Genomic DNA, 57,671 nt, shown 5'->3' with positions numbered 1-57,671 from the left:
TGTGGGAGAAGGTGCGCCGAAGAGCGCTTCGCCCAAACGGAGCATGTTTGCGGGGCTCAAGCTTAGAGCCTCCGGATCTTCGGAGAAAAGCAGCGAGCTCCCTGGACGACAGGACAAGGAAAAGGATAATCCCGAGCGCGATCGCTTCGCCGATCGGGTGCGACCCATGTCCGGCTTCGAGCAAGCCGTCGACACTTATGCGCGTGCACTCAGTGCTGCGGAAAAGCAGGTTGACCAGGGCCTGCCCCTTCTCGACGTCCATAAACAGGAGCTGAGCAAGGCAGGCGAACGCCTCGATGAGCTGCGGCCCGGATCGCATGCGCTGATGCGATCGTCCCTACAGCACGATCCAGCATCAGCGGACGCGTTGACGGAGCGTTCGGGGCATGAGCGTGTCGGTCAGCTCATTGCCGGCATGGATCGTGAACGGGCAGCGCTTGCCGATCCGCAAGTCCGCACGGAGCGGTTCATACAGCGCTGGCAGGAGTTGCAGTCCGAGCGTCAGGAGCGCTGGCACGACGATGAGGAACGCGGCAAGGTCGAGGGACAGATGCGTAGCATGGCGAAGGCATTGGAGCGGGATCCGCAGGTGGAGACGGCTTTGCGCGATCGCGCTCCGGAGCTCGGCATCAGTCATGCCGGCAAGGATCATAACATTGCCCGCGAGATGGAGCAGCAGATCGGCCAAGGTCGCAGCCAGAGCCGTGGCATCGAGCGATAAGGAGAGAGCATGTCAGACGACCGGCAGAACGAGGAAAGTGAGAGCTTCGAGCCTGATACGCTTGACGAGGACGCTGGTGATCCCGCCGCCGCCTTTGACGCGCTGCGGGAGAGGGTGGAGAACCTGGCGTCTGATCTGACACGTGAGATGACGACGATCCGCAAGGGTGTGGAGCATGCGCTTGATCATCTCGATCAACGCGGCGCGCCGATCGACTACAGCGGTGAGATAGGGCGCATGAGCCAGGACGTCGCGGGCTTGAGTGAGCGGCTGGCCGGCATCGAGCAGTCTCCCATCCTCAGGCAGGGGCCAGAACATTACGCCCGGGTGCTGGAGCGGGGCGGCGAGGGGCTTGTTCGTACCGCGGCGCAGCAGTTCCAGAATGAAAGCCGCGACTTCCAGCGGGCGGCGCGCGAGCTGGCGGAGCATACTCGGAGTGCACTGACGCGGAGGAGCCAAGCTGTTCGAGTTTGGGTGGCCGCTGGTTGCGGTGTGGTGGTGGGTGCGCTCGTTCTGTTGCTGTTGCCGCGCTTCTTGCCGGTTGCCGCCAGTAGCCACGTCGCGGCATTGGTCATGGGGCAGAACCGTATCGATGCGGGCCATGCCATCCTTTATTCCGCTGATCCAAGCGCGGCGAAGGCTGTTTCCAGGGGTGGCTGGATCTATGAGACCAATCGCAAAGCGGTCGATGAGTGCATTGCTGAGATGTTGAGGAGCGGAAAGGAACAACGATGTGCTGTGGTTCTGCCTGTCGCAGAAAAAAGGCGGCAGGATCCGTTATGAGCACAGAGAAGTGGCATGATAGGTCCGAACAGCTGGGCAATTGCTAAGTGGCTTCCGCCTTGATTATACCGCCACCATCGTTGGTGCCATCGCGTTGAAATAGGCCTGATCCGGTATCTGCCGGTCAGGGGATGAATCCGGGCGTAGGGTGTTGAATTTCACATATCGGCCGATACCAGCGTCGGGCCCGGACACTGTTTCAATGGCGTGAAAGTGGACTTCCTCGTATCTGATCGAAAGCCTGCCGTGCGACAAACACGTCGGCTCGCCATAGACGCCTCCGGGATCATCACTACGATCAGATGAAATGTCATTTTGCAGGTCAAAGTCCGCGAAAAATGTATGGAGCCGCCTCGGACCTTCTGCTATTTAGCGCGACTAAAGTAGGAACGTCTCTCCGTCGTCGAGAGAACAAGGAGATATCGTGAATCCAACAAACCTGCTCCTCACCGAAGTGCGTGACTTGGTATCCTCAGTCCTACCGCAACTCGTTGCGATGAGATATGATGTTGAAATGAAACCGGATGGCAGTCCCGTTACGAAAGCCGACGTTTTTCTCGAAAAAGCAATCGCGTCACACCTAAACTCCCGAATTCCTGGGTTGCGTTTCATTGGCGAGGAAACCGGCGACACGGAAACGACCACCGGTTCAGAATGGGTTGCTGTTCTCGATCCGATAGATGGCACGGAAAATTTTTGCTCGGGATTAAAAGAGTGGGGAGTATCTTTGTCCATTTGGAAAGCCGGCGAACACAAAGGTAGCATGCTAATGTTACCAGAACTCCAAGAGGTTGCACTGTCGGGAAATATTCCACGGGTTCCGCGATCGAGGATAGTGGGTTTTTCATCTTCGTTTTCCACGGAAATCGCTGACGGCATAGCTCGGCACAGCGAATCACGGATAATGGGGTGTGCGGTTTACAACCTCTTTAACGTTATAAGAGGCGCCTATTCCCGCTTCATTAATCCAAAGGGTGCGTACAACTGGGACCTTCTCGCAGGTGTGGCTCTAGCGAGAGAAGCTGGCTGTGAAATCAAAATCAATGGACAAGATTATGACGGACGTTTTCTCGAAGCAAATCAACGCTATCGCGTCGACATACAGCACCGATACGATATTCATCCTCGGTAAAGGCCCTTCAGCGGACGAGATCCCGGCGGAAGTCTATGCCGGCTCTCTGGTCATCGGACTTAATGATGCGGAAAGAATCTACCCTGCGGACATCACTGTATTCCATGCGGATTGGGTAAAGAAAGCTTTACAGGAGACGGGCCCGAAGTCCCGTCTTTACGTTACCTCATCTGATTTCGACGGAGGAAGCGGAGCCGTTGTCCGCGTTCCCCATATAGCCTTGGGTCAGGAAAGCAGCGATCTTATGATGCAGCGGCTCCTGTCCGATGAAGTTGTAATAGAAGATGTTCTGTTCATTTCTGCGCTGCAGGTGGCTCGGGCTATAGCTAGGATACGGGGTTCACGCCAACGTATATGTATGGTTGGCTTCGATTTCAGAGCCGATCTGGGCCGTGCGCAAATGGGCGGCAAGGTCTATGATAATGCTGACCTAGTAACCCGCGAAGTCAAAATCGATACACAAGAGAACTATCTGCTCAACGCACTGTACATGCTGCAAAATAGCGAGCTCGACTTGATTCACGTTGGCTCGCGGTCATATTCGCGCTTGACATCAAGTGATTTGATAGAGGAATTTTTACCCGCGTCTCCGGCAGCTAGCTCAAACTGGAAGGTAGAGGTTGTAGCTGAGATAACAACGAATCATTTCGGTGACCGTGGCCGACTCGAGAGAATGGTTCGCGCCGCAGCCGCAGCGGGCGCCAACTATGTCAAGGTGCAGAAGAGGAACGTTGAGTCTTTTTACTCGAAAGAGCAGCTCGCCGCAGTCTACAAGTCTCCGTTCGGTAAGACGTTTGGCGACTATAGGCGCCACCTAGAGCTCTCGCGCGACGACTTCCAGTTCCTGGACGAACTTTGCAAGAGACTTCATATCAGGTGGTTCGCCTCCGTTCTGGACGAAGATTCCTATCGATTTATAATGGAATTTTCGCCGCCTTTGATAAAGCTTCCCTCCACCATTTCTGAATTTACTGATTATCTATCGTTAGTAGGGAGCACCCACCGAGGCGGAATAGTTCTTTCCACCGGCATGACAGACAAGCGCTACGAGGATTGGGTACTCAAGACCTTTGCAAACGCGCCGAAGCTCTATCTAATGCAGGCAAATTCGGCTTATCCTACGCCTCCTGCCGATTGCAATGTAGGTGTAGTACGACATTACCACAGGCTTTCGAGAGACGACCTGAGAATTATACCGGCCTATTCGAGCCACGACCCTGGATGGTTTGGCTCGACAATGGCCGTCGCGGCAGGCGCCCTAATGGTCGAGAAACACGTTAAACTCGGCAATACAGACTGGGCCCACTTCGACGCAGTCGCACTGGACATAACCACGTCCGAGTTTCGCGACTACGTGGCTAAAATTAGGGAAGCGGAGGCGATAGTGGGTTCGGAGGAAAAGATGATCGCTCCCAGTGAGCACCACAAGTACCGTAGATCGAGTGAACAGTGAGCAAGGCTAAGTGATGCGGAAAAAAGTTCTGGCTGTTATCCCTGCCCGATATGGCTCATCTCGCTTTCAAGGAAAGCCACTAGCTCTATTGGATGGCCATCCAATGATTGAATGGGTGGCCACGCGAGTAGCCTCCAGTAAATTAATAGATGACGTCATCGTCGCGGTTGATGACGACCGTGTAGCGAGCGTTTGCGAGAAAGCAGGCCTTCGCTATATCATGACCGATGAAGCTCATAGAACAAGTACAGAGCGTGTCGCCGAAGTCGCCTCTCGTATCGCATCCGACCTCTATGTCGTGATCAATGGCGATGAGCCACTAATTGACGCTCACGTGGTTGAGAAAGCCATACCGGATACTTGGCCAATAGATACGCCGTTCGCTGTGAATCTAATGTCAATGATCTCCTCACCCGCGGAGGTAGTGGATCCGACAAATATCAAAGTGGTCACTGGGAAAGACGGCTTTGCGATATTTTTCTCTCGTAGCCCGATACCGTTCCCAAAGGGTAGTTTGCAGTTTCGCTATTTTAAACATGTCGGGGTTCTTGCCTACAATCGGCTTGCGTTGCAAAATTTTTCGGCGTCCGAACGCGGTCCATTGGAGACTGTGGAAGACATCAACGAACTAAGGTTTATTGAGCAGCGAATACCACTGAGAATGATCGAGGTTCCATCTGGACTTGGCATATCTGTGGACACCCCTAAGGACCTTGAGCATCTTCGCACGATGATTCAACAAAATGGGATCTCATTTCCCGGTCTCGCAGAGTTGTAACAACCGTATCTGCTAACTTCTCACCCATGACGCGTTAGAGCGCCGCGAAACGGTTTGCAGTCGCGACAACTTTTTGAGATTGGATATCTTGTGACCCACACCGTCGTTGCATTCGTTCCCAGTGAACCTCTTGCACTTGCTCTTGCCGCATACTTCCATTCTCGCAGTATCAAGTCTTATGAACTTGTGATGGAAGGGCCAATAAAAATTTCGAAAGTTGGGCAGAATGCGATAGAACAGCTCGGCGGGACGATTTTTAGGGGCACAGCCGGGAAAATAAGACTGGAAGGCATCAATCAACTCTATCTACATACGTATGCTTGGAGCTTCGATAAATTGATACCTCTGCTCGAACGGGCGAAAGCTCAGGGAGTGCAGGTAATCGCTTATGCAGATGGGTTGAAAGCAGAGTATTCTGTCGATTTCTTGCGGAACTCTGGTGTTGAAAAAATCGTATTTTTTGGTTGGATATTCGACAAGGGCGGCCTGGAGGACATCTCCCTCGATGCGGTTTGCCTCAAAGACATAGTTAATATGTATGCTTTGTTTAAACCAACGGGGGACATTATACCTCACGTGGAGGAGGCAAATACCGCGGTTGTCTACCTTAGGTACTGGGGAAAAGGCGTCTATGAAGTTCAGCCCCACTTGAGCCCCGCGGAAGCACTTTTTCGTTCGATGGACCTAAGTGGCGGCTCGAATTTTGATAAGGTATATGTAAAGTCAGATCCACGGATCCTTCCCAATGTTGAACAAGAATTTGTTGAGCTATGTCGGTCACATCTTTCCAGTGATGTTAGACCGTTCTCCGATTTTGTTGGGAATAAAAGCCTAGCAAACGATATGCCTCTCGAGTTCTTACAGTATCATCCTGCCCAACATCTCATCTTCTGCTTCGACAGTACTGTCTCGATTTATCTTGCAGCGCTAGGGGAGAAACGAGTTTCTTTTCCACTTGAGAATGCGATCAAAGAAATTTTCGTGCAGAAGGACGGTTACCAAGCGGTTAAAAGCTATTCTAAATTGTACTCGGAAGTATGCGAACATATTTGGAAGCACGGTCCGAGCGAAATTCCAAGGATAGGAGCCCACCCCTAATTACCCGCGCGGCAGCATGAAGTTCGAGCGCGCGTTTCCCCATCGCCTCATTTGCCGACCCATCCTTCTCGGTCTCGAGAGCAAGATCGCAAGAGGGATCCCTTCAGGAGGCAGCAAAAGGTCACGTACCGCTACAGATCCAGCGGCTTTGTTGCCAGATGCTCGTTTGCGCAAAACACGCACGTCGACTGGCATTACATCGCGCCGGGCAAGCCAATGCAGGACGGCTTTGTGGAAAACTTCAATGGCAGCTTCCGCGACGAATGCGTTAACGAAACCCTGTTCTCGTCGCTGACGCAGGCAAGGATTGAAATCACAGCATGGAAGGAGGACTACGACCGAAACCGACCACATTCATCGCTAGGCAACATCACACCACGTGAATTTGCGTCGAAAATCGCTCTCGAAAAACAGGGTGCATCAGGCCAGATTGAAAACCGAAGACTCTCCTGAAAACTGGAGGGAAGATGGGTCTCAGGTCACGACGCCTGCATTCTCCGATAGCCGTAGCAACGGTGGTTCGCTTCAAAGATTTCCGCTAAGCTGAGGCGCACGGCGGCGTACTTGTCGACCAAACATATGCGGGCACGATGGTAGAAGTAGGAGCTTCGGGCAATTCGAAGCTCGGCCAGCAGTTCTGGCAAGCGATAATTTTCTTTAAGGGCGTCAATCAGCTGTGTGTTCTCCCGATTACTCAGGATCTGCAGATCGACGCCCAGGTCTTTTTTTATGAGTTCGGTTGCCTTCTTCAGGAGATCATGCTCGAGCTGCAACTGGCGGACATCATGCTGGAGGGTTTCAAGCTGTCGCTCAAGCTCTTCACGTTCAGGTACCTGGGGCTGGCTTTGCGGATGTGTGAGCCTCGTGACCGAGTAGCTGTAACCGCTGTTCTGCCCCCACATTTCCTGCAGCCGCCTGATCTGTGATCGACTTTCCATGGATGAGCGACAAGGAGTTTCTCCATGGAATCTACATTGGAGGTTCTCACGACGCGGCAGAGCCGTCGTGAGGTTCATCGTCAATGGCCAGACGAGCTCAAGGCGCGGATCGTATCTGAGAGCTTGCGTCCAGGCGTGACGGTAAACGAAGTGGCGGACCGCTACGGGATGAAGGCCAACCACCTGTCGTCCTGGCGAACGCTGGCCCGGCAAGGCAAGCTGCTGTTGCCGCAGCCGGAAGATAAGGTCGAATTCGCGGCCATGATTGTCGAGCCGCCGCCATCGACTGACGCGCCGAAGCGGCCGTCTGCCAAATCAGTCTGCCGTGCCGAGATCGTAGTGGGCCCGGTCACGATCCGTCTTGAGGAAGGGGCGTCGGTTGCCCGGATCGCGGCCATCGCCCGCGCCTTGGCGGCGGCGACATGATCTTTCCATCGAGCCGGGTGCGGATCATGGTGGCGACCAAGCCCGTGGACTTCCGTAAAGGTCATGACGGATTGGCCGCGTTGGTAAAGAACGAGCTGCACAAAGACCCGTTCACGGGAACGGTCTTCGTGTTCCGGTCTCGTAAGGCAGATCGGCTGAAGCTGATCTACTGGGATGGCTCCGGTATCGTCCTGGCCTACAAGCGACTGGAAGAGCATACCTTCACATGGCCCGGCATACGGGATGGCTTGATGACGCTGACCCACGCCCAGTTCGAAGCCCTGTTTGCGGGCCTCGATTGGCGGCGGGTTCATGCCGTTCAGACGAGAACGCCGGAGACCATCGAATAGCTGCGGCACAATGACTCAGGACGGTAAATTCCGAGGGAAAATGGCGCGGGATTTGGTAGATTCTGGCCATGCTTGATACCGCCGATCTTCCCGATGATGTTGCCGCCCTCAAGGCGATGCTGATTGCGGCGCACGCACGCGAGGCAGGCAAAGACGCCCAGATCGCCCGCAAGGATGAGCGGATCGAACGGCTTGAGAAGCTGGTCGCGGCGTTCAAGCAGGCGGCCTTCGGGCGCAAGTCCGAGAAGACCGATCCCGACCAGTTCGATCTGGCGCTGGAAGACCTGGAAACGGCCATGGCCGCCATCCATGCCGAGGATGAGGCGGATGCTCCTGTTGGGAACAGGATCACCAAGCCACGCGCAATCAATCGCGGCTCCCTTCCAAAGCATCTTCCTCGTATCGAAGAGGTGATTGAGCCGGAAAGCCTGGTCTGCGCTTGCGGCGGTTGTCGACATTGTATCGGCGAGGATGTCTCCGAGCGGTTGGACGTCGTCCCGGCGCAGTTCCGTGTCATTGTCACCCGCCGTCCCAAATATGCGTGCCGTGCCTGCACCGACGGCGTCGTTCAGGCTCCGGCTCCCGCTCGGCTGATCCAGGCAGGCCTGCCGACGGAAGCGACCGTCGCCCATGTGCTGGTCTCCAAATATGCCGATCATCTACCACTCTATCGACAGGCGCAGATCATGAGCCGCCAGGGCGTCGATCTTGACCGATCCACGCTCGCCGATTGGGTTGGCCGGGCAGCCTATGAACTGCGTCCCGTCTTCGATGCGCTGATTGCCGACCTGAAGCGCTCGACCAAGCTCTTCATGGACGAGACCCGTGCTCCGGTGCTTGACCCCGGCTCGCGCAAGACGAAGACAGGTTACTTCTGGGCGCTGGCGCGGGATGATCGGCCTTGGAATGGCGGTGCTCCGCCGGGCGTCGCTTTCACCTACGCGCCCGGTCGGGGAGGCATTCATCCCGAACGGATATTGCAGCGCTTCTCCGGCATCCTGCAGGTCGATGGCTATGCCGGATACAACAGGCTGATCGCTTCGGATAGTGCAGGCCCGGACATTCGGCTTGCCTATTGTTGGGCCCACGCACGGCGCAAGCTGGTGGAAATCATCCGCAACGGCTCCGCACCAATTGCCGAGGACGGCGTCAAACAGATCGGCGAACTATATAGGATAGAGGCCAAACTGCGCGGCTTTGATCCGGAGGTTCGCTTTGCTGAACGACAGGAACGGTCTGCGCCACGGGTCGCCGACATGCAGACCTGGCTTGCCCATCACCGTGCTCGCGTTGCAATAAAGTCTCCACTCGGCGAGGCTCTAGCATACATAGCCAGATACTGGGATGGCCTGAAGCTCTTCCTGACCGACGGCCGCGTCGAGATCGATAACAACAGCGTCGAGAGAACCATCCGGCCGATAGCCCTCAATCGCAAGAACGCGCTTTTTGCGGGCCACGATGCTGGAGCTGAGAACTGGGCGACCATCGCCTCGTTGATCGAGACATGCAAACTCAATTTTATCGATCCCAGTGCCTACCTAACCCGCACGCTCACCGCGCTTGTGAATGGTCATAAGCAGAATGAGATCGAACGCCTTCTGCCTTGGGCTTACGAGGCGGGTTAAATTTGTCCGTCAGCCTTATGGCGTCTTCGCCCTTCCCACGATGGTTCTTCGACGCTTGCCGTCGTTTCACCCTCTTCCAGAGCGTGTCGGGGACAATACGCAGTGCCGGAATCTCCTGGACGATGTGCTGTTCTGGCGGGTTTAGCCGTGAGACTCGGCGTTCGCTCACGGGGTTCTTCCGGTAAACCAGTCTGTTGAACACCAAGCGGCCTATGTACAACTCGTTGTTCAAAATTCCGGTCCCTCTTCGGCGGTGGCCCCTGATCGCTGTTCCTCTCCAGGCCAGTCCACGAGGGCCAACTACCCCCTTCTTGTTAAGTTTTTCCGCAATAGCGTCCGGGCTAAAGCCCTTTGCATACTGCTCATATATCCAGACGATGACACCGGCTTCGTCGGCATTAATGTCTCTCAGGCCTCGGATCGGCTCACCGTCAGCTCCAAGAACCCTTTTAATTGAGTAGCCGTAGCAAATGCCCCCAGGCACTCGCCCTTTCTTTGCTACCGTCTTCATACCTTCTCTTGTGCGATACCGAACCTGTTCCAGCATTTCACTGTTCAGGACGGCCCTCAGGCCAAGCTCCATGGACGACACCTGGGAGCTGCCATGAACGGTCCAAAGTTCGATTTCATGGAAGTGCAGCAGCTTCAGTACCTTTGCGCTGTGTTCGAGGTCTCGCGACAGGCGATCAAGGGTAAGGCAAAGAAGGACGTCGAATGCTCCTTCTCGCGCCCCCTTCAAGGCGGCCTGAAGACCCGGTCTCGTTTCGAAGCTAGCGCCGCTTACCCCCCCATCGACAAAGGTCTCACAAAGCGTCCAGCCACGCTCTAAAACAAACGAAGTCCCTAAATCGAGCTGGGTTTCGATGGACGCAGGGTTTTGCTGATCTGTCGAATAACGCGCGTAGATGACAACTCTTTTGCACATTTCGGTCTCCCCAAAGACAATGACAGGCGAAGGTACCACGACCCACACGCTCAGTTGTCAGGGGAGGAATAAGTTCATTCAGGGGTGGTCAATGTGCGGAGACAACAGCGCTTACGAGTAGCTGATCTTTCCAGCTGTACAATTTCGGCCTTGAGACGCCCAGTCGGTCAGCTACCTGTTGTGCGGTTTCATCTCCACCGCATAGCCCGATGACACCAGCATGCCGCTTATCCTCACTATAGCCCGGATGCCATGATCGACCGACCATCGATGTTCGCGTCTCCGGAAACGCGTCACGAACCCATGCGGTCAGTGTTCCTCGTCCAGGATAGCCGAGCGCCCTCATCGTCGCAGAGATGCAACTATCATGGGTGCGAAAGTGCTCAAGTGCGGCCTGCTTTTGGGCCTCGGAGAATTTCTGTGCTCGAGCTACCGCCTCAACACGCAAGTCGCGGCTCTCGACGTACTCCCGGTACCAACCCTTCAGGGCATTCTTTGTAGGATAACCCAACTGCCGAATGGTCGCGTTAAGTCGCTTGCCCAGCCGGAGATACAGCTCAACCGCTCGAAGTCCGTCTGCGTAGGAATACATGAACTACCTCCTTGGTGGTCCAAGTTTTCGTCCGCACCGCCATAAAGCTGTGCTAGGTCAGCTCTCAGTGGAAATCAACAGATAGTCGCTACCGGCGTGTCTCTCGTGTCATGGCTTATTTAACCTGCTATGGATGTTTTTGCCCAACTTCTAATTCGTATGGGCTGTGGATAAGACATCCACCTTCAAGGCAGAAAATTTACACTATGGCCATTGTGGTCACGATCGTCGTTGGTGTCGAGTGGTTAGGCTAATGGCCCGACTGGATGCGTGTAGGGAGGCTGCCTCGGCCAAGTGCTACTAGTGGACTGATTCCAACGTTTGGTGCCCACGCCTGAACGCAGCAATGATGTCGTTCGGGTCCTCTCTCCAGATGAATGGCTTTGGTTCGCTGTTGCGCTACTTGACGAAACGGTTTGCCTCGATCAATCCACTAGATGATCTCTTGCGCCAAGGATTTAAGGGAAACGGTGGTATTGAAGCTCTGACCAATAACGTGTAATGGCCCTCTGCGTGTGATCGCTCGGAGATTGTCTTGGACGCCATTTTTCAGACGTTATCGATAGGGATCACTCGCCAGGTCCGTGTTGTCACAGCCCTAACGATCAGAGAAGTCCGTATCCGGAACGGCAAGAACGCTTTCATGCAGCTCTTCGACCTGCTAGAGGCACTCGTCTTTATCATCGTGCACTGGATTATTTTCAGCTACATGCACCGAACACTGCTAGTTGGCGATAGCCTGCTGCTCTTCATAACGACCGGGATTTTTCCAGTTCTGTTCTTTCGAACTATGAGTATTCGCGCTGCAAGCGCAATCGAGGCGGCAAAGTCTGTCGTGGCCGTGCCGCTAGTCGAAGCCCTCGATTACTCGTTAGCGCGGGTATTTGTGGAGTTCTTGTCGTTTTCCCTGATGTTCATGTTTTTCTTCGCCGGCATTGAAGCTTTTGGTCTGTCGAAATTTGCCATCCCTTACAACCCCATTGCTGTCGTCGAGTTCGCCTTACTGATGCCGCTCCTCGCGTTGGGAGTCGGCCTTGTTAACTCTAGCCTGATCTTTGTTTTTCCTTTGTGGAAGTTCGCATGGTCAATGATCTCTAGGGTGCAGATCTTTTTTAGCGCAGTCTTTTTCATTCCAGAGTACATGCCTCCCGCTGTAAAGAATATCTTAGCATACAACCCGATGCTGCATTTTGTAGCGCTATTCAGAACCGGGTTCTATCCGACCTACCCAACCCACTTACTGTCGAAGATGTACATCCTGCAGTGGACTTTTGGCGCGCTAGTCACAGGGCTTGCCGCCGAACGGTTATTGAGGAAGCGTAGGGTCAACCATAAGTGATATCGTTCAAGTATTCACTAGACCTAGTTCGACAAGGACAGGACGCCAGGCAGCCGGATAGCCTCGGTAATTAGACCCCTCAGGATGAGGTAAGGGAAACAACCTTACTTTTGGATCGAGTTCGGCATCCCGCACAATCCGCGTGTAATTCGGGAAATAAAGCAGGGCTAAGTCGAAATTGTCGTTTCCGCAGAACGACTCAAGGCTGGAAGCAAGTTCATTCAATCTGCTGATCTTGGTTGGTGTCGGGTCGGTATTATATGGCCAAGCCCGCAACTGCGTTGCCTCGCCTCCTAGACGGATAAAGACTTTCCGCCCTGTCGACCTGCTCTTTTCCGTGAAGGACCGCATTTTATGCGCAAATTTGCTGGCGACCTCCGCCTGGGCCTCAGGGGTAATCGGCTCTACCAACGGCTTCGGCCCGCTACCACGGGGAAAATCATGATGATAGAGCATTCCGTACTGGTTGCATGACACGCTCTGTGCATCAGGAGTAACAGTCACGTTCTTTGCAAACGACCGACCTTCATCTCGCAGGATTTTGAGCACGGATTCCAGTGTGGTGACAGTCCATTCGAACGGACCGTCGACATACTTGATGTCGTGCTCTTTCAGCTGAAAGGCGACCTGGCACAAAGAACCGAGGAGAATCACGCTTTCATATGGCCTCAAGGTATCCTTGCCTCTGTCTGAATTCGCGGTGCTAGCTGCGCAAACAATTTCACGCGGAATTCGACCTTAACGCTACTCACAATGAAGTGTACCGATGTTTAATAAAGCTCAACTCGTCGATCTTCTCATCGATCTCGTTGGCTCGCGAATTCGAGAGCAAGAGACCAGTTTGTACCATTTGGGAGTTAACCGGGAATCTCCGATGCACTATTATCGGCCTTCAAAGACGCCATACATTTTACCTACATGGCTTTTAAGAAGCTCAGTCTGTTCAGCACCAAAATCGAAATAGCTTCCGATCGCGCCGTAGTGTCGTTTTAGGCGTGCAAAAAGGTCCAGTATTGCTTGCCGTTCGTCCAGTATCTCAAGTATGTTCATGAGCTGCCAAACCGAGTCACCCAGATTACGGCTGTTAGAAGTCACACATCTTTCAAAATAAGCCTCATAGAAAACTCGCGCTTCGGCGTAACGCCCTGTTTCGCGATAAACATGTCCTACGATTACGTCGAAATCGCGCAGTCCGTGGTCCTTGTATAGCGCTAGAACGTTGGGCAGCGCTGCTTTAAATCGACGGGAGTCCATCTGTTCCAAGGCAACCGTACGCAAATTTCGAGTATTTTCCCCATTTTGGCCAGCATCGATCGTAAGCAAAAGCTCATTGAGTTCGGCGGTGGGCTGCATATTATTTGCTATTGCATACCATTTTCTTGCTTTTTCGAGCTCTCCAGAACGGTTGAAGAGATGCCCGATTTGGATGTGAAGGTCCCAATCCAGAGGCATTAAATTTAGCGCCTCGTAATAATGACCTTCGGCTTTCTCGAAATCACCCATCTCCTTGCTCATGTGGCCCATCTGCACGAGGATGCCGAAACGATTTGGATCGTCACGTAGAACCATCGTGTATGCGCTGTAGGCCTCGGTCCAGCGACCGTAACGCTGGGCGATTTTAGCCTTGTCCAGATGGATTTTACGCTTGCGCCGCCTGATAGGGTTGAATTGTACCAGCTTCATACTTCTCAACCAATCTTTCTCAATCGTACGCTTTGTACGCTTATCCACTGGCCGGGAACTGCATCCTGAACTCGTAGCCGGACCTCCGGAAAGGCATGCATCCGAAGCTTTTCAAAACGGAAGCTTCCGCGAACATTGCCATGAGCCGTCACATGCAACAGCCGATCAATTCCAGCGTTTGCGACAACGTCGACTACGAGCGAAGCCCATTCAGGCTGCACGACGTCAAGCTCAACAACCCAAAATCCGTCGGCAATCGTCGACTTTGGGCCAGTTAAAATAAAACCATCCGAGACAACCCATGAATCTGCGCGAATATCTTCGGTGCGCGTGATCATTGAGGGCGCCAATTCCCACTTCTGACCCGTAAAGCGGCACAGGGTCAGTGTTTCGTTGGAACTCTCAGAAAGAGCTCGGAAACCACTAGCTTGAACCAAAAGGGAAGTCTCCGCAGCATCTCCATAGCCCTTGGGCTGGGGAAATCTACTCGGATAATCCCATGCGATATGGCGGCCTTCAGACAGTGCTACGTCATTCAGCAGTTCAAGTAAGTCAAGTCTTGTAATACCCCCGACTTCGAGTTGGTGGGTGAAGCGAGCCAGTTCAACCTCACTGGGTTGACGTACTAGAACTTGAGAAAACGCGTGAATCACGTAAGCTTTGTCATCCATCGGGGCGAACGAAACCAGATTTTCTACGACAAGTGCTTCGCCAGGGAAACCTAACCGTGCGAAGTTAACGGCTGCTGTGGCCCTGTCCACTGGATAGGGTTCGCCTTGGATGTTGTGCAGGCTGCGGATAATCTCCTCTCGAGTTGCCCCGCCAACAATTCGTTCGCTTAGTTTATGCAACGTTGCTTCATCCATGCTAGTACCCATACATTCTGCAAGGTGTTTCACGAATTTCCGAGGTTCGGCGGCAAACTCGACAGCCGAGGGCGTTTTCCGCTTTTGACCGCCGGATGGACCTGTCTCACTCTTAGTCATTTGGCCCTTCCCATCTTCTGATCAATGAACCAGCGATAGCGGAGTGCGAGCTTTTCATAACTGAAGGCTTCCATCAAATGCTTCGCATCCAGATCGTAGAGATACAGCATTGTCTTGTTCCCCATAAGAATCGTTATTGCCTCAGCAAGGCTTGTCACGGATAGATCTCTTACTCGGTGGCTTATCCCGGCAAGATCATTTAGCACGGGAGATGTTGAGCAGAGAATAGGCGCACCAGCCAACAATGCGACTCTTACAGCGCCGGTGGCCGTTTCATGAGATTCGCCATATGGGAAGACTAGCAAATCACATTCGCTCAGCCTCGAAACAATCTCCTCTTCGGGGAGGAAGGAGTAGTCAGTCTCTACATACTCCCGCATGTTCAAAGAATCGATTACTGTTTCGGTTTGCCTCTGCGCTTCCAAAGACTGGGAAGCGTCAGTGACGCAATTCAAAAGCATAAGCCGGACGTCGTCAGTAACCGTAGAACGTACGCGACCAACAGCAGCTACTAGAAGATCGATATTTTTGTGCTTGAAAAGGAAACCGAACGTACCAACCGTGAAACTTGCGCCTTCGCGTTTTTTCGGGCCGTCTAGCCGCTGGAAACCGTGAGGTATGACGAATACATTCTGCTGACCTACTTCAGAAAGAAGGGCTGCATCGCCTGCAGAATGCACAAATACCGCGTCGAAGCGAGTGGCCCACTGAAGTTCACCCTTAAGGGCGATCTCCTTAACATTGTGCATGGTGATAACGGAGACCTTGTATCCGGAATTGGCTACGGCGTCCGTCACGCGTAGCATGTCCTGGTTCGAAAAATGACCCGGATGATGTTGCCACCACAGAATCGGATTATTCGACGACTGGAGAGAAGCGATTAACCGGTCAATACCGCGATAATCGTAGCTCCATACCCTCTGAAGTCTACCGTCTGACGCGTCACTGGTCTCTATTCGATCCTCATCGAGAACAATTCTGCTGAAAATGTTGCCGATTCGTCCTGAGAAAATCTCGGTGGAATACAGATGCTCGGAATAGGTCGCGATACCACATTTCTGATGCCAAGTCGTGATCAAGTCAATTTTCGGCTCGCTCCCGTGATGAACAGCGTACCTGCCGTTCTCGGGAGCTTTGAATAAGCACTTTTCAACTCTTTCAGCGACTCGAGCCCACGTCAACTCCGCGAGAATCAACTTCCGTCCCGCCTCCGTGCGCCGCTTCGACTCCTGCGGGTTGCCAAGCGCCTGGCGCATTACCGCTTGGATTGAGGCGACGGAAGGTTCTGCCCAGAGGCTATATCCGCTCGATACATGGCTTTCGGACGCGGCAAGCGAGTAGCTAATTGGATAAGACGTGTCGGATGTACAAAAATCTGTTTGACCTGAAAATGCCGTTGTCGCAACGGGGACGCCAAAGAGCATAGCTTCCGCGAACGGTAGACCAAACCCCTCCCCTTTGCTTGGCGCAACGAGCAAATCGGCTGTCTTGTACAGTGCGGCAATATGAGAATTATCCCAGTGCTCATTTACCACGGTGATCATGGGTGCGAAAGGCCGGGACTTCAGTGCTTCCTCGACATAACGTGCGATTTGATTATGGGGGTTGGGGGTAGTCTTGATAAAGAGCTCGACGTCATCCTTCTGATTGAAGGTGTCGCAATATGCATCCACAAGAAGCTCCGCACCCTTACGTGGGAAGCATGACGATACGTGCAAAACGCGCTTCGCTGCGATCTTTTTGACAGCCGCGAAACTACGCTCTTCGCTGCGCAGAACGTGATCGCATCCATTGCCGATGACATCGATCGGAATAGTGACGCCAGACCCTTTGAGAGCCTGCTTGACAAAATTGGAGGTCACCATCATGAAGTCGAGGTCACGATTGAACCTTTCAACCATATAGACCGGGATTTCAGTTTCTTCCCATGCAAAGCAAACGTAAGAGTTTATCTGCCCAACCATATCACTGGTTTCAGGTGGCCAAGGATTCCGAAGGTGAAACTTGTACTTTCCCGGCGCTGGATAATCTTCAAGCATTACGTCGTAAACATCGCTCATCTCCTTCAGCTTAGCGTCTGTGCGCCAGTCTTGTTCATTCGAATAGCAACGCACCAGAAACCCAGACTGTAACAATGATCTGGCTAGATTTCTGTTTACGATCGCTAAACTGTAGTCTCCTTTGAACGGGCCATCTAGCAGGATCGCATTGCGCCTCAAACCTGCTTTATCAACGCCTTTTGGCGAAGGAACCGCATCAACTTCGTATATATAGTTGACCATCGCACTAAATTACCTAACGCTAACGACGATTACCATCCACTAAGCCAGTTCGACAGTGATGGTATGACAGTGAACATAGAAGAAATCTTATCGATTTGGAAATCCCGCATCGCAAAAAAATGCACGCAGCCGCGCAACAATTGAAGACTTGACGGTAGGTTCCGGGCCTATCGCCCTAGGTCAAGGGCGATAGGAGAAGCCCGTTTGGTCGGCATTCTGCGATCGCCACAACATCTGCCAACTTGCGCTGTCTCCACTAGCTATTCTGATTCGAGTTTCATATAGCGAATAGTTGGTATACGAAACGAACTTGATGTAGGGACATCATGAAATTTGGAACGAGCGGCTTGCGTGGTCTTGTCGCTGATCTAGAGGGCCGAGCTTCAGCGCTTTACGCTCAGGCTTTTGCGCTGCACCTCCTGTCGATCGGGGCAGCGAGGGCGGGCGATGTTATCCTGGTCGGTCGCGATTTCCGCTCATCGAGCCCTTCGATCTCCGCAACCTGCGTTGGCGCGCTGGCTCGTGCGGGCCTGAAACCCGTCGATTGCGGCACCCTGCCGACGCCGGCCCTTGCGCTGTACAGCATGTCGCTGAAGGCCGCTTGTCTGATGGTCACCGGCTCGCATATTCCCGACGATCGCAACGGCATCAAGTTCTACCGCCCCGATGGCGAGATCGACAAGAATGACGAAGCTGGCATCACGATGATCGCCGCCCAGCTGGACGCAGGCGAAATCGACTTTTCCCCCGGTGCGGGTGACGATGGTTCGGCCGAGGCCGAGGCGCTGTTCGTCGCCCGCAATGGCTCCCTTTTGCCGGCTGGCGTGCTATTCGGACTTAAGATCGGCGTTTACCAGCATTCGACCGTCGCGCGGGACCTGTTCGTGTCTGTGCTTCGAGCCTATGGCGCCGATGTCGTGGTGCTGGGCCGCTCGCAGCATTTCATTCCAGTCGATACGGAGGCGGTTTCCGCCGAGACAATCACCTTGTTGAAGATCTGGACGAAGGAGTACGGGCTCGATGCGATCGTGTCGGCCGATGGCGACGGCGACCGGCCTCTTGTCTCGGACGAGACCGGGGAACCGTTGCGCGGCGACCTTCTCGGCCTGATCACGGCACAATTCCTCGGTGCTGATGTGCTAGTGACGCCGGTCACCTCCAATTCAGGCATCGAGAACGCTGGCGCGTTCAAGACGATCCGCACCAAGGTCGGCTCGCCATTCGTCATTGCCGGCATGCAGGAGGCGCTCGCAGGCGGTCATTCCGGAGTCGTCGGCTTCGAGGCCAATGGCGGCACGCTGACGGGATCGAGCTTTGCAGTTGCGGGCGGCAAACTTGCACCCTTGCCGACGCGCGACAGCTTTCTACCCGCTCTGGCCGCGCTCGCCCTACGGGCGGCCGGCGACAGGCCGATGTCGTTTATCGCGTCGAGCTTTGGCCTTACCTTTGCCGCTGCCGACCGGCTGGAGAATTTTCCCGTTGAGACAAGCGCGGCAATGATGACGCATCTGAGGGCCGGCGACGACAATCTTGCTGTCTTCCTCGCACCCCTTGGGACGGTTGCCTCAAAGAGCGATATCGACGGGCTGCGGGCGACGTTTTCTGACGGGCGCATCGTCCATCTTCGACCTTCCGGCAACGCTCCGGAAATGCGCTGCTATGTCGAAGCCGCCAGCGAAGCAGAAGCGAAACTTCTTCTCACGCAGGGGCTTGACCTGATCCGCAACTGGGCAGCAAACAAAAAGCCCTGAGACGCCACTTCGGGCCAGGGGGCTGCCCGTTCGCTAGTCCCCGATCAATCGATAAAACCACCGTACCGAACCGGAGACTTCGTTCATGACCAACAAAATCATTCCAGTCATCATGGCGGGCGGCAAGGGTACGAGGCTCTGGCCGCTGTCGCGCGCTACAGCGCCAAAGCAGTTCATTCAGTTTGTCGGCGACCGTACACTCTTCCAGGCTACGCTCTCCCGTGTTTCGGACGCTGCCATCTACGAGGCGCCAATCGTCATCACCAACGAGGACTTCCGCTTCCTTGCCGCCGAACAGTCACGCGAGATCGGCGTGGCTCTTTCCGCAACGCTGCTGGAGCCTGTGGCTCGCAACACGGCTGCCGCCGTTGCATCGGCCGCAGCCTTCGTCGCGAAGATGTTCGGCGAGGAGGCGCTGATCCTCGTGCTGGCCTCCGACCATGAAATCGTCTCGGGCGCTGATTACGACGAAGCGATCCGTATCGCTGCGAAGACCGCAGCATCCGGCAAGCTCGTCACTTTCGGCATCACACCAACCGAGCCTGCCACCGGCTTCGGCTATATCGAGATCGGAGACACGCTTGCGACCGGTGCGGCCAAGGTGAAACGCTTCGTCGAGAAGCCTGCTGCTGAAAAGGCGGAAAAGATGCTGGCAGCTGGCGGCTTTGCCTGGAACTCGGGCATCTTCCTGTTCAAGGCATCCCAGGTGCTCTCGGAACTCGCGGTGCATGCTCCCGAAGTCGAGGCCGCCGCGATCGCCGCCGTCGAGCGCGCCGCAAGCGACCTGGACTTCATCCGCCTCGACGAACAGGCTTTTTCCGCGAGCCCGAACATCTCTATCGACTATGCGCTTATGGAGAAGACCGCCTGTGCCGCCGTCGTGCAGACTGCCTTCACATGGTCAGACATGGGAAGTTGGGATGCTGTTTGGAAGCTCGGAAGCCAAGATACGGATGGCAATGTCATTTCAGGAAATGCAACGCTCATCAACACGAAGAACTCGCTCGTAATGTCCCGCCATGGCCATCTGGCCGTGCAAGGCCTCGAGGGGGTTGCCGTGATTGCCAGCGAAGACGCCGTCTATGTCGGGCGCCTCGACGAGAGCCAGAATGTCGGCAAGCTCGTCAAGCAGCTCGCCACTGCCAAGGCTACTTCGGCGCTGACGCAGACTCACCCGACCTCCTATCGCCCATGGGGCGGCTATACATCGATCCTTAACGGCGACCGTTTCCAGGTAAAGCGCCTGTTCGTCACCCCCGGCAAGAAGCTGTCACTGCAGAAGCACCACCACCGGTCCGAGCACTGGATCTGTGTCAAGGGCACCGCCGAAGTGACGATTGGCGATACGGTGCAGACTGTTCGCGAGAACGAGAGCGTCTACATCCCACAGGGCGAAGTCCACCGGCTCGCAAATCCTGGTAAAATTTTGCTTGAGATGATTGAGGTCCAGACCGGCTCTTATCTCGGAGAAGACGATATCATCCGCATTGTTGATGAGTTCGGTAGGGGGTAGACGGCGTGTAGGCGACCAACGTCCGCTGAAACAGCTTTTGAAACACGCGGGCGGTCGGAGACCGCTCGCTTTTTCGGATGTTCTCACATTCGAACCGACAAAGCGGCGCAATGTGTACAAACGGTTCCGCTCGGAGTTGCCGAAAATTGATCGACAACCGGGCCATCCACACAGGATATGACCTCGTGAACGTTGATCTAGTAACTGGAGCATTTTTAGTGGCAGAAGGGATTCTTATTTTCGTAAATTATAAGATTTTTTTCTTTCATGACGAAGCGCCGTAAGCCCGAACTGCTTTGGGTTCTGGAGCGGCCTGAAACCCGGCTCCATACAAATGCGCCGGAAAGAGATCTGCGCGGCTTTATCATCAAGCGAAAGATTTCCGGCGGCACGGTCAGCCGCAATGGCCGGCAGGCGAGCGACAGCATGATCGGGCTGATGAACCTGTCAAAAGCTCAGCTGTCGTTCTGGCACGACCTTAGCGATCGGTGGGGCATGGGTGACGATGACCATCCTGTTCCGCCACTCCTTCCTTGGTTGCGGCACGCACCTGAAGCCTTTCCCTGCCCATGGGCTGGCCCTGCCACTGGATCTGCCCAGCTTACGTTGAGCTATAGTTCTAAGGTGGCTCCACCATTCTGGTTAAGGCGTTCTTACTGCTTGCAGTTTTAGAACGTTCGAAACCGATTAGCTTCTTAGGTTTCATTACAGGCAACACTGAACAATGAAACCCATAACCAACGATAAGTACCTCTTATCGATGGTTAGCCATCTATGGTAATTTTCTTGCCATCTGAGGTGTAATCTCTATATTGAAGCCACGATTTAACGAGGCGCACCATGTCCGAACCGCAGCTCTCCATCCGCAGCAGCAAGGCCCGAGATCTGGCCCATGCCCTCTCCCGCCGCACGGGCCAGCCGATCAATCGGCTCGTCGAACTGGCACTTGAGCGTTACGATCAGGAGCTGCGCGCTGATAACATCCGCTATCCCATGGACGCCGTATGGGATCTGGCAGCCGAGGATCTACGCAATATCGCACCCGGCACGACGTCCAATCACGATGACTTCTACGATGAGAACGGTCTGCCGATATGATTGCCGTCGATACGTCTGTTATTATCGCGATATCGATGAAAGAGCCGGAAGCAGATGTGTTCAGACCACTGATGGGACGCGAGCCGGTCATCATCGGCTGGCCGACCTTGCTTGAGGCACGGATGGTCCTGTCGGGTAAAGGATTCGTCAGTGCAGCCAAAATCATCGGGCGGCTTGCCGAAACTGCGAATGTCACGACTGTCGCTTTCGATGAGAAGCACTACCGGGCGGCAGAAGAGGCTTTCGAGCGTTTTGGCCGTGGTCGTCATCCAGCTGCGCTCAATATGGGCGACTGTTTCTCGTACGCTGTTGCCGCTGTTGCCAAGGCGCCGCTCCTGTTCAAGGGGCATGACTTCGGCCACACTGATCTCAAACTGCATCCCGCGTCGTCGATGGCATGACAAGCACTGGCTCAGACCCGGTCGATCGCCGTGCCCACGAACTCGATACGATTGCAGCAGTACTGCCTCTCGAGCGCCGCGATGAACTTGCCGAGTTGCTCACCGATCAGGACGTCGCAACGCTGCGCCATCTGGTCAACGAGGGCATGGGCGAAAATACCCTTCGAGCCCTGACGTCTGATCTTGCCTACCTGCAGGCCTGGTCGCTGGCGGCGATTGGCAAATCTCTGCCCTGGCCGGCGCCCGAAGCCCTGCTCCTGAAATTTGTCGCCCATCATCTGTGGGACCCGCAGAAGCGCGAAACCGATCCAGATCACGGGATGCCGGCAGAGGTCGAGCAGAACCTCCGAAGCCAAGGTTTTCTGAAGTCGGCAGGCCCGCATGCACCCGATACCGTGCGCCGGCGCCTCGCCACGTGGTCGACGCTCACGAAGTGGCGCGGACTAACCGGCGTCTTCGCCTCCCCTGCCCTCAAGTCCGCAATACGGCTCGCTGTGCGGGCGACGCCCCGACCACGTCGGCGAAAGAGCAACAAGGCTGTTACCGGCGATGTCCTTGGCAAGATGCTGGCAACCTGCAACACCGAGAGCTTGCGCGACATCCGTGATCGAGCAGTCATGATGGTCGCTTTCGCCTCGGGCGGTCGGCGCCGCAGCGAGATTGCCGCCATGCGCGTCGAACAGTTGACCATCGAGCCATCGATCGACGTTACCGATGGCTCTCCCCTCCCCTCGCTTTCGATCCATCTCGGCCGCACGAAGACATCTGGCGCCGATCATGATGAGGTCGTTTATCTCACTGGCCGACCCGTCACTGCTCTGAATGCCTGGCTTGCGGCTGCCAGGATCGACAAGGGAAGCATATTCCGGAAGGTGGATCGCTGGGGCAATCTCTCCAATCGGCCGCTCGAGCCCAGCGCGGTCAATGCGATCGTCAAGCAGCGGGCTGAAATGGCCGGGCTCGAGCCTGGGGAGTTTTCCGCACATGGGCTGCGATCAGGATATCTGACGGAGGCTGCCAATCGCGGCATTCCGCTGCCTGAAGCGATGGAGCAGTCGCGCCACCGTTCGGTGCAGCAAGCGTCGAGCTATTACAACAATGCCACACGGCGTAGCGGGCGAGCGGCACGGATGCTTTGACAGTACTCATTATGGACACGCGACATGCGAAAAGGGTGCGCTGTCTGGCAGTGAGAACTGCTTGCTGCCAATGCGCAACGCGACAAAAACTCTGTAGAGCGGTGTCGTATACGGGGTCTAGTGCCGGAGTGTACGACAAATGCCTGCAGGTGTCGTCTCAGCAGCGCCTCAAACGCCCTTAGTCCCGGATAGATGCCCACATTCACCTAAGGCAGTGTTCGACGAAGTGCTCAACGCGCCGCGACTGTTCTCGCTGAGCAAGCAGGGATAGGTAAACCTCCCGGAGGTCCGCTGCATCATCCCTTCCGACAATCCAATCTTCGACAGCTGCTAGGAAAACCGGGTCGTCTTCGAACTTGAGGCCAAGACCAATAGTCCTGTCTCGGACTGCCTCGAACACCGCGCGTCGTTTACTGCTATCCATGCTAACCCTCTCTGATTCGACATTGATAGCGATGTTCCGGAGACCACGACACATAATTAGCTGAGTAGGTCCCCATAAGTCCCAATCAGGCGCCTCTTGTCTTGCAGGCGCCGAGGTGAGATCGCGGCCGTTCGCATCAATAGCCGATAGTCGAACCATTGATCCAGGTTCCCGACGGCCCTACTCTCCCGTAGCTGTCGGTTCTCGACCGCACCAAACAGACGAGGTCGTTTATCTCACCGGCCGCCCCATTGATGCGCTAAATGCCTGGCTTGGCATCCAGGATCGACAAGGGCAGCATATCCCCAAAGTCCGATCGCTACGTGGGTCGGTTCCGGTTGGAGAAGCGAAATGACACGCTACGCGAGGGGCGCCGCTTTTACGATTAGCGCAAAACCCGAATCCCGGCTTGGAGCACAGTATCAGCAGGGAGAACTCACTCTGTTTTGAGGCCGAAATTCAGCATCTCCTCCACCCGGTTGTTTTCGGTTCTCTCACCTTTTCTTTTCGAAAAGCAGCAGTTCTGCCGGTTTTTCCCGCGCAAACCCTCAGCTGCAAACGACTGAGACCGCCTCAATTGAAGCAGCCTCGGGTTAACCACGCAGCTTAAAGCTTACGTGGATGTTGGCACTTGTCTTTTGCGTTGCTGCAGGTGAGTTTCTAAGCGCGGACCCCGGTTAAGTTTTATTGGCCATTAGTGTTCGTGCACCGCTATCGCAGCTCAACCAACATATTGAGGAGCTCAGATCCTGTCTGAAACACCTTTGAGTTGGCCGAGTAGCTTCTTTGACTCTCGATCATTTCGGTCAATTCTGACGCCAGATCGACATTAGAGGTCTCAAGCGCTCCCGACGTGATCGATCCAAAGCCGGATGATCCGGGGAAACCGAGGGTAGTAACCCCTGAGCTTCCGTTCGCCGAGAATGCGTTACCTCCCGATACTGTCAGGTTGTCAGGGCTTTCCACGGCCGCGAGCGGGATACGATATGTCGGTAGGAGGGAGCCGTCGGCGTAGCGCATGGAAAGAATTCCATCGTCTGAGATCTCGTAACCGATAGCGGGACTGGCCCCACTTCCATTGACGTTAGCTGCTGCTACCACGAAGTTCGCGGCGAGCTGGGTTGTCCCATCCAGCGACAAGGTCAGTGGCGCACCGCTTCCGAAAGGGATTTCGAGTTGTTCCTCGCCCTCAAGGGCACCAGTGTCAGAATTGAAGGTCAAGATTTTGGTGACCAGTGGGGATGAGCCGTCAGCCCCATAAGGAAAGCCACTGCTAGAAGCATCAGCGTGGTTGAAGACCGCCATTTCCCACGTGCTGTCCTTACCCTTCGTATAGTAAATGTCGAGTTGAATGCGGTTTCCAAGTGTGTCGTACGTTGTAAGAGAAGACTTGTTGGTAAAAGTGCTTGTTGCGAGATTCTGAGCCGGCGTGGTCGCGCCGACAATTTGTTTCTCGACGACTGGCTCCGCCGGATTGAAATTTAAAGAGACCGATGAAGTGTCTACCCAACCTGCCGTCCCGTCTGGCAAAGAAACCGATCCAGAGAAGTCGATTGGATAAGTATCTCCGGACATCAGCGGGATTTCTAGCAAGCCCGCGCTCGTCATCGCCCCAGTTGACGGATCAAACTCGAATGTTGTGGAGGCGAGCGGTGCCGAACCGGAGAGACCGTATGGAAACCCGCCTGCTGTGGAGTCAGCGGTGTTATAGGCGGCAACGTCCCATGTGTAGGGCCCAGTCTTCGTCAGGTAGACATCTAGACTGGATGATCCGCTATAACCAAGATAACCATTCAAGGTAGTTTTGGTTGTGTAGGTACTTTCGTCTGTGTTTGCGGAAGCCGGCAACTCGCCGCTCGCTGTGTCAATTTCAGGGACATCAGACGGGAGGTTCCAGCTTTGATATGACTTAGGCGTAGAGCCGAGGCCGTCAGCCGATTCCGTTAGAGCTGAAAAATCGAGCACTGAAGGGTCTTCAGGCTCAAAGCTCAGAATCGGATCTCCGCTTAAGAGATCACCGGTGACTGGATCAAACTTCAATGTCGTCGTTCGCATCGAGATGTCGTCGTTCGACAAATCGTACGGGAACGTCGCGCCTGATCCTTCCCAGTCTGCGAAAGCCGTTATCTCCCAAGTGTCATCGGCCGTTTTCGTGTAGTATATGTTCGTTACCGCACCGCCCAAATCGGGTGACTCGTCGTTGAGCTGTATGAAATGCGAATAAGCGCTAAATGGACTGTTTGCTGAAGGCGGAACGTTCGCGATATGGCTTCCAACAGTTTCCGCATTAGCAGGTAGGTTTACGCTAAAGACGCCCCTGGTAGATTGCGCAGCAGTCATTCCGCCGCCTTGCGTCTTAACGGGCTCGAGCCCATCAAAACTATTGACTACCGTCGTCGGCTCGCCATTTGTATAGGGATAGCCTAGCAGCTTGGCACCAGACGAGTTCACGAGCTCTCCATCTCGGTTCTCCTGAAATGTCCCGTCCCGCGAGAGCAGAAAACTGCCGCTCTTATCGCTTACGACAAAGAACCCTTCACCGCTGATCGCCAGGTCCGTTTCTGATGTCGTGTAACTCAGTGCGCCTTGTTGGGAGATTGAACGCGACGTCGATGTTTGAACTGCACCAGAATTATAGTTCCCGCCACCGGACGAAAGCATCAACGTGGAGAAAGTGGTTTCGGCGCGTTTATAACCCGTCGTTCCGGAGTTCGCGATGTTGTCTGATACGGTGCCAAGCCGGTTGGCCTGAGCATTCATGCCAGAAACGCTTGTTTTCATAGTTCCGAAAAGACTCATAAAAGCAACCTTTACCCCTCATCTACTCTAAGTCGTTATTCGGCCACGCTTACGCGAGGCTAGCGTGAGAATCGATTCTGTCGTTCGACCTCAGTTGAGTATAAAGGGCGTATGAGTTGCCAGCTCCCTCCACCTACTGCCCTGAAAAAACCCGTACGCTGCCCATCGAGATGACACGCATCTTAGACCGGTGAAAATTCATCGTTTCAGAGAAACGGGTTCCATTCGAGTAGGCCGACTGACACGGGGAAAGGCGTCGCGAAGCACGGTGTCAGCGCCGGCAAAACAGTCGATCCAGAGTGTTTTGACGGCGCTGACTTCTCTTTGTAAATCTGACGTTGATCGCCGCTGACGAGCTCGACACCATTGCAAGCGTCCTGCCGATCGAATGTCGCGACGGGCTTGCGAACTGCTCACCGATCATGATGTTGAAACCCTCAAAACCGAACCGGATCACGGGATACAAGCGGAGGTGGAGCAGAACCTCCGAAGCCAAGGTTTTCTAAAGTCGGCTGGCCCCGCATGCACCCGATACCGTGCGCCGGCGCCTCGCCACGTGGTCGACGCTCACGAAGTGGCGCGGACTAACCGGCGTCTTCGCCTCCCCTGCCCTCAAGTCCGCGATACGGCTCGCTGTGCGGGCGGTCGGCGCCGCAGCGAGATCGCCGCCATGCGCGTCGAACAGTTGACGGTCGAGCCATCTATCGACGTTCCCGATGGCTCTCCCTCCCCTCGCTTTCGATCCATCTTAGCCGCACGAAGACATCTGGCGCCGATCATGATGAGGTCGTTTATCTCACCGGCCGACCCGTCAATGCCCTGAATGCTTGGCTTGCGGCAGCCAGGATCGACAAGGGCAGTATATTCCGGAAGGTCGATCGCTGGGGCAATGTCTCAGTGCGGCCGCTTGAGCCGAGCGCAGTCAACCAGATCGTCAAGCAGCGGGCTGAAATGGCGGGGTTGGATGCCGGGGATTTTTCGGCGCACGGGCTGCGGTCGGGTTATCTCACGGAGGCCGCCAATCGTGGCGTTCCTTTGCCGGAGGCCATGGAGCAGTCCCGACATAGATCGGTCCAGCAGGCTTCCGACTACTATAATAACGCAACGCGACCCTGCGGCCGCGCGGCGCGACTTCTGACTTGAAAGCACCACTTTAAGCGGAAATAATTTCCCCGTTTGATCGCTAGTCCTGGCAGCCGCAAATCCGATGGGTATTGTTGATCGACATCTGCACCTTTCATCCCGTATCTGTTTCGTAACGGCCTGGTCAAACTTCCCATTCAAATCAAATCGCCAAAGGAAATTTGCGCTGTTGTGAGCTTGGTGCTACACATTAATCCAATATGTAGTAAGAAGGTGACAAATGCCGACACCACATAACCCGCCTACGGCTGTCCGACGTGCTCTTCGCAAGCTCGGTGCCGACGTTAAGGACGCCAGGCGGCGCCGGCATTTGCCGATGGCGGTAGTTGCGGATCGTGCCTTTACCTCGCGCTCCACGCTGCAGAAGATCGAGGCTGGCGATACCAGTGTCAGTATCGGCATCTATGCCAGTGTTCTCCAGGCGCTTGGTCTGCTGGACGGCCTAGGGGAAATTGCGGACATCAGCAATGATAGTGTCGGGCAGGCCCTTTCAAGCGCCGAATTGCCGAAACATGCGCATGTTAGGCGCTCACCGGGAACGGAGCGGGATGACTGATTTCGAAGTCCATTTGGACCTTCATGGCAGGACAAGACCGATCGGGTTAGCGCGTAGTAATCGCGTACGTGGCACCGAGACAATCCTCTTCGAATACGATCGCGACTGGCTTCAAGACCCGGATCGCTTTTCGCTGGAACCGGCGCTGGCGTTGACCCGGGGAGCTTTTGCTCCGCCGGCAGGCGTCGCCACGTTTGGTTCTATAGGGGACTCAGCCCCGGACACCTGGGGCCGGCGCCTCATGCAGCGCACCGAGCGACGCAGCGCCGAACGGGATCGTCGTTCGGTGCGAACCCTGACCGAGAGTGACTACCTTCTCGGCGTTGCCGATGAGACCCGACTTGGTGCACTTCGGTTCCGCTGGGTCGGCGATGAAGACTTTCAGGCTCCCATCGGAACAGGTGTTCCAGCTCTCGTTGACCTCAGACGCCTGTTGCAGATCACCGAGCGCATTCTGCGCGATGAAGAGACCGACGAGGATCTCCAGATGATTTTCGCGCCGGGGTCCTCTCTTGGCGGGGCTCGCCCCAAAGCGTCTGTCATCGACCAGCACGGTCACCTGTCGATTGCCAAGTTTCCAAAGGAGACTGACGACTACAGCATGGAAACTTGGGAAGAAGTAGCGCTGAGGCTGGCCGGCAGGGCAGGCATTGCGACACCAGATCACCAATTGGTCGATATCGCAGGCAAGAAGGTAATGTTGTCGCGTCGATTCGACCGGCAAGGAGCGTTTCGAATTCCATTTCTCTCCGCCATGGCAATGATGGGTGCAAGGGACGGTGAGCGAGGCAGCTATCCCGAAATTGTCGATGCCCTCGTCGAGCATGGTGCCAAAGGCAAAACCGATGCTCGTGCTCTTTACCGCCGTGTAGTCTTCAATGTGATGATATCCAATGTCGACGATCATCTGCGCAACCACGGCTTCCTGTGGCTCAGCAGGTCCGGTTGGTCGCTTTCTCCTGCCTATGATCTCAATCCTGTTCCTACCGACATCAAGGCGCGCGTGCTGACAACCAATATCGATCTTGATGAAGGCACCTGCTCGCTCGACCTCCTGGAAGCAGCATCAGCTTTTTTCGGTATTTCGCTCCCGCAGGCCCGCACGATTATCAGGGAAGTCGCGACCGTTACGGCGACCTGGCGCGAGACCGCGAAGGCAGTCGGTGCCCCGTCAGCCGAGATCAACAGGATGGCAAGTGCGTTCGAACATGACGATCTGCAGAAGGCTCTGGTGTTGTGACGTTAGACCCCGGATCAAAGATATGCTAACGACCGCTCGCTCCGGATTAGCACGGCCGGCAAAGATGCGATCAAACGTCCAGATAATATGGCATGAGTTCCAGCGGGCAGCCGAGCGTGTAGCCCAGTTCTCGCGCAAGCTCGTTCATTCCGTCCGGATCCGGGGACTGCACAACAAATACTGACCTGCTCTCTGTCACTGGCGCGTCGCGCAGGCATCGGGCAAGAGTGTCGCCCCCTCAGCATGGCAGGTTTGAGCCGCGAAGCGTCGACGCCCAACAGTTTTCACCGGGGCAGGATGTAAGCTGGATGTAGACGATGATGAGCGTTACATCTTTCCCGGCGATGCCGACCGTCGCCTGAAAGTCAGGGGCAAGATTTGATGATGCATCGTGCGGCTACTTAGTAGTGAGCGCGGATGGCGCTATCATGCGTGCTAACAGCTGTATAACGGCGCCTCTAGGCTACCAGGCCGGCGAGATCAATGGCAAACGCCTATGAGAAATCTTCAGGATGGCCGGTCGAATACTGTACGCAGTTCCGGTCATCATTTCCGCCTTGACCGTCTTAGTCCATTCCGGGCTCCGGAAGTTACACGCATCTTCGTACAAGCAATTTGACGTCGTCGTACGAGCACCAGATCGTTAACGCACGCGAGAATGCCGAGAAACATCTGCAATGGCAACTAGCAGAGGGCAAATTTCGAGAACAGTTTATCGCTATCCTTCGGCCATGATCTGCTAAACCCATTGGCATCGATTTCGGTTGCGACGCGCATGCTTTCGACAGAGAGCTTGAGTTACCGTTGGCAATAGGTGATTGGCCTGATGCAGGGCAGCTCGCTTGGAATACGCGGTCTGGTCGACAACGTCCTCGATTATGCCCGCGCTCGCCTTGGCGGTGGCACCGCCCTGAATCTAAACTCACATCAGGGCCTTGCGGCAGTGCCCGATCAGGTTGCCGTGTAACTGCGGGCGTCAGGTGAAGGGCATGTGATTCTCACCTCCTGTAATATCGTGCAACCGGTCACATGCGACGCCTCGAAGATCGGGTAATTCGCTTCGAAGCAACTTCGGCCCATGGAGACCGGGCGCAACCAGTGCGTCTTCATGCAGCAGTGTCGGCAGCCGGCTTTCCTATTGCCGATTGCGAACAGCGAGACCCCGATTCCAAGCGATATTATCCGAAATTTTTCGACCCTTTTGTCCGCAGGCAGTCGCCAAACTTAAAAGGAAGGTCTTCGGCTTGGGCTCTACATCCACCATGAATTGCCAGGGCCACGACAGCACGTTCACGGTGACGTCAAACGACGTGAACCAGATTCATGTTTAAAGAGCCAAATCTCTGACGGGCGACATGGGGTATTGATAGGTTCCTCACCACATTCGGTTATCCCACATCGCCAAACTAGGCGCATTTCCACACACCAAAATCACTTTGAGAAAAATGGAATGAATTCAAAATGTTGACAGGGTTGGCACCTGCCAACATCTAACCAACCCTTGTACGCGATTCGCTATTCGTCTTCAGTGCAGCCATTATCATTGGCCCGAGAGAAAACTCGCCAAGCGACGTCCTTCGGCTCAGGTCCCGGAGATAGCCTCCGGGGGAACTGATTAATGTCGACCTCTCGAGAATACATGCGACTGCGACCGCAGCATTTTCAGGACCCATGGCTTCACACGCTTCTTGATAGGCTGAAGGGCTGATGCCAAGCATGGATCGCACCACTACCGCGGCAGCCATCAGGTCGCGCCAGCTGCCAACCCCACTGCCAACCCCGTAATCGACGATCATGGGGCAAGCCTTCATCACTACACTCAAAGGAAACACCTTCAACGGCTCACCTCTCCGTCGATTGTCTTTGCTCGGCTTCGCTTCCTGGTCCTTTTCGGAAGCGGGTTCAAATTCATTTGGGTATTCTGGTTTTGAACTCTGTATGTGCTGCTCGATAAGAGCGACATTGGTGCTCTTATTTTCGAAATTATCCTGAATATTCAGCTGACTAATGATCTCTTCGTAAAGCATCCGCATTTCGTCGAGGATGGAGCTGACGGTCGCCAGCGTTGGGGCGCGTGGTATTCTGCCAACGATTTCGACATACCTGCCCTCAATCGCCTGCCAGTCGCCTTTCGCACCTTCTTCTATGGCCGCCGTGATGAGCTTCCGCACGTCGCGTCGGCAAATAGTTAGAGCTTCACGAGTGCTCCGGAACATAGCCCTAGCCGTAGCAACCTGCTGCGCCATCGCGGCCAGCTCCTCGGAACGAGCCAGCAGTGGCGACAGATCGAAACCGAACGCGTTTTCGATCTCTCCGGTGTGATCCTTCCTGGCATAACGTTTGCCGTTGGGACTGTCCTTTCGCAGGATGAGGCCCGCATCGACAAGGATTGCAATATGGCGCCGCATGGCGGCTCCAGACATACCGTGTGCCCGCAAAGCGAGCTGCGTATTCGACGGAAAGACCACCAGACTGTTGTTCTGGCACAGTTCATTTTTGGGATGGAACGTCAGCAGCGCATCGAGAACGGCAACACTATTTGAATGGAGACCAAGCGAATCCATGGCCGCAGCCACATCTCGGAAGACTTTCCATTTGTCTGCGGTCTTTCCTTGCTTGATCTCTGCCATTGCTGTCTGGCGTCGGACAAGGGTAAGGGTTATCGGCCGCCGCCCGAAGGGCGTCGTCACAGTTCCAGTCTGCATCGTCTCTCACCTTTCAGAAGGCAAAAGAAACCTGCTCACCAAAATGGTGCCAAAGACTCTTGACGAGGATTCGTGGAAGTGCGATTCTATGTTTCTCACGACGATAGAATTGGGTTCCACGGTGGCAGCACTGTTGGGGCCTTTTTCTTTTCCCGGCTTACTCTCCGTTTTTTCGTTGGTTCTCGGCCAGATGTTCTTCATAGAGCATCGGCAATTTCTCAAGAATGAAAGCCGCGAACGCCGGCGACAGCTTCTTGTCGATCGTGATCTCAAGTTTCGACTTGCTGTTTTTCATTTCAGCCAATCGAACACCAGATGTCGTAGTAAGAACGCCTGGTGCGCCCCTTATCGTTCGGCGCGGCTTCAGGTGGGCAATGATAGCCTTAAAGCGGTCATCTGAACGGAGAAGCTTTACCTCGTCAGACATCGCAAACTCCACGGCAATCCGCGGGGTAGGGGACTTCTCTACAAGATCGGAAAGCTCCAGCCATCGGGGACGGCCGACGCTTGGTGCCGATCCGATGGCCTCGACCAGCTCAGCCGGAAGGACATCGACGATTGCCAACATCTTTGACAGATCTCCCTTATCCACCGATAGCGATGCGATGATTACGTCTCGAGAGAATTTTTCCTTCAAACGTGCCGCAAACCTGGCCTTTTCAATAAAGGTTAGATCCTGCCGCTCATGGTTTTCCTGTCCCTGCGCAATCACCAATTGTTCGTCGCTCAAATCGCGGACAATGGCTTTCGCCTTGAGGCCAAGCTTTTTCAGAGCCCGCAAACGACGATGGCCAAACGCGATCTGATAATGGCCGGTACGTTCGGGGTGAGGACGGACTAGTATCGGGACCTGTTGTCCTTGTTCTTTTATTGAGGACAGCAATCCGGCTATATCGCCATCCATTCTGTCTTGTACGAATGAAGGATCGATCTCGTCGGTATCCAGTTCGACGACGGCCTGACCTTCAGCCAGCCGACGCTCGATCTCTTCCGCCCTCTCGAAGCGTGCCTTGCCTTCGGCCAAAGCAGTACCGACCTGATGGGTCAATCGCGACGCTGCCGGCGGCGCCTCTGCATTCAGCATTGGAAGGACTTTGGCCCGTGTGGGCCGCAAAGACGATGGCTCGGAAGACGCTTTTGGCTGCGGGACGCGGAGGATATCTTTGCGGCTCATGCGGCTCTACCCCATGCTTTCTTGATCAGGGACTCAATCTCGTCGTTCACGCTGTTCATCGACTCGAGCGCCCGGTCATAGGTACCTCGCGTGAATTGCGCTCTTTCCACTTCGTAGAGCGTTTGATTGGTCAATCCTGCGTCCGAAACGGCGGTCGTCTTCAGCATCGGGAAGTTCAGGACATTTTCGCCGAAGATTGCGCGCAGGTATCCGACCATCTGGTTCTGTGGACCGTCGCTGGGTTCGAAACGGGTTACTAAATAGCGCATCCAGTTATAGGTAAAGTCCGCACCAGCTGCTTTCACCTCCCGAAGAAGCTCTGCCATCATACCAAGGAACTGGTTCATTGACATCACATCCAGCATCTGCGGATGAACGGTGATTAGAACGGAGGTTGCAGCCGTGAGCGCTGACAATGTCAAATAGCCGAGCTGAGGTGGGCAATCGATCACAACGACGTCGTAGGCGTGAGCGACTTGTCCCAGGACCTCGCCAATCCTACCAAAAAACATAGTGTCGCCGGGCTTGCGCTTCATGAGTGCGGCGGGCGTTTCATGCTCAAACTCCATCAGTTCAAGGTTCCCCGGAATAAGATGGAGATCTGGGATATATGTTCCCGAAATGATTTCACCCATTGGCCTGGGATCCGCATAACGGATGGCACCGTAAAGGCTTTCCCCGGCCTCAAGGGTCTCCGGCTGAACCCCGAATAGGGTCGAGAGGCTGGCTTGGGGATCAAGATCGATTGCCAGGACACGATACCCGCGAAGCGCAAGATACTGAGCGAGATGCGCGGCTGACGTTGTTTTCCCGGAGCCGCCTTTGAAATTCATAACCGAAAGGACTTGAAGGTTTTCGCCATCCCGCCGATGCGGCAAATAACGCCGCGACCCGCGCCCGACGTCGTCGAGATGCTTGCGGATGCTCGATATGTCTTCAACGCTGTAGGTGCGCCGGCCGCCCGATCCGGTTGTCACCTGCAGTCCCTGCACTTCGTTCGAAAGACGGCGTAGATAGACCTCTTTGACTCCCAAAAGCTTAGCGGCTTCCGCCGGTTGAAAGTTTCGGATCGTTTTCGTGGCATCAGGTGGGAAGGTGGCAAGGTGATGGTCTTGCAGCTGCTCCGAGAGGGCAAGCGAATGTCGTGTGATAATGCCCATCAGGTCTTCATCAACAGGAGCGATTTTGGTCGCAATTTTCGCCATGTTCAACCGTCAATCTCGAATTAGCGCTAAGCCGCTAAAAGTCTGGTGCTTTCCGCTACTATTTATAAGCATCGATTTTGACATAGCGGCAAGCTATTTGAGGTTAACGAAGACTTAACAAGCAATTAGCTCTGATGTGCTTTTCGCCATCTACCCTCATAAAACCCATGTAAAACAAGCGGTTAAAGGGAATGCTGCGACGCGTAAGGTAACACGAAAAAAGAGTCGAGAACTCTCAGGCCCTGCAGATTCGCTTGCTTTCCCGCGCTGCCGGTAAAAACTTGCGCGGCAGACTCTGGAGTGAGTCGCATACTGATAAAGCTCCTGCCTCAATTTTCGGCCTCTAGTCGGGCCGCTCGGGCGCATGGGAGCTGGCTGCTAAACGCTCCGTCGGCGGGCAGATGTCTCGAAACTCGAGGCGGAAAACGAGCGCCTTCGTCAACCGCTTGCGGAAAGTACGTGCCGAAAACGCGAACCTGCGCGAGCGTCTCGGATTGGCCTGACACACAACCAATGCGACCTTGACGAGAGGAAGGGCAGGCGTCGCCCAAAAATATAGGGGAGTAGCAGAACCGCGCCCAGCACGATAGTCACGTCAACGGCCGGCCAATCGCTTCGGGCAGATGTGTCGTCACCGTTGTCGGAGATCGAGGTTCTCCAAGACGAGATCAGGACATTGCGCCAGCAGCTCACGGAGAACCTGCAACACCAAAGTGCGCAGCTGAGAAAGACGCAAGAGCGGTTTCAGGCTGGGTGGATGCCTACTGTCCACCCGGCTTATTCTTATTAGCCGATTTGAACCGACACGTCATGACGTTTTGCTAAAGGCGACGGACACATATCCTCTATGGTTTGCGCCGGTCGACCTCGAGAAATCGCAATGCAGCTTCCCTTTCGGTTGCAAGGCAGAAATCTTCTCGCCGCCGGCCCTGCCAGCTCGCCCCAACCCCGCACGACCGCCACCTTACCGAAGAGGGTCGCTTCGATCATGTTGGAGTAATAGCGCACCATGCCCGGTTTCCGCTTAGCTACTGTCGCCGCCTAGTTTGACAAAAGCGCGCTTGAGAAAATGCGATCCATAGCCTTTTGGAAGGCGTTGTGCGGTTTTTCAAGCGCATTATCATCAACTTCAATTACACCATCGGGATACCATTGGGCCAAAAGTGGCGCAGGAAGGACCGATCGCAGCTCGAAGTCGCGAACTTTCTTTGGGCGCCAATCTGGCAAGCCATCCGGGTAACACTCCATAAGAGTGTTGACAATCTTAGCTTTCTTTTCGTCAAGTTCTATCCCTTTCCTCCAGGGAAGGTGGGCAGTTGGCCGCGTGCGAACTCTTGCATCGGGATACATTTTTAGAACATGCGTGGATTTGAAGCGAATATCGCGATAAATGGTCTTATCATTCAGAGATAGAAACAGCCCATCGGCATCGGAAATGCCGAAGTGGGCGATTACCCATAGCCCGGGTTCTATCTGCGAAGATTGGTAGTCTGGCCCAATAGGCTGCCCGACAGAGAAAATCTCACCGCTTTCTAAATGGGCCTTCAATTTCGGCATGAACTCAGCCATTTTTTTGAAAACCTTCGTCTCGCCATCGAAATCGACGTAGCTTTCGTCGATCCGGGTCTTCTTGAGCCGGCGGAGAGCGTAACAAGGCCTGACGTTTGCCGGCATGGGTTTTTCCCAAGGAAGATAGATCCGGCTCCCGTCGTGATACGTAGCGAGTTTTTCCCAAACCCACTTATCCAGAAACGATGGCCTGTAATGGCGGTGAACGGCTTCGGGCCTTTTTGCCTTGATCCAGGCCGCAGTCATTTCCAACGTCCAGAAGGTCATGTCTGCGTTGAGTTCGTCACAGCCCAATATAAGGCTCGCAAGCGGGCCACTCCGCATATCCTTCGCCTCGGCTTCCGCCTCGTCTGGCGTTAACTCGTTGGAGTTAACGCGTTCAATTAGCAGTTCGCGATGCTGCGCAGCGATCCCCAGATAATACTCCTTCGTATTTTCGACTGGGACGACAAGGCCAACAATGTCGCCATTCGGCAAAAGATGGCGTTGCGAAGTCAGTCTGTTCATCTGCTGGAAATCAAACGGCAAAGGGAAATCCTTATGAGCAATAGCAACGACGATCGAGACTTCCCGACTGTCTAAACAAGCTTTGCTAAGGGAGCCCAAAACAAAAGGGTTACCAGAACGGAAACACATGGTCGAAGTTTGTAGCGCGAAACCTGATCTCCATGGGGCAAAGGCTATTCTGTCGGAACGACTATTCTAAGTTATTGTTTTCCCTCGATTCCAGTTGTCTGCAGCCATAGATTCGATCTCGGACACAGTCCCATCGTGACCGTATATTCAAAGCCATAAGGCGACCGGGCAACGAAGCCCATTCGGCCAAAACGCAGAGGATAAACGTCATGCCCGTCAACCAACATCCCCCCCATCACATCCTCGAAACTTTCAAATCCGAATTCCTTTCTGCCTACGTCAAACCTCAACGCATGATGACCGGCATTGGCTTCGCAGTCTTCGCTGATCGCGTCGATATGGTCTCTAACGAGGCGGTATTGTTTGGAGGTGCGGATTTTGTGCGTTTCAAGCTCTCGTTTCTGATGCCGGCGGCGATCGTGTGGGCTGTGTTGGAGACCGGTGGTCATGACTGCCTCCTTCAGATTGTCAAGATCCTTCAGGGGGGTGACACGTCATTGCGACAAGCCAAGGTCCTGCAGAAACTAACCCGACGTTTCAAAGCGCTCCTTGACATCGCAGAGGACGCGTATTGGCGCGATCAGCGCAGCAACCTACCGAAAACCGTTCATTAACGCATAAACGAGCCGGAAGTTTGCCGTTCCTAGCAGGGGGCGGTCTTTCAAAGTGCTGATTTTTCCACCCAGAAAGGAAATGCCTTGACCATCAAAGTCTCAAACCCTGCGGAGTCTGCGAGTGCAGTCGTATACCGATGGCGTAATGTGCTCAATCGAATGGCGCCTTGCATCCTGAGTTCGGTCGATTTTCATGGCGGAATGATCGACACCCACACGAATGCACGCGATCCGGTCGCCGGCGCGATCCGTCTCGACTTGTCCAAGGACGGACGGCCGATCACGCCCGCAAATCTTGCTGCCGCACTCGGTGTCGTGGCCGTTCGCGTCGCAGCCGAACACCTGATCGATATCTCCGCAGGTCGCGTTTCGGGAAATGCCGGCATGTCCTGCTCTTCCATCGCCAGTGAAGTATTCGGCCAGGCCGAGCAGTATCCCCTTGATCGTCCTGACCTGCGTCTGCCCCACGAGCGCGGACCGTCATAACCGGAGGGACTTGGCCTGAGGGAAGAAACGATGCCGCGTTTCTTCCCTCAGGCCAAGTCCCTCCCTCCCTCCAACATGAATGCTTCATTTTGACGCCACCGGCCACCGGAGGCGTCCGGGAGGAGCATTGCCAAATGCTTCGGCTACCCGAGCAATCGCATCAAAGGAGTTCCAGATGCAGAAAACACTGAAGGCCGCCAAGGCCAAGGCAAGCAACACGGCAAAAACGTTCGTAGCACCCGAGGAGCACCGGCCGCTTCTGTCGGAGGTGAGCGGCTTCATCGCTTCTCTCGGCCGGCGGGACGCGGCAGAAGCGCTCGAGCTCGGTCGGCAGCTCATTCGCGTCAAGTCGGTGCTGCCGGAAAAGTCCTTCGGCAAGTGGCTGAAGCTGGAGTGCGGAATGACAGTCCGCAATGCGTGGAACCACACTATCCGCGTCGAGAAGTTCACCGTGGAGCAGCAGGAGCTGCTGATCGCTGCCGCTGTGAAGCCGACCGTGATGACGATCATCGCGACGGCGGATGCGCCAGTGATCACGGAACTGCTCGGCCGGATCCTTTCGGGCGAGCAGTTCACTGTCAGCAAGGTCAAGCAGCGGATCAAGGGAGACACGCCGGCGAAGGCTGCAACAGAAGGTGGCGGCGCTAACGGCCTTCGCCGTGCCGTCGACGCCAGGGTGAAGGTAGATCTGGAGGTGATCAACAAGCTCGTCAAGCGCTCGCTCAAGGCTGTCGAACTGATCGTCGCCGACATCCGCAAGGGCAAGCACGTCCCGAAAACCAGGCTTGCAACAGCGGTAGAAGCCGACTGCCAGAAGGCGGGCATTCTGCTGAGCGCGGTGATCTCGCCACGCGGCTCTGACGCTCCGCTTCCGGTCGAATGGGAAAAGGCACGGCAGATCATCTCCCGTCTTGGGGATTCTCCGCGCTACCCCGGCCGGGAAGAGTTCCACGACTGGGTCGTCGATGCGGCGCTGCCGGCGCTGCGTTTCGTGGTTCTCGGCGAAGCGTTCCCCGGCACTGCCGGCTTGATCGGTCAGGTCGCTGTGGACATCGCGGATGATGGCGAAAACGATACCGCGGAGCATGACGCTGATCAGGCGACGGCCGCCGTCGCAGACGGGCTTCTGAACGAGGAGATCAATGGTGGGGCAGGGGACCATGCCAAGGAGGCACCGGCAAGAACGCGTGTCGCCAACGTGCCCTCCATCGCACCTATCGAGCTTTCCGCGCCAGAGCCTGAGGTTCAGGCCGAAAGTGCCGCGAATGTCTGATGGGAGGAAGAAGAAGACCGCCGGCGCAGTGTCGCCGGCGGTACGGGAAGCTCGCATGGCGAGGCGCGAGCCTGCAAAGGTATCGTCTCGCGGGCTCAAAGCCTGCGAGCACCATGGCGATTGAACACGCTCAACCGCTGGGAGAAAAGATCCCAGTGCTTTCCTACCTCGGCGACATCGATCAGTGGCATGGCCCAACAAGCTCCAAGAGGTGCTCGTCTCGAACGTGGAGACGCGATGCGCTGGGCTCTTGCGGAAAGCCGCGGGCCGCCGCGCATGGAACCGTGAAAACCCGAAAGCGGGCCAACTCGATCAACCCCCACCTGACCGAAACGCTGAAGGAATATGCCGTGCCAGTCACCATCAACTTTGAAATTCCCGTCGCCACCACGGGCTATCCTCGGCGGGCGCGAAATCGGAAAATCATCACCGCCACTCTCACCAGAGAGATCGACGTTGCGATTATCGACGCCGACGAAGCACCAATTGCCGCGACCCTGCCTGATGGTAAACTGCGGGCGCTGAATGGCGCGTTTTTCCAGAGTGCCGGTGACGTGCCACAGGAAGGCGCGACACTATGCATTCACCAATATCCGTCAAACCGCGCGCTGATCAACGTTACCGACTATTGGTCGGTTTATCGCGACCTGTGGCGCACTGTGGGATTCAATGGGGACGTTGACCTGAAACGTCCTGCTAATACTCTTAACCTGCCGGGTCTCGGTATCCGGGATCTCGATAACGAAATTGCCCAAAGTCAGCTTGATACCTTCGCTGACCGCAGTGATCGTCTAATCGTGGTCGACGACATCCTGTATTGTAAAACCAAGCAACCTCTGCTTTCCGTCAACCGGAGGCACTATCACGCGAAGGCTTTGACGGTTGATCTAGTTTCCGACGGCGACGCATTGCTGCGTGATATCCTCAACGGCCATCGCAACAGCTTCGGTATCTACTCGTTGGCAGATCACGAACTTGCTATCGAGCGGTGTCGCGGTCTCTCGGGGACCTGTGTGCATCAACCCGATTTCGAACATGACTGCGTCCTTGTGCATCGACCTGATCTGTTCGACACAGATACCACGGCGCTGAATGCCGCTGTCTACGCACACCGTTTCCTCGGAAACTTCTTTGGGGTGCGGATGTCAAAGGCCGACCGGGAGGGTCTCGCTGATCTCATCAACCTCGGGACGGATCGGATGTGTCAGGTTCTGAAGCTCGCTGACTGCTTGAAGGCCTATTGCGAAAAGGGCTCCGCGGCGTTGTTGAACGATGCGACTGCCGATATCGTCGAGCGACCGGATACAGATCCGTTCTGGACTGCCCATCCAGCGGAGTTGATCGAGCACCGAAATTTTGTTCGGGCTTGCCTGGATTGCGAGATGGTGAAGCTCGAGTTCGGATCCGCTGGCTGACCGATCTAAATGGTGCATCAGCAAATCTCGAACGGGGTCCTCTCGCGATCGGCATGACGCGGTTCCTATTCTGTGGAGCAGAGACCTCGATGCCGGAGCTGAGGTCGACGAGGCTTAGACCCGCCGTACCGACCATGCCGAATTTTTGTGCCCGGATGCCCGCTCGGTATCCGGGCATTTTTTTGCCGCGTCACCCGTTAACCATACCGGGGCTCTTTCTGTTCCGGATGCGTTCTACCGGCTTGCCGGGATGGGTTCTCCGGGCTAAATCAACAGGACTGCGGGATTAATGTGCTCCTGCAGTTACTTAGCGGCCCCCGCCGATGCTGGACACATCGAACGAGGGCCTGACCCGCAACCTTGTCGAGAAGGACTTGGGCTATGTCGACCCATAACTGCTTCGCTTCCGTTCCGGAAGCATTTCTGAAGATTTCTCTTGTTGAAACCGATGCCAGCCGGCTGCCCGCCGAGCTCGCATGCCGGATCGCACCGGTCAGCATCGTTCGCGGCTGTGGCACCCACGCCCACGCTTGAGCACTGATCGCAGCCATCCAACCGGCCAGTTTATCCATCTGTCTGTCTGTCGATCGTCGTGATCGATCGATGCGGAAATTATTTCCGCATCGGCAGACCTGTGCCCGGTTCCGGATCGTCTCACCACAAGGAGATTTCCATGACCACGACACCATCATCTGCGACACCGTCATCCGCCCCACAGCTTTCAAACACCATGCTCGCCCCATCACCGGCCTGCCTCTATCGACACAGTGTCGATCCCGATGCGATGGCGAGCGTGTTCGAACAGCTGGTCAGCGAGGTTACATCGGCACTGTCGACCGATGCGCTGGCCGGCGCCCTCGATGCAGGGATCGACAGCATGTCGGCGATCCTGCGCGCCATTCCGATCCTTGAGGGAAAGCTGCTCGAGCGCGGCATCAGCCTGATTGCAACGATCAATCCCGATCTGGTCGTTCTGACCGACAATCTGCGTCTTCCCGTGACACCGGCCGCCATGCAGCTCGTCGAGAAGAATGCCGTGCATCTCTATCGCAGCCTGACGCTCGATGCCGATAGCGGCGGGCGCAAATCCTACACGCCGGATCTTTTGATCCTCAATCGTCCGACCAGGATTGCGCATGTGATCGATGTTAAGCGCAGCCTTTCGTCCTACGAGGTGTCGCGGATTGCAGCGCTCAAGAGCCGGATGCTGGCAGCAGCTCTTGTTGTTCCGGACTTGTTGTACAAGGAACACCGGCGTCTGGTGGCAGAAGACGTCCGTGTGGTGATCGTCAATGCCGAAAGCCAGAGGACGGATATCGATGGCGGCATCTGGCCGCTGGGACACCTCGATCATCTGCTCGAGATCAACGGCGCCGGTGCAGCGATGACGCGACTGCGCGAACTGTTCCGCGACAAGATCACCGCGAACTGGACAGAGGCACGACAGCTTCACAGCGGGCCGGATCTCCGTTCGGGCGGGGGCGGGCAGGGGGCTGCCACAGCAGACGAAACCAATGAGCGAACATCATTGGCCGCGCTTGGCCCCGCCAACGATGACGATCCGGCAAAAACTGCCGGGCACGCGACGATGCCGCGTATCGGCTTTGCGAAAGTTCCGGGCTCAGGGTTGCGATAAACCGACGGCTGCCCCGCACCAGTCCATTCTTTTCTTTCCATCAGGCTTCAGCCGGGATGCAGACAGCGTCCGGCCAATGGGAGACGTCACCATGACGACACCGACCAACATCATCCAGTTTCCGGGCCAGCGACTTCGCCGGTTCCAGACCGTAAACACATCCGGAGCCGAATACATCGCGGGTCTGACCTCCAATACTGCTGCGATCGAATTCGCGGTCGGGGCTCTGGTCGAGACCGACGAAGACCGGGCGCTGCATGTGGCCGCCGTGGTCGGCGCTTCGATCCGCTTTGCCCGCCGCCGCGGTATCAGCATGTCCAGTCTGCCCACGCAACTGCGTCGCTGGCTGTTGCAGGAATGCGACCGTGGCGAACCGGCAGCGATCATGGTTCGTGAATGGCTGACCGGCAATGCCGGGTTTCTCGATCTGCCGGAGCTGAACGGGGAGGGCGCTTGATGGTTGGCAACGTCAGGCCTCGCGCGGCAGAAACCCTCGAACAACGGCTGATGCGCTTTTTCCTCTGCCGTATCCGCCGCCTGGGCATTCTCGATCTTTATGCCAGCGCCGCGAATGTCGAGCTACTGGACATGCACACGATCGGCGAATTCGGTGAAGCGAAAACCAACCTTTGGGCCGCCGCAGACCCACGCAATCTTCTGACCGGCGATCCGGAGCGGGACCGCCAGGTTGTCGCCCGCTTGTTGAAATCCTCACAAACGGGTGCGCAGCGAGATGGCGGCGATACTGACCCGGCAGATCGGATCGTCGGTATCCCTTATGTGCCGGATCCGGCCGAAGAGACGCCGGCACGGCGTGCAATTGTCGCCGCTGCTCGTGCTTTCCACCATGAGCCCGTGCGTCCGGTGAGTGGTGGCGCGTCCGACAGTCGACCACTCTTGTCACTGGTCCGTTCATTCCTTCCACCGCCTGACGTCACCAGGGTTGCGGTCGCCTTGCTCGTTGCGCGCGCCGTCGAATCAAGTTTTGCGGGAATGGCCGACCTTCGGGACGCTCTGTCGCGACCGGACCCCTTCATCCTGATCAAGGCGCCGGTCGGCGGGTTCGAGCATCGGTTTGGCCAGGCATTGGAGGAGGGCATTATCGTGCCTTTCTGGGCAAAGCTCGCGGACCTGTTTCACCTGATCTCGCTTTCCAACCGCTATGACGAAAAGCGAAGGGCCAAGAAACGCCGAAAGGTCGCGGTCGCGTCGGGCAAGGCGATCGCCAAATCGAAGGAAGCGATGGTGCGTCGGCAGATCAGTAACATTTTGTGCGAAACGCATCTGCCGGTGATGATCGCGGACGAAACCGACGCCGCTCTGATGTCCGGTATTCTCGAGACCGCCGATCTGGTCCTGGAATGCGGACCGCTCGATGAAGACCTTCTCGCTTCGCTGTTGTCGATCTGCTGCGGCATCCCGGTTGAAGAAACGCTCCGGCAGTTCCGCCAGACACCGTTCGATCTGTCGCGTCTGCATCTCGACGATCTGACATTGGCAGTCCGGCAAGGACGCTCTGTCGACACCATCCTCACTGCGCTCGAAATTCTGGCCCGCCCGATCGCCAGTGAGGACGAAGCAAGCGGCGACAGTGAAGCCCGAGACTACAAGAGTGGAAGGGGCAAACGCAAGGGCACGGACACACAAGTCTCAGTCGATATCATCCAACCCGACGCCGTCACCGGAGACGATAAATCAGCGGCAAGCCTTGGCTCCATCAACTCATCCACCGCACCGATCTCCAAACGATCTGCTCCGGCACTCCGTGTCGAAACGCTGGCCGGTTATGGAGATGCGACATCCTGGGCGTTGGATCTGAAGACAGATCTTGCTGAATGGCGGGCAGGAGAGATCGACTGGAGCGACATGAGCACCAAACTTTTATTGTCCGGTCCGCCCGGGACCGGCAAGACGACGTTTGCACGGGCATTGTGCAATTCGCTGCGCGTGCCGCTGGTGATCAGTTCGGTGACGTCATGGCTTGAGCCCGGATATCTCGGCGATGTCCTGCAGCGCATGTCGGCGGCATTCAAGACCGCGCGAGCCAACGCCCCGTGTATCCTGCTGGTCGATGAGCTGGATGGCATTGGCAGCCGGGTAGGGGGAGGCGATCGCAATCGCGCCTATGACGATTACTGGACCTCGTTGGTCAATCGCCTGCTGGAACTTCTCGATGGTGCCTTAAAATCCGAAGGCGTGATCGTCGTTGCGGCGACGAACTTCCCCGAGCGGATCGATCCGGCGCTGTTGCGCTCCGGGCGACTGGAAAAGCACATCGTTATCCCGATGCCCGATGTCGATGCACTGACAGGCATCCTGGCACATCACCTTGGTGGTGATCTCGATCATGTTCTGACCACCGTACCCGTGGCAATCCCGACGAGCCAATCAGGCCAATCCCTATTGCGCCCGCCGGCAGCGAAGAACGCCACTCCCATCAAAGTGCGCCAGCCACCGTCGGAGGGTACGGCAGACCCGGATATTGACAATGCCATCGACCAGAACAGGAGGCCTCTCCATGACTGACATGACCAGATCGACATATGCCGGACTGCGGCCGCTTGCGGTTCGAGCCCTCGGGCAGACCGGAGCCGATATCGAACGACTGGTGCGCGAAGCCCGCCAGTCTGCCAGACGGCAAAGGCGACTGCTGACCTGGCAGGATCTGGATATCGCGCTTCAGGGGAGACGCAAGCGAATGCCTGACGATGTCCTCTGGCGCGTTTGCCTGCATGAAGCGGGACATGCCATCGCCTGGTCTTTGCTGGGCGTCGGTGAGGTGTTGTCCGTCACCGTCGGCGTGGAAAATCTGGGGCAGGTGCTGACGCGCCGCCGAAACGATATGGCCCAGACCGAGACCTGGCTGAGGCAAACGATGGCCTGCCTGCTTGGGGGGAGGGTCAGCGAACGGATGGTGCTTGGCGATGTGGTTGCCGGAGCCGGTGGCGATGACACAAGCGACCTGGCCCAGGCGACGGACTATGCTCTGGCGGCCGAGACGAGGCTCGGATTTTCCAGGATCAATCCGCTTCTTTATCGCAATCCCTCCGGCAGTCTCGATCTTCTCAGCCTCGATCGGGAGCTGGCGGCACGCGTCAACGAGCGTCTGATCTCAGCCGAGACACTGGCCTTGGGGTTGTTGACGAGCCATTGCAACGATTTGCTGGAGATTGCCAGTCGGTTACAGGAAAGAGGTGTCATGGAGGGGCGCGAGATCCGGCAGGTGCTTGGATTGGCAGAGCCAGGAATGCCGGAACCATAGTGAGCGAATTGCGGTCCAAAGGCTGCGGAACCTCGATTCCAGATGACGGGACGTCGATTCAAAACTCGGCATTTTTGTTTCGAAAGTCCGGATTTTCGATTCGTGCCTCATGGTCATCGATTCAGAAGTCTGCGGTTTCGATTCCGACCTCACCATTTGCGATTCCGACGGCATCCACAAAGGCACGTTCGGGATCGAGCGTTTGACAGAAGCACCGGCTTAGCCACGACGATAGTTGGCAGGGCTGGCAGGAGATACCGCATCATCCCGCATGAACCGCAACGTCATCCGCGTTACCCAAAATCCAGTGCAGGCTGTGTCCAGTCCCCGGCGAACTGCCAGCACTTCGAGACACGTTGTGGGCAAATCGACAGACATCATCTCAATTTACCATCCCGCGATTCCAGACACGGAATTTGCGATTCACCGCTCGAAAATGTCGATTGCAGCGGCGGGTGGTGTCGCGCCACGGGTGCGCGTGTTCCGCCGCGTGTGGCAATCACCACCTCCGGTAACCACCACCTCGGGTATGCCTTGCTTGAGAGATTTTAAAGGAGGTCTCGCTATAGCGGGGAGCGTGCCGTTCCGTTTTGTCAACATTGGCGGAGCGGTATGGTGTGATCCTCAACCAGCCGCCGGAGACCTCAAGGCATGGCCGCCAAATCGAAACGGACGAAGACGGCCGAGCAGCGGACGCGACAGCAGAGCGTGCGCGACAAGGCCAAGGACCTGCGCCGACCGACACGTGACGATGTTGCCCGGATCCTTTTGTGGAAAACGATCTCTGATGCGCACAAGAGCGGAGATGTGGCAGGCCCCGCCTTCCTCGAAGAGATCTCAAGGGATATCGTCACTGGTCTGGAGGCCCAAGGTTTTGACGATCGCGAAAGCTATGACGTCATCGACGGCCTGATCCGCAAATATGCCGATGGCCTGTTTCCGTTTCGGCCCAAACGCCACCTCGAACGCAAGGAACCTGGCGAACCCGGCGACGATCCATCCTGAGTGCCTATAGCGCTCTCTATGCAAACGACGTTCGGTATTTATTGGCGTATTCCCCCCATTACTCCCTATAACGGCGTTTGCGCCGGAATCGATTATTTTGGGCTCTGCGCCTTGAATGGAGCCGGCATCGAGTGAAGGACCGCGACTGCGGTCGATCTGCCGGTATTCCGGTAGCCTCGACGTCGTTTATCATCAGCACATCGCTTCACCTCGCAAAGCGCGTCAGTGACCGACTGCTGAGGGAAACTGACCCGGCGTCCATCGCTACCAATTCGGCCCCATCGCCGCACTGCGAGAATGTCACCGAACAGGTCAATCTCCACCGAGACCTGGTAGAAGCGCGCCATATTCCTGCGCTGGTCGATCCGCTCGAGATAAATGGTGGCAAGGTTGATATCCATCCCGCTAGTTTCGGCGGTCAGGCGTACTCCGTCCAACGATTAATTTGAATCGATCATAAGCCATCGATTCGTATTTGAGATGCAAACGGTAGATTCAGCGATTGTCCGTTTACCATACCACTTCTCGTTGCTCCACGGGCGAGCAAGCAGGTGAGGTATGCCTCCAACTCATAGCGCAAGCGCATGCTTGAAATCATGTTAGCGGCGGGCCGTCCGCTACAGGCCGTGCCGGTATAAAAGCGCAGATCAGCTACAAGCTCGGTCACTAATCAACGGCGGAAGGTTTGGGGTTGATCGAGAAGGCTCTTATCCGATCATTCTTTGTGACAGCTTAAGAAACCTCGTTAACGGAGGCTGACTAAGTCGGAGCATTCGAAGCGCTTTACTCATTTACCCGTTGGGTTGCGACAGGGCGGCCGATCGTGTCGGCCTTGCCTGAAACTTTTAAGGCGAACCTAGCAACTTGTTCGCCCCGTTGCTCGTCGGTTGGCGCCTCCACGAGTGTGTCCTCGACCGCCGTGGCGCTATAATCCACCACGCCGCCCGGGACTGAGGGGCCGGACGGGGCCAGTGTCCGGTAGATCCGCAACAATTCCGTCGAATGATCCGACATGGACTGAAGCCTGGGTGCCGATCCCCAAAAGCGCGACAGCGCGACTTCTCCGGTCGCGATCTTTCTGAAAGTCCGCAGGAAATCGACGTGATCGTTGGACTTAAAGACGAAATCGGGACTGCGTCCGATTTCTTGTGGTCCACCGAGATCGGATGTGAGAACCGGAATGCCGCGACTGACGATTTCGATGGCGACCTGAGGCAGATTATCTTCCCAGAGAGAGGGGATGATGCCTAGGTCCGTGTCGCGTAGGATGAAATCGAGCTCCTTCGATGTGAACCCGTCATAATAGGTAACCGACCGGAACTTGGTATTCAGCCCCATCAAACGGTCCAAGGACCCATCCCAGGCGTTCTTCGCAGCGATTACCACATCGATCGACGCAGCGAGAGCGCGCGGAATGCGCTCGAGACATTCAACGAAGAAATAGAAGCCTTTGTCGCGGCGCATGTAGCCAAGATACGCAATGGTGAAACGGATCGGGTTTCGTGGCGCCGACAGTTTCATCGTTGATGCGAACCGGTCGGCATGCTCGGTGCCGATATACGCGGTCACGAGATCGTTCTCAGAGAAGCCAAACTTGGTGATGACGTCGCGCGTACGCTCAGAAACGGCAATCGTCGTTACGGAATTCTGCGCAAAGGTTTCCGAAATTTTCGACCGTCGCACTGCAAGGAAGGGAAGCCTCGCGTTTCCTCTCTTCCCGTAGATCAAGCACCAGATGGGATTATTCGACTTTCTCAAGTAAAGTCGATATTTTAACCGATTGAACAGGTGAAATACGGTCCTTGTCTTCCCCATTTTCCCAAGCAGGATATTGAACTGTTTGGAGCGCTTGTTCACGCCAATTCTTGAGAGGAACTCGTGCATCTGCGCCTGCAGCATATTGCGCTTCAGGCTGACGAACACCGGCAGACAATAGGTACAGGACTGGCCGCCGTTGTAGTCCTTGCAATTTGCTGTCTCGTACCGCCAGAGGTTGACCTGGGGACAGACGGAATAATAATTGTGGGCGGAATGTATCAGCCGCGCGGCGCCGAAAATCTCCTTGGACACTAGACCGATTGGGATGCCTTCGAGGTTCTGGAAATGGACGACGTCGAACGGGCCGTGTGTCCGGACAAAATCCTTCATGCATTCGTCCATCGAATGATCGTTGAGAACGATCTCGTCACCGCCCCAGAACGAATGGCTGGGCGCCATGACGGAGGAATTGACGATCTCGAACGTCTTGCATTCAGGGATCAGCGAGGTGGTTTTCCTAATGAACGCCTCGCCCTTTAACAGACTGTAGGAAAGCCCCGAGCTGAAGAATGTCACGTCATGGCCCAGACGGATCATCTCCTTGATCACATTATTCTGGTAGACGGTGACGCCGCCGCCCCTGCGATCTGCATCGTCGAACTGCACCCAGTTATAGTAGAGAATTTTCATGACGCTGCCATTCTTCGTTTGCGAAAGCCGGTGAGGCCGTTTTACTCTGCAAGAGCTGTCGTTCCGGGCAGCCGGGCGTCGAACTGCAGAGAGTAGAGTCGCTTGAACAGACCGTCCTTGCTCAATAGATCCGCTTGTGTCCCCTCCTCGATTAGATGGCCATTCTCCAGCACCATGATTTTGTTTGCGCTGGCGACTGTAGAGAAGCGATGAGCAATGACAATCGTGGTGCGCCCTTTGGTCAGCCGCTCCAAAGCGTCCCGGATCGAGGCCTCGGACTCGGAATCAAGCGCGCTGGTGGCTTCGTCGAGAATGAGAACCTGCGCGTCGCGCAGCATGGCGCGGGCGATCGCAATCCTCTGGCGCTGGCCGCCTGAAAGGTTCGACCCGTTGTCGTTGAGGAAGGTATCGTACCCATGCTCCATGCGCATGATGAAGTCGTGCGCATTGGCGGATTTCGCGGCCTGGATGATGTCCTCGTCACGCGCATCCGCTCGCCCCAGACCGATGTTGTGCTTGACGGAACCGGCAAACAGGAAGGTTTCCTGGCCAACATAGGACATGTTGGCCCGAAGCGACTCGAAGGTGACGCCGCGTACATCAACCCCGTCGATCAGGACGCTGCCGGACGCCGGATCGTAGAGCCGCATAATTAGGTTGACGATGGTTGATTTGCCGCTACCGGACGGACCGACCAAAGCCGTCAACTTGCCAGCCGGGAAGACTAGGTTGATATGGGGAAGGACGGCGTGGCCATCGACATAGCTGAACGTTACATCTCTGAACTGAATTTCGCCCGGTCCTTTTGCAAGGATCGCCGCGTTGTCGGCTTCTTCCAGCGTAATCGGCGTATCGAGCACCTCGAACATCATACGCACGCCGATCATGCCCCCTTCGATGGTGACGCGCATGCGCGCAAGCCGCTTGGCGGGCTCATAGGCAAGCAGGAGCGCGGTAATGAAAGCCATTAGGTCGCCGGGAGTACCGCCATGCTCGATGACGGCGTAGCCAGATAGCGCGATGATGCCGGCGATGGCAAGGCCCGACAGCGTCTCCATGATCGGGCTGGTTGCGGCTTCGAGCAGCGCAATGCTGTTGGCGCGCTTTTCGACGTCTGATACGGCTTCGTTCATCCGGCGCTGCATCAACGGTTCTAGCGCGAAGGCTTTGATCACTCGCACGCCGACGCTCGTCTCTTGGACTACTTGGACAATCTGCCCGATCGATGCGAGTTCCGCCTCCATTACGCTGCGGACGCGCTTGAGCAGGAGGCGTACACCGAAGATAGCCAACGGCCCGGCGATCAGGGCGATCAGCGTAAGCTGGAAGTTTTGGAACAGCATCACAAAAATAAGACCAATGAGCGTGAAAAGGTCACGCACGAAGGCTGTCACGATGGTGTCGATGATCGCGCGAGCGGCTTGCGCATTGTAAGTGACGCGCACCAAAAGCTCGGATGATGGCATGTTTTGGAAGAACGAAACACCTTGGCGCAACAGCCGGTCGTAGATCCGCCGCTGCTGCTCGGCGACGATGCTGTTGCCAGCCTTGCTGAGGTAGTAGCCTTGAACGAATGTGGCAACGCCCTTGATCAGGAAAATGGCGGCCACCGCCATCGCGATCTCAAGCACGACCGCAAGGCCCGACCTCAGGAAGACGCTATTTACGATATCGCGCATGATCCAAGCGCTGAACGCCGTCGAGCCCGCGACAACGAGCATCGCGACAATCGAGATACCGTACCAGACGACATGCTTTGAGAAGTTCTCCTTAAGAAGCCGCACGAGAAGCCGCTTGTCAGTCGTAGAGATGGAATGTTTCAACACTTTTTACCAATTCAAATTTTGTGGTCAGAGATCGGCTGCAGACCGGAACCGGCGGTGGTTTCCGTCGCGAGGCCCTTCTCGGTGCCTGTGGCAAAGATAAGGGATAGATTGAGCTTGCGCGTTAACTGCCGCCGAAGGAGCTGAACGATGCGGCTCAGATCATAAGTTCTGTCAGTACCCGGTTCCGTCCAGAGGGTACGACCGTACCGCCAAGCCATCGTAAATCCGGTTCGAGCGCGGCCACGCACTTCCGTCCCGTCGACACTGAGAGCCGTATAGGCCAGCGGCGTTATCCGTTCCGTCAGACCGTAGACCGAGTTCAGCCTCGCTTCTTCGTCTTTAGGCGAAACGCCGCTTCGCTGCATGCTCGCCGCTAGAACGTTACCAACGGGCCGTGTATGCCGCACTACGACCGTGTCAAGAATGGCGGCGCGACCGACGCCAGCTTCCGGCAGACGGCACCATATGTAGTCGAGGCCAAAGCCACTCATCGAGCCTCGAAAATGCTGCTTCACCGCTTTTAACAGCGCCATCGAAAGGCAAGGCACCATGATCTCGACGTAGTTCGTGCGGCGCAGTTGCAGCCCCGGACAGTTGAGGAAGATGAAATGCGTGTAATAGCTGTTGCGCGTCAGAGACGGCTGGGCGACCGACAGGTCGTGCGTCTTCATCAGATCGAACAACGCGTTGATGGAACCAGAATTCGTCTCGATGTCGTCATCGGGCAGCCAGACATAATCATAACGATCGAGGTCCGCGGTCAACATTTCCAGCGCAACATAAAGGCCGTCCCACTTCCCACCGAGATTTAGATGCGCGCGCACACCTTCCTGCTCGACATGGCTCGCGAAGGCCTCCTTATCATAGTAGCTGACGACAAGATCAAAACTACGTTCGGCATATGGCAAATTCAGCCAGCCGGGATGCAGGGATCGCTGTCCCGCACGAACGATGACCAAATGAGTCCGCGCAGCGGCGAGGTTACGCGGCAACGGTGCAACTTCGTGAACCATCCGGATAGGTTCCCAGCGGCTTCTCCAAGCGAGCAAGCTACGACTGTAGTCCGCTTGGTAGCGGATGTTCTTCAGGAAGCGTCGAAACAGCGTCCTTGGTTTGACGGCCTCTCGGCTTAGGTCGATCGAACTCTGCGTCGCTCCAGCAAAACGTTCGCGAACGAGAGGCGGTTCGGCCTCTAGGATCGGAACGCCATGCTCCCAAAGGAACTTCATGTCAATGTCGATCGGGCGTGAGAACGTCTTCCGGATGGTGAGCATCTTTTCAGCCGCCGCCGCACCTATTAGGTAGCCCGTCGTTCGCGACCCGACTTTTGCGTGTCTCTTCAAGCCGGATGACCGGGAAACGTCAAAGAATTCCAGACTCTTGCACCTTTTCGCCGCGGGTGCGTTCAGCTTGACTAGAACGTTATCAACGTCATATTTGAGGATCTTGTCGATTTCTGCGACGAAATCAGGCTGTATCTCGAAATCGTCTTCCAGAACCACGGCGGGCCGACCTTCGCAGGCAATTCTAGACCAGACGGCCTTATGACTGAGATAGCAGCCAATCTCTCCCAGCGACAGTTTTCGTTTAAAGGATTGTAGATCGTCCGAAGCGTCATAGCCAGCCGCCGTGATCTCGCTGCTGCTCAAAGCAAAGCCGTCGATTGCGTCTATGAAGATATGACGGGCTTTCGCATCGACCAGCTGTTGTCGGCAACGCTCACGGCGTTGCGAGTCCGGCATGCTTATAACGTATATCAAGGGTGAGACCATGCTGGACCTTCAAAAAGCAGCGTAACGAACAGCGAGCGCCTAAGTACTGACAATCGCGTTGCGTGATTCAGCCCACGTGAGCGCAACAGCTGCGCTTTTGTTATGTCCTTGGGCAGCGAATTACTGATATTGATACGGATATATTTGACTTCGTTCTGGCTGATTTCCGCCGCAGGCTCCGCCGTTGTCGAAGCCAGGATAATGGCGGTCGACTTTGTGATAAGCTCATGCTGCATTTCGACAAATCTCCCGTGCAGTATCAAGTCGGGCATGTGGAATCGACACAGGTTTGATGTCAAGTCCGCATCACCTGCAGTTGTATCTTTCTTTCAGCAGGAGGCTGCGGACGTGTGCCACTCACAACACTTCTTTGGTCAAGATTGTCTTGATCCACACTGAACCCCTGGAGCACCGAACCCATCATTGGTTAGGATGCATGGTGTGGTCGAGGCCGACGTCGCCGAAATGGATCATAGTTCCGGTAAAAAGGAGCAGTAGCATGAAAGCATCGAAGCTCTTGGACGCCCAGAATGCGTAAATTTGAAGCAGGCGACGACGGGGTGCCGGATCCTGCGACTTACTAGAAGGCGTAATTCAGCCGGGCTACATATTTCAGTTGGCGCAGGTATATGCGGGTCTGTTGCGGGACGAGATACACCGATTGAAGCTTTGGAAGATGAGAATTTCAAACTGAATGTTGTCGCCGATTGGACGTTGGACCACGAGATGCTCTAGGACGTCATCCGCGAAAAGCTCTCAGGCCTGCCCGGCAGCGCAAGCTGAGCGACGGGATGCTGATAGATCGGGGTATATCGATCCGGCTTGCCAATTCCGGCCAGATCGAACTCAAGGAAAAAGAAGCACCGGCAAGCGAAGCGGCCTGATTGCCTCCGCTGCCGGACGCATCCAACACCGAAATGCCCGCCTCGTGNCGAACGTAAGGAACACGGTATATTAGACGTCAACACTTGGCGTTGCTTATTGCGGAATTGCTTTATTAGCGTTTACTAACTAATAGACCGCCCTCGTAGTCTCGGCCGATCCGCAACTTAGCGAAGATCGCCCTCCCCGACGTCTCACCTGATCCATAACTGCTAGGGAGAGGTCTTCTCCGGCTCCGCGCAACGGCAGTCGTCTTGACGACGGAATGGCCGCAAGTTAGCATCCTGCCGTCTAAAACAGGTTAGGCTCGGGAAGGTTGGTCCAGCCCCCATCAATATGGGTCCTTCCGCTGTTCTCTTGCGGCCCAAGACTACAATGCGCGTGCATGGTGCGCGCGACAATGTGGGAGTTTGGGCATGGAAGCTAGAGTAACAGTGTTGACGCTTGGCGTTAAGGACCTTGAGAAATCTGTTTCCTTCTACCGCGACGGCCTTGGCCTGCCAACGGAAGGCATCATTGGACGTGAGTTCGAACATGGCGCAGTAGCTTTTTTCGATCTTGCTGGTGGCTTGAAGCTCGCGCTTTGGTCGCAGGTAGACGTCGCTCATGACACAGGCTTGCCGCTAGATCCTCCTAGCTCGACGTCTTTCACCATCGGGCATAATGTCTCGACCAAAGAAGAGGTCGATGCGGTTATAGACGCCGCAGGGCGAGCGGGAGCCGAGATCGTAAAAGCCCCGGCGACAACTTTTTACGGCGGCTACGCTGGCTATTTCCGTGATTTGGACGGACATCTAAGGGATGTCGTTTGGAACCCTCACCTGCTTGCTCCCGCTGACTAGAACTTCGAATATTATTCCACTGTCTGAGACAGCGGTACCGATCAACCGGATGTTCGTAATCTTAATCAACGAGACCGCATCATCAGCTTTGGCAATGCGGCACCAAGGTTCCGCGGCAGAGCCATAAGCTACATTCTGGCTAGAACCTTCAACACGCGGAGGATAGCAATCTGATGGTAGATATCGAGATGGTTGGTGGGCTTGTCGAGCAGCAGGATTTAATGCTCGTGAGCTCGGGCCCGGACGATGTGGCCTGTCTGCCTCTCCCTGGCCCGCCCTCCGATACCCATGCGCTGCATAATCCAGACATCCGATCAGTCATGACCGGATGTCTGGAAAGGCTCGATCGATTAGTGAGCTTTCATTTCACTGACGATCTCGTCTGCCTTCAATGAAGACGGGTAATAAGTCGGCCAGTTGGTGACTTCCTTCAGTAGCGCGGCGCGGTCGTTGCCCCAATACAGGTGGTAGTGTTCAGCCTTGTTCGGAGCAATTCCGTGATCGCTGAACTGGATGAACTGAGGAGCGCTAACATCGCCTTTTGTCTTCTTGTAGATAAACCGGACGCCGCGATTGCCCTTCTTATAGGTCAGGATTTCCTTGCTGTCATAGGCATAGGTGCCCTTGGACCCCTGGTCGCCCTTGAAGAATGTGACAACGTCACCGTCGATGGTAATGCGGTCCACATCCGTCTTGTAACCGACTTCGTACTCGGCGCGGATCTCTTCTACGCTTGAAGTGCCCTTTTCAGCCTTATGCTTCCATACTGGATCAAGGGTGCCGTCCTTGAGGTAAGGATAGACCGACTGCCAATCGCCAGCGTAATCACCCAGCGGGCGATCCTTGACCTGACTGTCCTCAAAATAACCGGCGTAGATCTTGGGATCGCCGTGGCTGTGAGCGTGTTCGTGCCCGCTATGGTCATGAGCATCACCGTCAGCGTGCTCGTGGACCTTGCCGCTGCCACCGGCAACCGCAATGTTATAAGGTTTGCCTTCAACTTTGATCGTGCCGACTTCCTTAAGTTCAGTCTTGGAGATGCGACGCACCAATCCGGCATTGGGATCGGTCATGACAATGTCATCGCCAGCCATGGCGATACGCGGACGCGGATCGTTCCAATGCCCATCCATCGAGTAGGGACCTGTCACCTTAGCGCTTTTAGCAAGCTTGCCATCAAGGACGTCGATCTGATGGAGAGTGCCATCTTCCGTCAATGCGTAACCAAAGCGGGCATTGGCAGGATCAAGCGCAAAGTCGATACGGCGGAAAGGAAGCTCGATGTAGCGAAAGTTCGGCTCGTCCGCGGGGTCAACAACGACAAGTCCCTTGGCGCCATAGTTACCGAGAAACACCTGCATGCTCTTGGCACCCAGCAACGTGCCGGTCGTCTCGCCGCTCGGCATGTCGGCAGGATAGTTCAACATCTTGGTCACTGGGCCATCGGCGCTCGCCATCACCGTCAGAATGCCTTCCTTGCATCCCGCTGCGAGGTAAGCGCCGGAAAAGGCTTCGCCGTGAATGCCTGTGCAGGATGCAACATCACCTGTGGGCGTGCCGTCTTCCTTCACCGCACGCAAACCGACGCGGGTCGGTGCAGAATCGCCTTCGACCGGAGCATCGGAAGCGACCGTCGTTACCCAGCCGTTTCCGACGGGAGCGGCAAAACCGTGATGAGCTCGGGCCTGCTTCAGGCGTATCGATTCAATCTCGCCATCGGTCAGTTCATGAGCATCGACGATCTCGTTGTAGCCACCCTTGTCGAAGTTGATGACGATCTTGCCGTCATGGTCGATGACGTGAAACGGGCGCGGGCCGGTCAAGGCTTTTTCCAAGGCCGACGGATCGGTAATCGTGATGTCGGAATGGTCACCATGCGAGTGAAGGGTAATCCCGCTATTGATAAAGGTGACGGCATCATTGTCAGACTGAACCGCGACAACGCTGGCGCCTTCATTGACGCTGTAAAGCTTATTTTGGCCGACTGTGTCGAACGTCCAGCGCTTCTCAGGCTTGCTCAGGTCAAACGCCGTAACCTTCGGATCCTTATGGTCGCCGACGAACACGCGGTAAAGTGTTACACTTTCCTCATCATCCTGGGCGAACGCCGCTGATCCCAGCAAGGCCGTTGATAGCGCCAACGCAGATGCGCCTCGGATTAAACGTCTCATTCATCTCTCCTATTTATGATATTACATAACATTCAAAAGGCGGTTTTTCTGCCAGTTGGACGGTGACTCAGCCGCGGTTGATCGCAGATGTGAGGGTTTGGACGTTGTGCCGCATCATGTCGATGTAGGTCGACGCGGGTCCGCCGGCTGGCGACAGGGCGTCCGAATACAAGGTGCCGCCGAGCGTTAGTCCGGCTTCTGAAGCGATCTGCTCGACGAGGCGTGCATCCGAAATGTTTTCTGCAAATACGGCAGCACCACGCTTCTCGCGGATCTCACGAATAAGCGAGGCGACGTCTGCGGCAGATGCCTCAGATTCGGTAGAAACGCCCTGGGGCGCTAAGAAGGTCACGCCGTAATCCCGCTCGAAGTAGCGAAAGGCGTTGTGCGCGACAACCGCTACACGCCGCTCTTGCGGGATCGCGCTCACAGCTGCCTCGATCTCCTCGGCAAGAGCCGCCAATTGTTCTGAGTACGCGGTCGCATTTGCTTCGTATGTCGAGCAGCCCTGTGCATCTGCGGCACAGAACGCCTTGGCAATGTTCTGGATGTAGATCTTGGCATTGCCAACTGACTGCCACGCATGTGGGTCGTTCGGCGTTGCGTGAAAGACCGCCTTTCCATCGACATAGTGATAATGGCCACCCGCCGGATCATTCAAAATGTCCGCGCCCTCGGTCAAAACGGTCACTTTTGCTGTCGCTTCGCTTGCCTGGATCAAACGGTCCATAAAGCCCTCGAACAGCAATCCATTCACCAGAATGACGTCCGCCTTGGCCAATGCCAATGCATCAGCTGGTTTCGGTTCGTAAACGTGGGCATCGCTGTTGGCACCAACCAGTGTTCGCAAAGCAATACGCTCGCCACCGATAGCTTTCGCGAAATCGCCGATGATTGAGAAACTGGCGACAACCGACAGCTTTTCCGCATGAGCAAGAGCGGGAACAGCCAATGAGGCGAATGTCACAACTGTCATCCTGGCGATGAGATTACTCATGTTCTTCATTGTATATCCAGTGCTGGGACGGTTCAGGCGCTGCGGTGAGCGGTACGCCGCAGGTGCGACAAAAGCAGGCCGCGAGGGCTTGCGATGACGGAGAAAAAGTAGACAGAGCCTGCCGATAACATGATCGCCGGTCCTGATGGCAAGGATGCGTGGTAGGATAACAGGAGGCCGACGGCCGAGGAAAACAACCCGATCGCAACCGACAACAGGCACATCGTTGCAACGCTTTGCGTCCAGAAGCGTGCGCCAGCCGCAGGCAGGATCATCAATCCGACCGCAAGCAAGGTGCCAAGCGCCTGGAAGCCAGCGACGAGATTGGTCACGACGAGACCAAGGAAGAGGAAATGGACCGGCGAGCCCAGGCGTGACACGGAGCGGAAAAACAAGGGGTCCATACATTCAGCCACCAGCGCCCGTCCGAAAACTCCGAGAGCACAAAGCGTCATCACCGACACCATGGCGATCAGGATTAAGGCATCATTGTTCAGCGCCAGCACCGTTCCGAACAGGACGTGCATAAGATCGACACTTGAGCCCCGCAAAGAAACCATGAGCACGCCAAGCGAGAG

The 57,671-nt window shown here is 55.7% G+C and carries 46 protein-coding genes and 7 pseudogenes (2 of these 53 only partly in view); 31 read left to right on the top strand and 22 right to left on the bottom strand.

Annotated elements, in window-relative coordinates; genetic code table 11:
• Together IFT59_RS23230 and IFT59_RS22015 are read left to right on the top strand one after the other, a co-directional pair.
• Positions 1 to 721 (top strand): annotated as a pseudogene (locus IFT59_RS23230) (Ti-type conjugative transfer relaxase TraA) (its annotated part extends 962 nt beyond the left edge of the window); the annotation flags it as partial.
• 9 nt (positions 722 to 730) lie between these two features.
• Complete coding sequence (locus IFT59_RS22015) at positions 731 to 1,504, top strand: DUF6118 family protein (RefSeq protein ID WP_192088279.1); 774 nt, start codon at positions 731 to 733, stop codon at positions 1,502 to 1,504.
• A 63-nt stretch (positions 1,505 to 1,567) separates the two neighbouring features.
• On the opposite strand, the pseudogene IFT59_RS23225 reads toward IFT59_RS22015, so the two are convergent.
• Positions 1,568 to 1,775: pseudogene (locus IFT59_RS23225) on the bottom strand (IS3 family transposase); the annotation flags it as partial.
• A gap of 153 nt (positions 1,776 to 1,928) precedes the next feature.
• Here IFT59_RS23225 and IFT59_RS22010 point away from each other — a divergent pair.
• The 5 genes and pseudogenes from IFT59_RS22010 to IFT59_RS21990 form a co-directional block, all read left to right on the top strand.
• Entirely contained in the window at positions 1,929 to 2,636 is a 708-nt protein-coding gene (locus tag IFT59_RS22010; RefSeq protein WP_192088278.1) for an inositol monophosphatase family protein, read from the top strand.
• Positions 2,560 to 4,089 (top strand): N-acetylneuraminate synthase family protein, encoded by a 1,530-nt coding sequence (locus IFT59_RS22005; RefSeq protein WP_192088277.1) that lies wholly within the window; start codon positions 2,560 to 2,562, stop codon positions 4,087 to 4,089. The genes IFT59_RS22010 and IFT59_RS22005 overlap by 77 nt, the downstream gene beginning before the upstream one ends.
• A gap of 13 nt (positions 4,090 to 4,102) precedes the next feature.
• The gene (locus tag IFT59_RS22000; RefSeq protein WP_192088276.1) at positions 4,103 to 4,867 is read left to right on the top strand and encodes a 3-deoxy-manno-octulosonate cytidylyltransferase; all 765 of its coding nucleotides are present in this window, start codon (positions 4,103 to 4,105) and stop codon (positions 4,865 to 4,867) included.
• A 90-nt stretch (positions 4,868 to 4,957) separates the two neighbouring features.
• Positions 4,958 to 5,965 (top strand): hypothetical protein, encoded by a 1,008-nt coding sequence (locus tag IFT59_RS21995; RefSeq protein WP_192088275.1) that lies wholly within the window; start codon positions 4,958 to 4,960, stop codon positions 5,963 to 5,965.
• 183 nt (positions 5,966 to 6,148) lie between these two features.
• Positions 6,149 to 6,418, top strand: a pseudogene (locus tag IFT59_RS21990) (integrase core domain-containing protein); the annotation flags it as partial.
• Positions 6,419 to 6,447: 29 nt separating this feature from the next.
• Here the strand turns inward: IFT59_RS21990 and IFT59_RS21985 are convergent.
• Positions 6,448 to 6,844 (bottom strand): annotated as a pseudogene (locus tag IFT59_RS21985) (IS3 family transposase); the annotation flags it as partial.
• Positions 6,845 to 6,927: 83 nt separating this feature from the next.
• Here IFT59_RS21985 and tnpA point away from each other — a divergent pair.
• The 3 genes from tnpA to tnpC all read left to right on the top strand — a co-directional run bounded on the left by tnpA (position 6,928) and on the right by tnpC (position 9,304).
• Positions 6,928 to 7,329, top strand: a complete 402-nt coding sequence (tnpA, locus tag IFT59_RS21980) for an IS66-like element accessory protein TnpA (RefSeq protein ID WP_192088273.1) — start codon at positions 6,928 to 6,930, stop codon at positions 7,327 to 7,329.
• On the top strand, positions 7,326 to 7,679 hold the full coding sequence (gene tnpB, locus IFT59_RS21975; RefSeq protein ID WP_192088272.1) for an IS66 family insertion sequence element accessory protein TnpB: 354 nt from the start codon (positions 7,326 to 7,328) through the stop codon (positions 7,677 to 7,679). The genes tnpA and tnpB overlap by 4 nt, the downstream gene beginning before the upstream one ends.
• Positions 7,680 to 7,747: 68 nt before the next feature.
• Positions 7,748 to 9,304, top strand: coding sequence for an IS66 family transposase (tnpC, locus tag IFT59_RS21970; RefSeq protein WP_192088271.1), 1,557 nt, complete (start codon positions 7,748 to 7,750; stop codon positions 9,302 to 9,304).
• On the opposite strand, the gene IFT59_RS21965 is transcribed toward tnpC, so the two are convergent.
• The 3 genes and pseudogenes from IFT59_RS21965 to IFT59_RS21955 form a co-directional block, all read right to left on the bottom strand.
• Positions 9,231 to 10,229 carry a recombinase family protein gene (locus tag IFT59_RS21965; protein ID WP_192088270.1) on the bottom strand — a complete coding sequence of 333 codons (999 nt, stop codon included), beginning with the start codon at positions 10,227 to 10,229 and terminating at the stop codon, positions 9,231 to 9,233. The two genes, tnpC and IFT59_RS21965, sit on opposite strands and share 74 nt — an antisense overlap.
• 115 nt (positions 10,230 to 10,344) lie before the next feature.
• Positions 10,345 to 10,821 (bottom strand): annotated as a pseudogene (locus IFT59_RS21960) (IS3 family transposase); the annotation flags it as partial.
• Positions 10,822 to 11,121: 300 nt separating this feature from the next.
• Positions 11,122 to 11,238: pseudogene (locus IFT59_RS21955) on the bottom strand (IS630 family transposase); the annotation flags it as partial.
• Between the two features lie 118 nt (positions 11,239 to 11,356).
• Here IFT59_RS21955 and IFT59_RS21950 point away from each other — a divergent pair.
• Positions 11,357 to 12,160, top strand: a complete 804-nt coding sequence (locus tag IFT59_RS21950) for an ABC transporter permease (RefSeq protein WP_197978198.1) — start codon at positions 11,357 to 11,359, stop codon at positions 12,158 to 12,160.
• Positions 12,161 to 12,166: 6 nt separating this feature from the next.
• Here IFT59_RS21950 and IFT59_RS21945 read toward each other — a convergent pair whose 3' ends face one another.
• The 4 genes from IFT59_RS21945 to IFT59_RS21930 form a co-directional block, all read right to left on the bottom strand.
• Positions 12,167 to 12,832, bottom strand: a complete 666-nt coding sequence (locus tag IFT59_RS21945) for a DUF1796 family putative cysteine peptidase (RefSeq protein WP_192088269.1) — start codon at positions 12,830 to 12,832, stop codon at positions 12,167 to 12,169.
• A 210-nt stretch (positions 12,833 to 13,042) separates the two neighbouring features.
• Positions 13,043 to 13,843, bottom strand: a complete 801-nt coding sequence (locus tag IFT59_RS21940; RefSeq protein WP_192088268.1) for a tetratricopeptide repeat protein — start codon at positions 13,841 to 13,843, stop codon at positions 13,043 to 13,045.
• Between the two features lie 5 nt (positions 13,844 to 13,848).
• The gene (locus IFT59_RS21935; RefSeq protein WP_192088267.1) at positions 13,849 to 14,709 is read right to left on the bottom strand and encodes a hypothetical protein; all 861 of its coding nucleotides are present in this window, start codon (positions 14,707 to 14,709) and stop codon (positions 13,849 to 13,851) included.
• A gap of 116 nt (positions 14,710 to 14,825) precedes the next feature.
• Entirely contained in the window at positions 14,826 to 17,111 is a 2,286-nt protein-coding gene (locus tag IFT59_RS21930) for a glycosyltransferase family 4 protein (RefSeq protein WP_192088266.1), read from the bottom strand.
• Positions 17,112 to 17,437: 326 nt separating this feature from the next.
• Between IFT59_RS21930 and IFT59_RS21925 the strand changes: the two genes are divergently transcribed.
• The 6 genes from IFT59_RS21925 (at position 17,438) to IFT59_RS21900 (ending at position 23,013) form a co-directional block, all read left to right on the top strand.
• Positions 17,438 to 18,862, top strand: coding sequence for a phosphomannomutase (locus IFT59_RS21925; protein ID WP_192088265.1), 1,425 nt, complete (start codon positions 17,438 to 17,440; stop codon positions 18,860 to 18,862).
• Positions 18,863 to 18,947: 85 nt separating this feature from the next.
• Entirely contained in the window at positions 18,948 to 20,375 is a 1,428-nt protein-coding gene (locus IFT59_RS21920; RefSeq protein ID WP_192088264.1) for a mannose-1-phosphate guanylyltransferase/mannose-6-phosphate isomerase, read from the top strand.
• Positions 20,376 to 20,642: 267 nt separating this feature from the next.
• Positions 20,643 to 21,047, top strand: a complete 405-nt coding sequence (locus IFT59_RS21915; RefSeq protein ID WP_192088263.1) for a hypothetical protein — start codon at positions 20,643 to 20,645, stop codon at positions 21,045 to 21,047.
• A gap of 168 nt (positions 21,048 to 21,215) precedes the next feature.
• The gene (locus IFT59_RS21910) at positions 21,216 to 21,473 is read left to right on the top strand and encodes a type II toxin-antitoxin system VapB family antitoxin (RefSeq protein WP_158481325.1); all 258 of its coding nucleotides are present in this window, start codon (positions 21,216 to 21,218) and stop codon (positions 21,471 to 21,473) included.
• Entirely contained in the window at positions 21,470 to 21,874 is a 405-nt protein-coding gene (locus IFT59_RS21905; RefSeq protein WP_192088262.1) for a type II toxin-antitoxin system VapC family toxin, read from the top strand. Before IFT59_RS21910 ends, IFT59_RS21905 begins: the two co-directional genes overlap by 4 nt.
• Positions 21,871 to 23,013, top strand: a complete 1,143-nt coding sequence (locus IFT59_RS21900; protein ID WP_192088261.1) for a site-specific integrase — start codon at positions 21,871 to 21,873, stop codon at positions 23,011 to 23,013. Before IFT59_RS21905 ends, IFT59_RS21900 begins: the two co-directional genes overlap by 4 nt.
• Positions 23,014 to 24,148: 1,135 nt before the next feature.
• On the opposite strand, the gene IFT59_RS21895 is transcribed toward IFT59_RS21900, so the two are convergent.
• Positions 24,149 to 26,236 carry a flagellar hook-basal body complex protein gene (locus IFT59_RS21895; protein ID WP_192088260.1) on the bottom strand — a complete coding sequence of 696 codons (2,088 nt, stop codon included), beginning with the start codon at positions 26,234 to 26,236 and terminating at the stop codon, positions 24,149 to 24,151.
• Positions 26,237 to 26,601: 365 nt separating this feature from the next.
• Here IFT59_RS21895 and IFT59_RS21890 point away from each other — a divergent pair.
• From IFT59_RS21890 to IFT59_RS21880, 3 genes and pseudogenes are all read left to right on the top strand, one after another.
• Positions 26,602 to 27,379 (top strand): annotated as a pseudogene (locus IFT59_RS21890) (tyrosine-type recombinase/integrase).
• A 220-nt stretch (positions 27,380 to 27,599) separates the two neighbouring features.
• On the top strand, positions 27,600 to 27,935 hold the full coding sequence (locus IFT59_RS21885; RefSeq protein WP_192088259.1) for a helix-turn-helix domain-containing protein: 336 nt from the start codon (positions 27,600 to 27,602) through the stop codon (positions 27,933 to 27,935).
• Positions 27,928 to 29,175: a type II toxin-antitoxin system HipA family toxin gene (locus tag IFT59_RS21880; protein WP_192088258.1), complete on the top strand. Its 1,248-nt coding sequence runs from the start codon at positions 27,928 to 27,930 to the stop codon at positions 29,173 to 29,175. The genes IFT59_RS21885 and IFT59_RS21880 overlap by 8 nt, the downstream gene beginning before the upstream one ends.
• 1,490 nt (positions 29,176 to 30,665) lie before the next feature.
• Here the strand turns inward: IFT59_RS21880 and repC are convergent.
• The 4 genes from repC to IFT59_RS21860 form a co-directional block, all read right to left on the bottom strand.
• Positions 30,666 to 31,880 carry a plasmid replication protein RepC gene (gene repC, locus IFT59_RS21875; RefSeq protein ID WP_192088257.1) on the bottom strand — a complete coding sequence of 405 codons (1,215 nt, stop codon included), beginning with the start codon at positions 31,878 to 31,880 and terminating at the stop codon, positions 30,666 to 30,668.
• A 157-nt stretch (positions 31,881 to 32,037) separates the two neighbouring features.
• Entirely contained in the window at positions 32,038 to 33,054 is a 1,017-nt protein-coding gene (gene repB / locus IFT59_RS21870) for a plasmid partitioning protein RepB (protein WP_192088256.1), read from the bottom strand.
• Positions 33,051 to 34,259, bottom strand: coding sequence for a plasmid partitioning protein RepA (gene repA, locus IFT59_RS21865; protein WP_192088255.1), 1,209 nt, complete (start codon positions 34,257 to 34,259; stop codon positions 33,051 to 33,053). The genes repB and repA overlap by 4 nt, the downstream gene beginning before the upstream one ends.
• A 1,041-nt stretch (positions 34,260 to 35,300) precedes the next feature.
• Positions 35,301 to 36,356 carry a hypothetical protein gene (locus tag IFT59_RS21860; protein ID WP_192088254.1) on the bottom strand — a complete coding sequence of 352 codons (1,056 nt, stop codon included), beginning with the start codon at positions 36,354 to 36,356 and terminating at the stop codon, positions 35,301 to 35,303.
• Between the two features lie 317 nt (positions 36,357 to 36,673).
• Between IFT59_RS21860 and IFT59_RS21855 the strand changes: the two genes are divergently transcribed.
• The 10 genes from IFT59_RS21855 to IFT59_RS21810 all read left to right on the top strand — a co-directional run bounded on the left by IFT59_RS21855 (position 36,674) and on the right by IFT59_RS21810 (position 46,155).
• Positions 36,674 to 37,078, top strand: a complete 405-nt coding sequence (locus tag IFT59_RS21855; protein WP_192088253.1) for a hypothetical protein — start codon at positions 36,674 to 36,676, stop codon at positions 37,076 to 37,078.
• 159 nt (positions 37,079 to 37,237) lie between these two features.
• Positions 37,238 to 37,564 carry a hypothetical protein gene (locus IFT59_RS21850; RefSeq protein ID WP_192088252.1) on the top strand — a complete coding sequence of 109 codons (327 nt, stop codon included), beginning with the start codon at positions 37,238 to 37,240 and terminating at the stop codon, positions 37,562 to 37,564.
• A gap of 175 nt (positions 37,565 to 37,739) precedes the next feature.
• A complete protein-coding gene (locus tag IFT59_RS21845) occupies positions 37,740 to 38,837 on the top strand; it encodes a hypothetical protein (protein WP_192088251.1) in 1,098 nt (365 codons plus the stop codon).
• Between the two features lie 113 nt (positions 38,838 to 38,950).
• Positions 38,951 to 40,252, top strand: a complete 1,302-nt coding sequence (locus tag IFT59_RS21840) for a hypothetical protein (protein WP_192088250.1) — start codon at positions 38,951 to 38,953, stop codon at positions 40,250 to 40,252.
• A gap of 381 nt (positions 40,253 to 40,633) precedes the next feature.
• Positions 40,634 to 40,786 (top strand): hypothetical protein, encoded by a 153-nt coding sequence (locus IFT59_RS21835; RefSeq protein WP_192088249.1) that lies wholly within the window; start codon positions 40,634 to 40,636, stop codon positions 40,784 to 40,786.
• Positions 40,787 to 40,925: 139 nt separating this feature from the next.
• A complete protein-coding gene (locus tag IFT59_RS21830) occupies positions 40,926 to 41,888 on the top strand; it encodes a hypothetical protein (RefSeq protein WP_192088248.1) in 963 nt (320 codons plus the stop codon).
• Between the two features lie 91 nt (positions 41,889 to 41,979).
• On the top strand, positions 41,980 to 42,345 hold the full coding sequence (locus tag IFT59_RS21825) for a hypothetical protein (RefSeq protein ID WP_192088247.1): 366 nt from the start codon (positions 41,980 to 41,982) through the stop codon (positions 42,343 to 42,345).
• On the top strand, positions 42,345 to 44,414 hold the full coding sequence (locus IFT59_RS21820) for an AAA family ATPase (protein WP_192088246.1): 2,070 nt from the start codon (positions 42,345 to 42,347) through the stop codon (positions 44,412 to 44,414). Before IFT59_RS21825 ends, IFT59_RS21820 begins: the two co-directional genes overlap by 1 nt.
• Positions 44,407 to 45,150: a hypothetical protein gene (locus IFT59_RS21815; protein ID WP_192088245.1), complete on the top strand. Its 744-nt coding sequence runs from the start codon at positions 44,407 to 44,409 to the stop codon at positions 45,148 to 45,150. The genes IFT59_RS21820 and IFT59_RS21815 overlap by 8 nt, the downstream gene beginning before the upstream one ends.
• A gap of 651 nt (positions 45,151 to 45,801) precedes the next feature.
• Complete coding sequence (locus IFT59_RS21810; RefSeq protein WP_192088244.1) at positions 45,802 to 46,155, top strand: hypothetical protein; 354 nt, start codon at positions 45,802 to 45,804, stop codon at positions 46,153 to 46,155.
• Between the two features lie 92 nt (positions 46,156 to 46,247).
• On the opposite strand, the gene IFT59_RS21805 is transcribed toward IFT59_RS21810, so the two are convergent.
• From IFT59_RS21805 to IFT59_RS21785, 5 genes are all read right to left on the bottom strand, one after another.
• On the bottom strand, positions 46,248 to 46,556 hold the full coding sequence (locus IFT59_RS21805; protein WP_192088243.1) for a WGR domain-containing protein: 309 nt from the start codon (positions 46,554 to 46,556) through the stop codon (positions 46,248 to 46,250).
• 382 nt (positions 46,557 to 46,938) lie between these two features.
• Positions 46,939 to 48,303 carry a glycosyltransferase gene (locus tag IFT59_RS21800; RefSeq protein ID WP_192088242.1) on the bottom strand — a complete coding sequence of 455 codons (1,365 nt, stop codon included), beginning with the start codon at positions 48,301 to 48,303 and terminating at the stop codon, positions 46,939 to 46,941.
• 341 nt (positions 48,304 to 48,644) lie between these two features.
• Positions 48,645 to 50,429 carry an ABC transporter transmembrane domain-containing protein gene (locus IFT59_RS21795; protein WP_192088241.1) on the bottom strand — a complete coding sequence of 595 codons (1,785 nt, stop codon included), beginning with the start codon at positions 50,427 to 50,429 and terminating at the stop codon, positions 48,645 to 48,647.
• An 11-nt stretch (positions 50,430 to 50,440) separates the two neighbouring features.
• Positions 50,441 to 52,201, bottom strand: coding sequence for a glycosyltransferase family 25 protein (locus IFT59_RS21790; protein ID WP_274598302.1), 1,761 nt, complete (start codon positions 52,199 to 52,201; stop codon positions 50,441 to 50,443).
• Positions 52,186 to 52,437, bottom strand: coding sequence for a hypothetical protein (locus tag IFT59_RS21785; protein WP_192088239.1), 252 nt, complete (start codon positions 52,435 to 52,437; stop codon positions 52,186 to 52,188). The genes IFT59_RS21790 and IFT59_RS21785 overlap by 16 nt, the downstream gene beginning before the upstream one ends.
• A 1,062-nt stretch (positions 52,438 to 53,499) precedes the next feature.
• On the opposite strand from IFT59_RS21785, the gene IFT59_RS21780 reads away from it, so the two are divergent.
• Complete coding sequence (locus tag IFT59_RS21780) at positions 53,500 to 53,925, top strand: VOC family protein (protein WP_192088238.1); 426 nt, start codon at positions 53,500 to 53,502, stop codon at positions 53,923 to 53,925.
• Positions 53,926 to 54,275: 350 nt separating this feature from the next.
• On the opposite strand, the gene IFT59_RS23220 is transcribed toward IFT59_RS21780, so the two are convergent.
• From IFT59_RS23220 to aztB, 3 genes are all read right to left on the bottom strand, one after another.
• A complete protein-coding gene (locus IFT59_RS23220) occupies positions 54,276 to 54,905 on the bottom strand; it encodes a ZinT family metal-binding protein (RefSeq protein ID WP_342366137.1) in 630 nt (209 codons plus the stop codon).
• 1,258 nt (positions 54,906 to 56,163) lie between these two features.
• Complete coding sequence (gene aztC, locus IFT59_RS21770) at positions 56,164 to 57,102, bottom strand: zinc ABC transporter substrate-binding protein AztC (protein ID WP_174197969.1); 939 nt, start codon at positions 57,100 to 57,102, stop codon at positions 56,164 to 56,166.
• Positions 57,103 to 57,125: 23 nt separating this feature from the next.
• Positions 57,126 to 57,671: the 3' portion of a zinc ABC transporter permease AztB gene (gene aztB, locus IFT59_RS21765; protein ID WP_174198033.1), read on the bottom strand. It continues 330 nt past the right edge of the window; 546 of the gene's 876 nt are visible here — the last part of the coding sequence; its start codon lies beyond the right edge, outside the window; the stop codon is at positions 57,126 to 57,128.

It is taken from the genome of Rhizobium sp. CFBP 8752, from assembly GCF_014842035.1.
Taxonomy (GTDB): Bacteria; Pseudomonadota; Alphaproteobacteria; order Rhizobiales; family Rhizobiaceae; genus Neorhizobium; species Neorhizobium soli.
Note: the sequence above shows the minus strand (reverse complement) of the source record. Positions and strands in the feature narration are given on the sequence as shown.

Bases quoted from the DNA above. Each gene is read 5' to 3' on its own strand.
- IFT59_RS22015 (WP_192088279.1), top strand. From the start codon at position 731: ATGTCAGACGACCGGCAGAACGAGGAAAGTGAGAGCTTCGAGCCTGAT.
- IFT59_RS22005 (WP_192088277.1), top strand. From the start codon at position 2,560: ATGACGGACGTTTTCTCGAAGCAAATCAACGCTATCGCGTCGACATAC.
- IFT59_RS22000 (WP_192088276.1), top strand. From the start codon at position 4,103: ATGCGGAAAAAAGTTCTGGCTGTTATCCCTGCCCGATATGGCTCATCT.
- tnpA (WP_192088273.1), top strand. From the start codon at position 6,928: ATGGAATCTACATTGGAGGTTCTCACGACGCGGCAGAGCCGTCGTGAG.
- tnpB (WP_192088272.1), top strand. From the start codon at position 7,326: ATGATCTTTCCATCGAGCCGGGTGCGGATCATGGTGGCGACCAAGCCC.
- tnpC (WP_192088271.1), top strand. From the start codon at position 7,748: ATGCTTGATACCGCCGATCTTCCCGATGATGTTGCCGCCCTCAAGGCG.
- IFT59_RS21965 (WP_192088270.1), bottom strand. From the start codon at position 10,229: ATGTGCAAAAGAGTTGTCATCTACGCGCGTTATTCGACAGATCAGCAA.
- IFT59_RS21940 (WP_192088268.1), bottom strand. From the start codon at position 13,843: ATGAAGCTGGTACAATTCAACCCTATCAGGCGGCGCAAGCGTAAAATC.
- IFT59_RS21935 (WP_192088267.1), bottom strand. From the start codon at position 14,709: ATGGATGAAGCAACGTTGCATAAACTAAGCGAACGAATTGTTGGCGGG.
- IFT59_RS21930 (WP_192088266.1), bottom strand. From the start codon at position 17,111: ATGGTCAACTATATATACGAAGTTGATGCGGTTCCTTCGCCAAAAGGC.
- IFT59_RS21925 (WP_192088265.1), top strand. From the start codon at position 17,438: ATGAAATTTGGAACGAGCGGCTTGCGTGGTCTTGTCGCTGATCTAGAG.
- IFT59_RS21920 (WP_192088264.1), top strand. From the start codon at position 18,948: ATGACCAACAAAATCATTCCAGTCATCATGGCGGGCGGCAAGGGTACG.
- IFT59_RS21915 (WP_192088263.1), top strand. From the start codon at position 20,643: ATGACGAAGCGCCGTAAGCCCGAACTGCTTTGGGTTCTGGAGCGGCCT.
- IFT59_RS21910 (WP_158481325.1), top strand. From the start codon at position 21,216: ATGTCCGAACCGCAGCTCTCCATCCGCAGCAGCAAGGCCCGAGATCTG.
- IFT59_RS21905 (WP_192088262.1), top strand. From the start codon at position 21,470: ATGATTGCCGTCGATACGTCTGTTATTATCGCGATATCGATGAAAGAG.
- IFT59_RS21900 (WP_192088261.1), top strand. From the start codon at position 21,871: ATGACAAGCACTGGCTCAGACCCGGTCGATCGCCGTGCCCACGAACTC.
- IFT59_RS21895 (WP_192088260.1), bottom strand. From the start codon at position 26,236: ATGAGTCTTTTCGGAACTATGAAAACAAGCGTTTCTGGCATGAATGCT.
- IFT59_RS21885 (WP_192088259.1), top strand. From the start codon at position 27,600: ATGCCGACACCACATAACCCGCCTACGGCTGTCCGACGTGCTCTTCGC.
- IFT59_RS21880 (WP_192088258.1), top strand. From the start codon at position 27,928: ATGACTGATTTCGAAGTCCATTTGGACCTTCATGGCAGGACAAGACCG.
- repC (WP_192088257.1), bottom strand. From the start codon at position 31,880: ATGCAGACTGGAACTGTGACGACGCCCTTCGGGCGGCGGCCGATAACC.
- repB (WP_192088256.1), bottom strand. From the start codon at position 33,054: ATGAGCCGCAAAGATATCCTCCGCGTCCCGCAGCCAAAAGCGTCTTCC.
- repA (WP_192088255.1), bottom strand. From the start codon at position 34,259: ATGGCGAAAATTGCGACCAAAATCGCTCCTGTTGATGAAGACCTGATG.
- IFT59_RS21855 (WP_192088253.1), top strand. From the start codon at position 36,674: ATGCCCGTCAACCAACATCCCCCCCATCACATCCTCGAAACTTTCAAA.
- IFT59_RS21850 (WP_192088252.1), top strand. From the start codon at position 37,238: ATGGCGCCTTGCATCCTGAGTTCGGTCGATTTTCATGGCGGAATGATC.
- IFT59_RS21845 (WP_192088251.1), top strand. From the start codon at position 37,740: ATGCAGAAAACACTGAAGGCCGCCAAGGCCAAGGCAAGCAACACGGCA.
- IFT59_RS21840 (WP_192088250.1), top strand. From the start codon at position 38,951: ATGGCGATTGAACACGCTCAACCGCTGGGAGAAAAGATCCCAGTGCTT.
- IFT59_RS21835 (WP_192088249.1), top strand. From the start codon at position 40,634: ATGTCGACCCATAACTGCTTCGCTTCCGTTCCGGAAGCATTTCTGAAG.
- IFT59_RS21830 (WP_192088248.1), top strand. From the start codon at position 40,926: ATGACCACGACACCATCATCTGCGACACCGTCATCCGCCCCACAGCTT.
- IFT59_RS21825 (WP_192088247.1), top strand. From the start codon at position 41,980: ATGACGACACCGACCAACATCATCCAGTTTCCGGGCCAGCGACTTCGC.
- IFT59_RS21820 (WP_192088246.1), top strand. From the start codon at position 42,345: ATGGTTGGCAACGTCAGGCCTCGCGCGGCAGAAACCCTCGAACAACGG.
- IFT59_RS21815 (WP_192088245.1), top strand. From the start codon at position 44,407: ATGACTGACATGACCAGATCGACATATGCCGGACTGCGGCCGCTTGCG.
- IFT59_RS21810 (WP_192088244.1), top strand. From the start codon at position 45,802: ATGGCCGCCAAATCGAAACGGACGAAGACGGCCGAGCAGCGGACGCGA.
- IFT59_RS21805 (WP_192088243.1), bottom strand. From the start codon at position 46,556: ATGGATATCAACCTTGCCACCATTTATCTCGAGCGGATCGACCAGCGC.
- IFT59_RS21800 (WP_192088242.1), bottom strand. From the start codon at position 48,303: ATGAAGGATTTTGTCCGGACACACGGCCCGTTCGACGTCGTCCATTTC.
- IFT59_RS21790 (WP_274598302.1), bottom strand. From the start codon at position 52,201: ATGGTCTCACCCTTGATATACGTTATAAGCATGCCGGACTCGCAACGC.
- IFT59_RS21785 (WP_192088239.1), bottom strand. From the start codon at position 52,437: ATGCAGCATGAGCTTATCACAAAGTCGACCGCCATTATCCTGGCTTCG.
- IFT59_RS21780 (WP_192088238.1), top strand. From the start codon at position 53,500: ATGGAAGCTAGAGTAACAGTGTTGACGCTTGGCGTTAAGGACCTTGAG.
- aztC (WP_174197969.1), bottom strand. From the start codon at position 57,102: ATGAAGAACATGAGTAATCTCATCGCCAGGATGACAGTTGTGACATTC.